Source organism: Phenylobacterium sp. SCN 70-31 (assembly GCF_001724605.1).
Taxonomy (GTDB): domain Bacteria; phylum Pseudomonadota; class Alphaproteobacteria; order Caulobacterales; family Caulobacteraceae; genus Phenylobacterium.
Genome location: NZ_MEEX01000004.1, coordinates 169483 through 223801, shown reverse-complemented (window position 1 = coordinate 223801; position 54319 = coordinate 169483). Strand labels below are relative to the sequence as shown.

General features: G+C 70.4%; 59 protein-coding genes (2 of these 59 running past the window's edge). 27 read left to right on the top strand and 32 right to left on the bottom strand.

Annotated elements, in window-relative coordinates; genetic code table 11:
* From leuB to ABS78_RS03370, 5 genes are all read right to left on the bottom strand, one after another.
* On the bottom strand, window positions 1-500 hold the 5' end (the start) of the coding sequence (leuB, locus tag ABS78_RS03390) for a 3-isopropylmalate dehydrogenase (RefSeq protein WP_293374879.1). Its footprint begins 553 nt before the window's first position; only the first 500 of its 1053 coding nucleotides appear in the window; it begins with the start codon at window positions 498-500; its stop codon lies off the left edge, out of view.
* A 93-nt stretch (window positions 501-593) separates the two neighbouring features.
* On the bottom strand, window positions 594-1205 hold the full coding sequence (leuD, locus tag ABS78_RS03385; protein ID WP_293374877.1) for a 3-isopropylmalate dehydratase small subunit: 612 nt from the start codon (window positions 1203-1205) through the stop codon (window positions 594-596).
* A complete protein-coding gene (locus ABS78_RS03380) occupies window positions 1205-2071 on the bottom strand; it encodes a VOC family protein (protein ID WP_293374875.1) in 867 nt (288 codons plus the stop codon). Before ABS78_RS03380 ends, leuD begins: the two co-directional genes overlap by 1 nt.
* Before the next feature lie 10 nt (window positions 2072-2081).
* On the bottom strand, window positions 2082-3491 hold the full coding sequence (gene leuC, locus ABS78_RS03375) for a 3-isopropylmalate dehydratase large subunit (RefSeq protein ID WP_293375464.1): 1410 nt from the start codon (window positions 3489-3491) through the stop codon (window positions 2082-2084).
* Between the two features lie 81 nt (window positions 3492-3572).
* Entirely contained in the window at window positions 3573-4571 is a 999-nt protein-coding gene (locus ABS78_RS03370; protein ID WP_293374873.1) for an NAD-dependent epimerase/dehydratase family protein, read from the bottom strand.
* Between the two features lie 85 nt (window positions 4572-4656).
* On the opposite strand from ABS78_RS03370, the gene ABS78_RS03365 reads away from it, so the two are divergent.
* A complete protein-coding gene (locus tag ABS78_RS03365; protein ID WP_293374871.1) occupies window positions 4657-5577 on the top strand; it encodes a LysR family transcriptional regulator in 921 nt (306 codons plus the stop codon).
* 4 nt (window positions 5578-5581) lie between these two features.
* Here ABS78_RS03365 and ABS78_RS03360 read toward each other — a convergent pair whose 3' ends face one another.
* The 5 genes from ABS78_RS03360 to ABS78_RS03340 all read right to left on the bottom strand — a co-directional run bounded on the left by ABS78_RS03360 (window position 5582) and on the right by ABS78_RS03340 (window position 9030).
* A complete protein-coding gene (locus ABS78_RS03360; protein WP_293374869.1) occupies window positions 5582-6268 on the bottom strand; it encodes an SDR family NAD(P)-dependent oxidoreductase in 687 nt (228 codons plus the stop codon).
* Window positions 6265-6852, bottom strand: a complete 588-nt coding sequence (locus ABS78_RS03355; RefSeq protein ID WP_293374867.1) for a 2-hydroxychromene-2-carboxylate isomerase — start codon at window positions 6850-6852, stop codon at window positions 6265-6267. The genes ABS78_RS03360 and ABS78_RS03355 overlap by 4 nt, the downstream gene beginning before the upstream one ends.
* Before the next feature lie 363 nt (window positions 6853-7215).
* Window positions 7216-7617, bottom strand: a complete 402-nt coding sequence (rplS, locus tag ABS78_RS03350) for a 50S ribosomal protein L19 (protein ID WP_293374865.1) — start codon at window positions 7615-7617, stop codon at window positions 7216-7218.
* 20 nt (window positions 7618-7637) lie between these two features.
* Window positions 7638-8366, bottom strand: coding sequence for a tRNA (guanosine(37)-N1)-methyltransferase TrmD (trmD, locus tag ABS78_RS03345; protein WP_293374863.1), 729 nt, complete (start codon window positions 8364-8366; stop codon window positions 7638-7640).
* 46 nt (window positions 8367-8412) lie between these two features.
* Window positions 8413-9030 carry a hypothetical protein gene (locus tag ABS78_RS03340; RefSeq protein WP_293374861.1) on the bottom strand — a complete coding sequence of 206 codons (618 nt, stop codon included), beginning with the start codon at window positions 9028-9030 and terminating at the stop codon, window positions 8413-8415.
* A gap of 75 nt (window positions 9031-9105) precedes the next feature.
* Here ABS78_RS03340 and ABS78_RS03335 point away from each other — a divergent pair, with 75 nt between their 5' ends.
* Together ABS78_RS03335 and ABS78_RS03330 are read left to right on the top strand one after the other, a co-directional pair.
* Window positions 9106-10005: an acyl-CoA thioesterase II gene (locus ABS78_RS03335; protein WP_293374859.1), complete on the top strand. Its 900-nt coding sequence runs from the start codon at window positions 9106-9108 to the stop codon at window positions 10003-10005.
* Window positions 10006-10091: 86 nt separating this feature from the next.
* Complete coding sequence (locus ABS78_RS03330; RefSeq protein WP_293374857.1) at window positions 10092-10964, top strand: acyl-CoA thioesterase II; 873 nt, start codon at window positions 10092-10094, stop codon at window positions 10962-10964.
* 10 nt (window positions 10965-10974) lie between these two features.
* On the opposite strand, the gene rimM is transcribed toward ABS78_RS03330, so the two are convergent.
* The 4 genes from rimM to ABS78_RS03310 all read right to left on the bottom strand — a co-directional run bounded on the left by rimM (window position 10975) and on the right by ABS78_RS03310 (window position 14017).
* Window positions 10975-11478 carry a ribosome maturation factor RimM gene (gene rimM, locus ABS78_RS03325; protein ID WP_293375462.1) on the bottom strand — a complete coding sequence of 168 codons (504 nt, stop codon included), beginning with the start codon at window positions 11476-11478 and terminating at the stop codon, window positions 10975-10977.
* A 21-nt stretch (window positions 11479-11499) separates the two neighbouring features.
* Window positions 11500-12033, bottom strand: a complete 534-nt coding sequence (rpsP, locus tag ABS78_RS03320) for a 30S ribosomal protein S16 (protein ID WP_293374855.1) — start codon at window positions 12031-12033, stop codon at window positions 11500-11502.
* A 24-nt stretch (window positions 12034-12057) separates the two neighbouring features.
* A complete protein-coding gene (gene ffh / locus ABS78_RS03315; RefSeq protein ID WP_293374853.1) occupies window positions 12058-13572 on the bottom strand; it encodes a signal recognition particle protein in 1515 nt (504 codons plus the stop codon).
* Between the two features lie 190 nt (window positions 13573-13762).
* Complete coding sequence (locus tag ABS78_RS03310; protein WP_293374851.1) at window positions 13763-14017, bottom strand: hypothetical protein; 255 nt, start codon at window positions 14015-14017, stop codon at window positions 13763-13765.
* 168 nt (window positions 14018-14185) lie between these two features.
* On the opposite strand from ABS78_RS03310, the gene ABS78_RS03305 reads away from it, so the two are divergent.
* From ABS78_RS03305 to ABS78_RS03290, 4 genes are all read left to right on the top strand, one after another.
* Window positions 14186-14755: a methylated-DNA--[protein]-cysteine S-methyltransferase gene (locus ABS78_RS03305; RefSeq protein ID WP_293374850.1), complete on the top strand. Its 570-nt coding sequence runs from the start codon at window positions 14186-14188 to the stop codon at window positions 14753-14755.
* 92 nt (window positions 14756-14847) lie between these two features.
* Entirely contained in the window at window positions 14848-15231 is a 384-nt protein-coding gene (locus ABS78_RS03300) for a hypothetical protein (protein WP_293374848.1), read from the top strand.
* 72 nt (window positions 15232-15303) lie between these two features.
* Window positions 15304-16155 carry an aspartate/glutamate racemase family protein gene (locus ABS78_RS03295; RefSeq protein ID WP_293374846.1) on the top strand — a complete coding sequence of 284 codons (852 nt, stop codon included), beginning with the start codon at window positions 15304-15306 and terminating at the stop codon, window positions 16153-16155.
* Between the two features lie 35 nt (window positions 16156-16190).
* Entirely contained in the window at window positions 16191-16742 is a 552-nt protein-coding gene (locus ABS78_RS03290; protein ID WP_293374844.1) for an ATPase, read from the top strand.
* On the opposite strand, the gene ABS78_RS03285 is transcribed toward ABS78_RS03290, so the two are convergent.
* The gene (locus ABS78_RS03285) at window positions 16705-17448 is read right to left on the bottom strand and encodes a pyridoxamine 5'-phosphate oxidase family protein (RefSeq protein WP_293374842.1); all 744 of its coding nucleotides are present in this window, start codon (window positions 17446-17448) and stop codon (window positions 16705-16707) included. The two genes, ABS78_RS03290 and ABS78_RS03285, sit on opposite strands and share 38 nt — an antisense overlap.
* A 154-nt stretch (window positions 17449-17602) precedes the next feature.
* Between ABS78_RS03285 and ABS78_RS03280 the strand changes: the two genes are divergently transcribed.
* From ABS78_RS03280 to ABS78_RS03260, 5 genes are all read left to right on the top strand, one after another.
* On the top strand, window positions 17603-19060 hold the full coding sequence (locus ABS78_RS03280; protein ID WP_293374841.1) for a PLP-dependent aminotransferase family protein: 1458 nt from the start codon (window positions 17603-17605) through the stop codon (window positions 19058-19060).
* A 211-nt stretch (window positions 19061-19271) separates the two neighbouring features.
* Complete coding sequence (locus ABS78_RS03275) at window positions 19272-20186, top strand: hydrogen peroxide-inducible genes activator (protein WP_293374839.1); 915 nt, start codon at window positions 19272-19274, stop codon at window positions 20184-20186.
* Window positions 20187-20798: 612 nt separating this feature from the next.
* Window positions 20799-21221, top strand: a complete 423-nt coding sequence (locus tag ABS78_RS03270; RefSeq protein WP_293374837.1) for an Lrp/AsnC family transcriptional regulator — start codon at window positions 20799-20801, stop codon at window positions 21219-21221.
* A gap of 7 nt (window positions 21222-21228) precedes the next feature.
* Complete coding sequence (locus tag ABS78_RS03265) at window positions 21229-21936, top strand: isochorismatase family cysteine hydrolase (RefSeq protein WP_293374835.1); 708 nt, start codon at window positions 21229-21231, stop codon at window positions 21934-21936.
* Between the two features lie 9 nt (window positions 21937-21945).
* Entirely contained in the window at window positions 21946-22596 is a 651-nt protein-coding gene (locus tag ABS78_RS03260; RefSeq protein ID WP_293374833.1) for a COQ9 family protein, read from the top strand.
* Between the two features lie 22 nt (window positions 22597-22618).
* On the opposite strand, the gene dut is transcribed toward ABS78_RS03260, so the two are convergent.
* Both dut and coaBC read right to left on the bottom strand, forming a co-directional pair.
* Window positions 22619-23074 carry a dUTP diphosphatase gene (gene dut / locus ABS78_RS03255; protein WP_293374831.1) on the bottom strand — a complete coding sequence of 152 codons (456 nt, stop codon included), beginning with the start codon at window positions 23072-23074 and terminating at the stop codon, window positions 22619-22621.
* Entirely contained in the window at window positions 23075-24265 is a 1191-nt protein-coding gene (gene coaBC / locus ABS78_RS03250) for a bifunctional phosphopantothenoylcysteine decarboxylase/phosphopantothenate--cysteine ligase CoaBC (protein WP_293374829.1), read from the bottom strand.
* A gap of 111 nt (window positions 24266-24376) precedes the next feature.
* On the opposite strand from coaBC, the gene ABS78_RS03245 reads away from it, so the two are divergent.
* Both ABS78_RS03245 and ABS78_RS03240 read left to right on the top strand, forming a co-directional pair.
* A complete protein-coding gene (locus ABS78_RS03245) occupies window positions 24377-24922 on the top strand; it encodes a hypothetical protein (protein ID WP_293374827.1) in 546 nt (181 codons plus the stop codon).
* A gap of 16 nt (window positions 24923-24938) precedes the next feature.
* Window positions 24939-25370, top strand: coding sequence for an NUDIX domain-containing protein (locus ABS78_RS03240; protein ID WP_293374826.1), 432 nt, complete (start codon window positions 24939-24941; stop codon window positions 25368-25370).
* 448 nt (window positions 25371-25818) lie between these two features.
* On the opposite strand, the gene rph is transcribed toward ABS78_RS03240, so the two are convergent.
* Entirely contained in the window at window positions 25819-26535 is a 717-nt protein-coding gene (gene rph, locus ABS78_RS03235) for a ribonuclease PH (protein WP_293374824.1), read from the bottom strand.
* A gap of 149 nt (window positions 26536-26684) precedes the next feature.
* Between rph and hrcA the strand changes: the two genes are divergently transcribed.
* The 3 genes from hrcA (at window position 26685) to dnaN (ending at window position 29616) form a co-directional block, all read left to right on the top strand.
* Complete coding sequence (hrcA, locus tag ABS78_RS03230; protein ID WP_293374822.1) at window positions 26685-27710, top strand: heat-inducible transcriptional repressor HrcA; 1026 nt, start codon at window positions 26685-26687, stop codon at window positions 27708-27710.
* 15 nt (window positions 27711-27725) lie between these two features.
* Window positions 27726-28343, top strand: coding sequence for a nucleotide exchange factor GrpE (gene grpE, locus ABS78_RS03225; protein ID WP_293374820.1), 618 nt, complete (start codon window positions 27726-27728; stop codon window positions 28341-28343).
* 154 nt (window positions 28344-28497) lie between these two features.
* Window positions 28498-29616, top strand: a complete 1119-nt coding sequence (gene dnaN / locus ABS78_RS03220; RefSeq protein WP_293374819.1) for a DNA polymerase III subunit beta — start codon at window positions 28498-28500, stop codon at window positions 29614-29616.
* 24 nt (window positions 29617-29640) lie between these two features.
* Here dnaN and ABS78_RS03215 read toward each other — a convergent pair whose 3' ends face one another.
* On the bottom strand, window positions 29641-29922 hold the full coding sequence (locus ABS78_RS03215; protein WP_293374817.1) for a zinc-finger domain-containing protein: 282 nt from the start codon (window positions 29920-29922) through the stop codon (window positions 29641-29643).
* A gap of 120 nt (window positions 29923-30042) precedes the next feature.
* Between ABS78_RS03215 and ABS78_RS03210 the strand changes: the two genes are divergently transcribed.
* Window positions 30043-30981, top strand: a complete 939-nt coding sequence (locus tag ABS78_RS03210) for an ABC transporter ATP-binding protein (protein ID WP_293374815.1) — start codon at window positions 30043-30045, stop codon at window positions 30979-30981.
* Window positions 30982-30992: 11 nt separating this feature from the next.
* Here ABS78_RS03210 and ABS78_RS03205 read toward each other — a convergent pair whose 3' ends face one another.
* On the bottom strand, window positions 30993-31544 hold the full coding sequence (locus ABS78_RS03205; RefSeq protein WP_293374813.1) for a GNAT family N-acetyltransferase: 552 nt from the start codon (window positions 31542-31544) through the stop codon (window positions 30993-30995).
* Between the two features lie 80 nt (window positions 31545-31624).
* Here ABS78_RS03205 and mutS point away from each other — a divergent pair, with 80 nt between their 5' ends.
* Window positions 31625-34306, top strand: a complete 2682-nt coding sequence (mutS, locus tag ABS78_RS03200; protein ID WP_293374811.1) for a DNA mismatch repair protein MutS — start codon at window positions 31625-31627, stop codon at window positions 34304-34306.
* 175 nt (window positions 34307-34481) lie between these two features.
* The gene (locus ABS78_RS03195) at window positions 34482-35117 is read left to right on the top strand and encodes an HAD-IA family hydrolase (protein ID WP_293374809.1); all 636 of its coding nucleotides are present in this window, start codon (window positions 34482-34484) and stop codon (window positions 35115-35117) included.
* Here ABS78_RS03195 and ABS78_RS03190 read toward each other — a convergent pair.
* A complete protein-coding gene (locus ABS78_RS03190; protein WP_293374807.1) occupies window positions 35083-35424 on the bottom strand; it encodes a hypothetical protein in 342 nt (113 codons plus the stop codon). The genes ABS78_RS03195 and ABS78_RS03190 overlap by 35 nt on opposite strands.
* Window positions 35425-35531: 107 nt before the next feature.
* Between ABS78_RS03190 and ABS78_RS03185 the strand changes: the two genes are divergently transcribed.
* From ABS78_RS03185 to queG, 3 genes are all read left to right on the top strand, one after another.
* Window positions 35532-38345 carry a [protein-PII] uridylyltransferase gene (locus tag ABS78_RS03185; RefSeq protein WP_293374806.1) on the top strand — a complete coding sequence of 938 codons (2814 nt, stop codon included), beginning with the start codon at window positions 35532-35534 and terminating at the stop codon, window positions 38343-38345.
* A 132-nt stretch (window positions 38346-38477) separates the two neighbouring features.
* The gene (locus ABS78_RS03180) at window positions 38478-39167 is read left to right on the top strand and encodes a glutathione S-transferase family protein (protein WP_293374804.1); all 690 of its coding nucleotides are present in this window, start codon (window positions 38478-38480) and stop codon (window positions 39165-39167) included.
* On the top strand, window positions 39148-40269 hold the full coding sequence (gene queG / locus ABS78_RS03175; protein ID WP_293374802.1) for a tRNA epoxyqueuosine(34) reductase QueG: 1122 nt from the start codon (window positions 39148-39150) through the stop codon (window positions 40267-40269). Before ABS78_RS03180 ends, queG begins: the two co-directional genes overlap by 20 nt.
* Here the strand turns inward: queG and rfbC are convergent.
* Window positions 40266-40820 (bottom strand): dTDP-4-dehydrorhamnose 3,5-epimerase, encoded by a 555-nt coding sequence (gene rfbC / locus ABS78_RS03170; protein WP_293374800.1) that lies wholly within the window; start codon window positions 40818-40820, stop codon window positions 40266-40268. The two genes, queG and rfbC, sit on opposite strands and share 4 nt — an antisense overlap.
* A 33-nt stretch (window positions 40821-40853) precedes the next feature.
* On the opposite strand from rfbC, the gene ABS78_RS03165 reads away from it, so the two are divergent.
* Window positions 40854-41888, top strand: coding sequence for a glycosyltransferase family 2 protein (locus tag ABS78_RS03165; RefSeq protein WP_293374798.1), 1035 nt, complete (start codon window positions 40854-40856; stop codon window positions 41886-41888).
* A 192-nt stretch (window positions 41889-42080) separates the two neighbouring features.
* On the opposite strand, the gene argE is transcribed toward ABS78_RS03165, so the two are convergent.
* From argE to ABS78_RS03140, 5 genes are all read right to left on the bottom strand, one after another.
* Window positions 42081-43247: an acetylornithine deacetylase gene (gene argE / locus ABS78_RS03160; RefSeq protein ID WP_293375460.1), complete on the bottom strand. Its 1167-nt coding sequence runs from the start codon at window positions 43245-43247 to the stop codon at window positions 42081-42083.
* Between the two features lie 49 nt (window positions 43248-43296).
* Window positions 43297-43578, bottom strand: coding sequence for a hypothetical protein (locus tag ABS78_RS03155; RefSeq protein WP_293374797.1), 282 nt, complete (start codon window positions 43576-43578; stop codon window positions 43297-43299).
* Window positions 43579-44085: an FKBP-type peptidyl-prolyl cis-trans isomerase gene (locus tag ABS78_RS03150; RefSeq protein WP_293374795.1), complete on the bottom strand. Its 507-nt coding sequence runs from the start codon at window positions 44083-44085 to the stop codon at window positions 43579-43581.
* A 42-nt stretch (window positions 44086-44127) separates the two neighbouring features.
* The gene (locus ABS78_RS03145) at window positions 44128-45336 is read right to left on the bottom strand and encodes a threonine ammonia-lyase (protein WP_293374793.1); all 1209 of its coding nucleotides are present in this window, start codon (window positions 45334-45336) and stop codon (window positions 44128-44130) included.
* A gap of 148 nt (window positions 45337-45484) precedes the next feature.
* Window positions 45485-47272, bottom strand: a complete 1788-nt coding sequence (locus ABS78_RS03140; protein ID WP_293374791.1) for a dipeptide ABC transporter ATP-binding protein — start codon at window positions 47270-47272, stop codon at window positions 45485-45487.
* A 91-nt stretch (window positions 47273-47363) separates the two neighbouring features.
* Between ABS78_RS03140 and ABS78_RS03135 the strand changes: the two genes are divergently transcribed.
* Window positions 47364-47888: an HAD family hydrolase gene (locus tag ABS78_RS03135; RefSeq protein WP_293374789.1), complete on the top strand. Its 525-nt coding sequence runs from the start codon at window positions 47364-47366 to the stop codon at window positions 47886-47888.
* 278 nt (window positions 47889-48166) lie between these two features.
* On the opposite strand, the gene ABS78_RS03130 is transcribed toward ABS78_RS03135, so the two are convergent.
* Window positions 48167-49789 (bottom strand): cisplatin damage response ATP-dependent DNA ligase, encoded by a 1623-nt coding sequence (locus tag ABS78_RS03130; RefSeq protein ID WP_293374787.1) that lies wholly within the window; start codon window positions 49787-49789, stop codon window positions 48167-48169.
* Window position 49790: 1 nt separating this feature from the next.
* The gene (locus ABS78_RS03125) at window positions 49791-50801 is read right to left on the bottom strand and encodes a ligase-associated DNA damage response exonuclease (RefSeq protein ID WP_293374785.1); all 1011 of its coding nucleotides are present in this window, start codon (window positions 50799-50801) and stop codon (window positions 49791-49793) included.
* A 36-nt stretch (window positions 50802-50837) separates the two neighbouring features.
* Between ABS78_RS03125 and ABS78_RS03120 the strand changes: the two genes are divergently transcribed.
* Both ABS78_RS03120 and ABS78_RS03115 read left to right on the top strand, forming a co-directional pair.
* Window positions 50838-51332, top strand: a complete 495-nt coding sequence (locus ABS78_RS03120; RefSeq protein ID WP_293374783.1) for a PaaI family thioesterase — start codon at window positions 50838-50840, stop codon at window positions 51330-51332.
* Between the two features lie 17 nt (window positions 51333-51349).
* Window positions 51350-51769, top strand: coding sequence for a PaaI family thioesterase (locus tag ABS78_RS03115; protein WP_293374781.1), 420 nt, complete (start codon window positions 51350-51352; stop codon window positions 51767-51769).
* Window positions 51770-51878: 109 nt separating this feature from the next.
* Here the strand turns inward: ABS78_RS03115 and phnD are convergent, their stop codons facing one another.
* The 3 genes in view from phnD to ABS78_RS03100 are tightly spaced (each overlapping or abutting the next) and all read right to left on the bottom strand, a layout consistent with a single transcriptional unit that may run on beyond the window.
* The gene (phnD, locus tag ABS78_RS03110) at window positions 51879-52874 is read right to left on the bottom strand and encodes a phosphate/phosphite/phosphonate ABC transporter substrate-binding protein (RefSeq protein WP_293374779.1); all 996 of its coding nucleotides are present in this window, start codon (window positions 52872-52874) and stop codon (window positions 51879-51881) included.
* Window positions 52871-53683 carry a hypothetical protein gene (locus ABS78_RS03105; RefSeq protein ID WP_293374777.1) on the bottom strand — a complete coding sequence of 271 codons (813 nt, stop codon included), beginning with the start codon at window positions 53681-53683 and terminating at the stop codon, window positions 52871-52873. The genes phnD and ABS78_RS03105 overlap by 4 nt, the downstream gene beginning before the upstream one ends.
* On the bottom strand, window positions 53676-54319 hold the 3' portion of the coding sequence (locus ABS78_RS03100) for an alkaline phosphatase D family protein (RefSeq protein ID WP_293374775.1). The gene runs 892 nt beyond the window's last position; the window shows 644 of its 1536 coding nt (coding positions 893-1536); the start codon falls outside the window, past its right edge; the stop codon is at window positions 53676-53678. The genes ABS78_RS03105 and ABS78_RS03100 overlap by 8 nt, the downstream gene beginning before the upstream one ends.

Here is a 54319-nt window from a genome sequence, read left to right as displayed (position 1 = left end):
ACGCGCTCGATCTCGGCGGTGGTGTAGACCTGGGTGTCCACGGCGCGCTTGCCGCCGCCCGGCAGGTCCTCGATGAACCGCGGCTCGCCGAAGTAGATGCCGCCGGTCAGCTCGCGGACGATCATGATGTCCAGGCCCTCGACCAGCTCGCGCTTGAGGCTGGATGCCTCGGCCAGCGGACCGAAGCACAGGGCCGGGCGCAGGTTGGCGAACACCTTCATGCCCGCACGCAGATTCAGGAGCCCCGCTTCGGGCCGCTTGTCGCGCGGCGCACCGGCCCACTGCGGCCCGCCCACCGCGCCCATCAGCACCGCGCGCGCCGCCTTCGCGGTCGCCAGAGCCTCGTCGGTCAGGGGCACGCCATGGGCGTCGTAGCTGACGCCGCCGAACGGCCGCTCGTCCAGCTTCAGGTCCGGCGTCAGCGCCTGCGCCACGCGGCGCACCTGCGCGGTCACCTCGGGCCCGATCCCGTCGCCGGGCAGGAGGAGCAGGTCGGTCATGGATATCCCCGGAAAGCTAGAGCGGCCGTTCGGCGGCGTCCTCGTACAGGCTGAGGTTCCGATCCGGAACCCCCAACAGGCGCCGCCCCGCGGTCACGCGCCTTCCAGCCAGGGCTGGGAGAGCGCGCGCTTCATCTCGTAGGTGTCGATGGCCGGGGCCGCCTCCAGCGTCTCGCCGATGGCGTCCAGGCCCTTCAGCATCTTGGCCTTGCGCTTGGGGTCGATCTCGAAGCGGAAGACGGCGCCGGACGGCGAGGTGACGGTCTGGGCCTCCAGGTCCACCGAGACCACGTGGTTGCCGCCCCGGGCCTCGTCCATGAGCTGACGCACCTCGTCCGCCTTCAGGACCACCGGCAGCAAGCCGTTCTGAAAGCAGTTGTTGTAGAAGATGTCGGCGAAGCTGGTGCTGATCACGCAACGGATGCCGAAGTCCATCAGCGCCCAGGGCGCATGCTCCCGGCTCGATCCGCAGCCGAAATTGTCGCCGGCGATCAACACGCCCGCACCCTTGTAGGCCGGCTGGTTCAGCACGAAGTCGGGAATCTCCCGGCCCTGCTCGTCGAAGCGGTATTCGTAGAAGAGGCCCTTCGCCAGCCCCGCGCGCTCCACCGTCTTGAGGAACTGCTTGGGGATGATCTGGTCCGTATCGATGTTGGCCAACGGCAGGGGCGCGGCGGCGGCGTCGAGGCGCGTGAAGGCTTCCATCAGGCGGTTTCCAATCTGGGCTCGGCGCTGAGCATGATCATGGGCACGCCGCCCAGCGTCGTCCCCTCGGGGGCGTCGCGGACGGTGAAGACGTGGGTGCCGGGCTTTCGGCCGACGCGGACCTCCGAGACGTCGAAGCCAGCGGCGGCGATGCGGGCCTGGGCGGCGTGCGGATCGGCCACCCGCCAGGCGAGGCCGCCCGAGCGATCCCTGGACTCAGGCTTGGCCTCGCCACCGATGCGGGCGGCCATCTCCACCACTGCGTCCCCGCAGCGGAAAAAGAGCTGGCGCGCGCTCCACTGGGGGTTCTCGCGGTCGAGCCGCAGGTCCAGGCCCAGCTTCGCGCCATAGACCGCCAGGGCCCGGTCCACGTTCTCGGTCAGCACCACGACGTGGTCGAGACGGGTGATCGCCGCATCCGTCGACGGCGGGGAGAGCGGCAGCTCGGCGGCCTGGGTGAGGATCAGCGGCAGCCCGCCGGTCGCGGCCGGGTCGAGGTTCGAAGTCGTCCAGGTTCGGGTGCGGCCGTCGGCGGCCGTCAGGGTCAGCGGCGTCGGCGTCGAAGCGGGCAGTCCCCGACGGTTCATCAGTTTCGCCGCCGCCGCGATGTCGGGCGTCCGGAAGGCATAGGCCAGGACGCCTTCGCCCCGGGCCTCCAGCCGCTTGCGCAGGCCGTCGGAGAAGGCGCCTTCTCCGTCCGGAGAGATGAGGTCGAGCGCCGTGTTGGGAAGCTGGAACCAGGCCTGGCGCACGCCGCCGCCCGACCCGATCCAGTCGGCCTCCAGGCCCAGAAGGCGGCTATAGCCGCGCGCGGCGGCGTCCAGGTCGCGAACGACGACGGCGATGTGGTCCAGGCCCGTGATCATGGCCGGACGCTCACAGCAGCTCCCGCACGTCCACGATATGGCCGGTGACGGCGGCGGCGGCGGCCATGGCGGGGCTCATCAGGTGGGTGCGGCCCCCGCGGCCCTGGCGGCCCTCGAAATTGCGGTTCGAGGTCGAGGCGCAGCGCTGGCCGGGCGTCAGGCGATCGGGGTTCATGCCCAGGCACATCGAGCAGCCGGGCTCGCGCCACTCGAAGCCGGCGGCCTTGAACACCTCGTCCAGCCCCTCTTCCTCGGCCTGGGCGCGCACGAGGCCCGACCCTGGGACCACCATCGCGCGCACGCCGTCGGCGACCCTGCGCCCCTCGACCACCTTGGCCGCCGCGCGCATGTCCTCGATGCGGCTGTTGGTGCACGACCCGATGAAGACCACGTCCACCTTGGCCTCGGTGATGGGCTGGCCGGCGGCCAGGCCCATGTAGTCCAGCGCCCGGGCGGCCGAGGCGCGCTTGTCCGGCGTCGCGAAGCTGTCGGGGGCAGGCACGGTTCCGGTCACGGGGATCACGTCCTCGGGGCTGGTGCCCCAGGTGACGCTGGGGGCGATCTGCGCGGCGTCCAGCACGATCTCGCGGTCGAAGACGGCGTCATCGTCGCTGAACAGCGTCTTCCAGTAGCCGACCGCCATCTCCCAGCCGCCGCCCTTGGGCGCCGAAGGCCGTCCCCGGAGATAGTCGAAGGTGGTCTCGTCAGGCGCCACGAGACCCGCCCGGGCGCCGCCCTCGATGGTCAGGTTGCAGAGCGTCATGCGGCCTTCCATCGATAGGCCGCGCACCGCCGAGCCGGCGTATTCGATGACATATCCGGTGCCGCCGGCGGTGCCGATCACGCCGATGACCGCCAGCGCGAAGTCCTTGGCGCCGACGCCGGGGGCCGGCTCGCCCTCGATGCGGACGCGGAAGTTCTTCGCCTTCTTCTGGCGCAGGGTCTGGGTGGCCAGAACGTGCTCGACCTCGGACGTGCCGATCCCGTGCGCGAGCGCCCCGAACGCGCCGTGGGTGGACGTGTGGCTGTCGCCGCAGACGATGGTCATGCCCGGTTGGGTCCGGCCCTGTTCGGGACCCACCACGTGGACGATGCCGTTCCGAACGTCGCCCATGGGGAAGTATTCGATGCCGTACTCGGCGACGTTCTTGCCCAGCGTCTGGAGCTGGAGGCGCGCCTCCTCGTCCTGAACGGCGTCGACGCCGAGATCCTGGTCCTCGGTGGGAACGTTGTGGTCGGCCACCGCCAGCGTGCGATCCGGCCGCCGCACGCCCCGACGGTTGGCGCGCAGGCCGGCGAAGGCCTGGGGCGTCGTCACCTCATGGATCAGATGCAGGTCGATGTAGAGGATCGCCTCGCCGTCCTGTTCGTCGACGACGTGGGCGTCCCAGATCTTGTCGTAGAGCGTCTTGCCGGGCATGGCCCGCATGTAGGTCGCCGACCGCGCGCACGTCTAGTGCTGCGGCGCCGCAGTCCAGGTGCGAACGCAGCAAAAATTTTCTCAGGCGGCGTCAATCAGGCTTGCCGGAAGCGAACCCTGGCCGGCGAGGGCCGTGCGCAGCGCCTCGATCAGCGGGGTGCGAGGCTCCTCGCCCAGGCTGGCGCGAAGGCGCGTGTTGTCCAGCAGCACGGTCTCGCGCCAGAGGTATCGGACCTCCTGGAGTTCGCGCAGGGTCTCGTTGAATGGCGCGACCGCGGCCAGGGCCAGCCAGGGCGTGCGCTTCACTGCGAGCCGCCGCCCCGCGGCCGCTTCCAGGCCCGCGACCAGTTCGTGGCCGGTGATCGCGTGCCCCTCCATGTGGAACACCGCCTGATCCGCCAGCGGGGTGTTCAACAGCCGCGCGAAGGTCTCGGCCACGTCGGGCAGAAACGCCCATGCGTGATGTACCTCCAGGGGGCCGGGATAGCTGACGGCCGCGACGGGCCGGCCGGCGCGCACCACCCCCTGCGACAACCAGTTGTTGCCCGGCCTCGGACCGAAGAAGTCGCCGGCGCGGACGATCAGAAACCGAACGCCCGCCTCGCGCAACGCCGTCTCCATCCGCACCCGGATGGCCCCTTTCCGCGTGACCGGATTCTGCGGCGCCTCCTCCCCGATCCGGGGGAAGACATCCGGGCCGTAGTTGTAGACCGTGCCGGGAAACAGGATCCGGGCGCCGCTCGTCCGAGCCGCGGCGAGGCTGGATTCCAGCATCGGCATCTGGAGGCCGGACCAGTTCCGATAGGCGGGCGGGTTGACCGCGTGGACGATGATCTCCGCCTCGTCGGCGGCGGCCGTGACGGCGCCGGCGTCCAGTGCGTCGGCCTTCACCCAGTCCAGCCCCGCCGGGACATTCGTCGAACGGGCCCGCTCGGGATCGCGGTGCGCCGCACGCACGCGCCAACCCTCCGCGAGCAGACGCTCCGCCAGGGCGCCGCCGATTCCGCCGGTCGCGCCGATCACCAGCGCCAGGGGACCATCTTGGCGAGCCGTCGCGGCGTCGATCGTGGGTCGGTTCATCGGAGCCTCCGTCTTCACCCCCAGAAGCCACGGCTCAAAGCCGATCAGAATTGCGCAATCCAGCAGAACAGCTATTCGATGACGCATGCCCGGAACCCCCGACTGGGACCTGCTCCAGAGCCTGCACGCCGTCCTTCAGGCCGGCAGTTTCTCGGCCGCCGCGCGCCTGCGCCGGTTGACCCAGCCCACGCTGGGCCGCCACATCGACCAGCTCGAACGCCAGCTCGGCGCGCCGCTGTTCCTGCGCAGTCCTCGGGGGCTCCAGCCCACCGATCTGGCGCTGGCCTTCCGGCCGCATCTCGACGACATGGCCGCCGCCGCGGCGGCGGCCGGGCGCGACATCGACGGCATCGTCAGCGGCGAAGGAGGCGTCGTCCGCGTCACCGTCAGCGAGATCGTCGGCATCGAGGTGATCCCGCCCATGATGGCGCGGTTCCGGGAGGCGCATCCGGGCGTGACGGTGGAACTCACCCTCAACAACAAGAACGACGATCTGAGCCGGCGCGACGCCGACATCGCCGTGCGCATGTCGCGTCCCACGCAGAACAGTCTCGTGGCGCGCAAGGTGGGCGCCCTCCGCCTCGGCTTCCACGCCACGCCGGCGTATCTGGCGCGGCACGGCGTACCCGCCAGCTTCGAGGAGCTGGCGCAGCACACGCTCATCGGCTTCGACCGCGACCTGCCCGAGATCGCCAAGGACATCTCGATCGGCCAGCCGATCACCCGCGATCTCTTCACCTACAGGACCGACAACGACGTGGCCCAGCTCGCCGCCATCAAGGCCGGCGTCGGCATCGGCGCCTGCCAGACCCTGATCGGCCGGCGCGAGGGCCTGGTGGCCGTCCTCCCCGACCTGTTCAGGTTCGACCTCGACATCTGGATCTGCATGCACGAGACCCTGCGCGGCGCCCCGCGTATGCGCCTGATGTTCGACCATCTGGTGAAGGCGTTCGCCGACTATGTGGCGGATGGGGAGCAAGGCGAGTTGGGCCGATCGGCGCCCTGAGCGCCTACCAGGTCTCGCGGAACGGCCGCACCTCCGACAGGAACGACCAGGCCGTGCGCGGCTGGTGGGCCAGGTGGAACACTTCGCCCGCGATGTCGGCCGGCTGGATGAAGAAGTCGTCCGGAGCATCCTTGTAGCGCGCCCGCGTCCAGGCCAGGTCGATCACCGCGTCGATGACCAGATAGGCCACATGGACGCCCTTCGGCCCCACGTCCCGGGCGATGGACTCGGCCAGAATGCGCTGGGCGGCCTTGGTGGGCGCGAAGCCGGCGAAGTTGGCCCGCCCGCGCAGCGCCGATGTGTTGCCGGTGACGATCAGCGCGCCCTCGCCCGCCTCGATCATGGCCGGCGTCGTCAGACGCGCCAGATGCAGCAACGCCATGACATTCACCTGGAAGTTCCGCTCCAGCACGGCCGGATCGATATCGGCGAAGGCGCCGAACGCGCCCCCGACGGCGTTGTGGACGACCACCTTCGGCGCGCCGATGCGTTCGATCGCGGCCTGAAGAGCGGCGGGATCGCTTACGTCACAGGGGACGGCCAGGCTGTCGGGGATCTCGGCGGCCAGCGCGGCCAGCCGGTCGGCGTCGCGGGCCAGCATGGCGACGCGGTAGCCGCCGTCGGAGAAGCGTCGGGCGATGGCCGCGCCGGTCCCGGGACCGACACCCGTGACGAGGGCCAAGGGCTTCATGCGGCGATCTCCGCGGCCAGGCGCTCGCGGACGAAATCGAGCCGGTCGTTGCCGAAGTACATGTCGTCGCCGACGAAGAGGGTGGGAGCGCCGAAGACGCCGCGTTCGGCCGCTTCGCGGGTGTTGGCCTCCAGTTCCGCAACAACCTCGGGGCTGTCGATCAGCGGCTCCAGCGCCTCGACATCCAGGCCGGCGGCGGCCAGGACCGCCAGGATCTCGGGCAGGGTCCCGACCGGGTCGCCGACGCCCCAGAAGGCGTGGAACAGGGCCGCGGTCGCCTCACGCGCCGCTCCGATCCGCCCGGCCGCCAGGACCGCGCGGGCGCAGGCCTGGCCGTCGTTGGTCTGCGCCCGCGCCGGGTTGAGGGGCACGCCATAGCGCCCGGCCCAGCGGCCGAGATCGGCGCGGGCGTAGCGGCCCTTGGCCGCCGACTGCAAGGTGGTGGGCTGGTTGCCCACCGCCTCCATCACCTTCAGCACCGCCATCGGGCGCAGGACCACCTCGACGCCCAGGCCTGAGAGCTGGCTATGGGCGAGATAACTGTAGGGACTTCCAAAATCGAAGAAGAACTCGACGCGGGCCATGGGGCGGCCTCCTTCCGCTGATCGCCATGAAGCCCAGAGCACAGACGCCCTGCAAATCAGAAAAGGGCACGATCGGTCACAACTTTTCTGGGCAAGGCGACGGGATTTGTCCGTGCGGCGAGGTCCTTGAGCGCGCCGGTCATTCGATCCGCCCGCCCACGACCTGAGCGAGTGGCGAATCCCCACAATTCCCTGCCTGGAAAGAGGGGCTACGCTTCCCGATGAGGAGCTGGAGCGGTTCCGGCTTTTTTGCGGGTTTTCAGATGTCGCTTTCCGACATCCGCGCCGTCGGCGCGGAAGCGCATGCAAAAACGGCGGCTGGATCGCTCCAGCCGCCGTTCGCATTTCGTTGCTCCTGGAGCTTCAGCCCTCGGTCTTCTCGGGCGCGGCTTCCTTGGTCGTCGCCGTCATCTGGCGCTCGGCGATCCGGGCCGACTTCCCGCGACGGTCACGCAGGTAGTAGAGCTTGGCGCGGCGCACGACGCCCCGGCGCTTCACCTCGATGCTCTCGATGTTCGGCGACAGGATCGGGAACACGCGCTCCACGCCCTCGCCGAACGAAATCTTGCGGACGGTGAAGTTCTCGTCGACGCCTTCCCCCGCGCGGGCGATGCAGACGCCCTCATAAGCCTGGACGCGCTCGCGCTCGCCTTCCTTGATCTTCACGTTCACGCGCACCGTGTCGCCGGGGCGGAACTCGGGGATCTTGCGGACGGCCAGGAGGCGGTCGGCCTCTTCCTTGCGGAGTTGTTCAATCACGTTCATCGGTCTCATCCTTACTGGGCTTACCCGCCGTCTTGGGTCGGGCCGCCCTTTGCCTGTTGATTGGCGGAACGCTGCGCCCAGAGGTCCGGACGCCGCTCCCGCGTGGTTGCTTCCCGCTGATCCTGGCGCCACCCGCGGATCCGCGCGTGGTTTCCGGACAGCAGCACCTCGGGGATCTCCAGCTCCTCGAACGTCCGCGGTCGCGTGTACTGCGGGTGTTCGAGAAGCCCGTCCTCGAAGCTTTCTTCACTCAGACTCTCGGCCTGTCCCAGCACACCCGGAACGAGCCGTACGCACGCCTCGATCACCACCATCGCCGCCGCCTCGCCACCGGCGAGCACCGCGTCTCCGACGGAGATCTCCTCGAACCCCCGGGCGTCGAGCACCCGCTGGTCCACCCCCTCGAACCGCCCGCACAGGACGATCAGCCCAGGCGCCTGGGCCCATTCCTTCACGCGCGCCTGGGTCAGGGGGCGACCCCTGGCGCTCATGTACAAAAGCGGGCGTCCGCCCCGCTCCACGCTGTCGAGCGCAGAGGCGATCACGTCGGCCCGCATCACCTGCCCCGGCCCGCCACCCGCAGGGGTGTCGTCGAGGAAGCCGCGCTTATCCGTGGAAAAGCCCCGAATGTCCACTGTTTCCAAGGACCAGAGCGCGGCGTCTCGCCACGCCGTCCCGATCAGGGAGACGCCGAGCGGGCCCGGAAACGCCTCCGGGAACATGGTCAGCACGGTGCAGTCGAAGGACATGGCGCCCAAAGCCGCCGCCGTCGCCCTCACGTCAAGTGGGCAGGCCTCAGAGACGAACCTCGAATACCCGCAAGTAGTAGGTGAACGGTCCGTCCAGCGGCTCGCCGCCCGCCACGCAACTCAAGCCGGGCCGGGCCACGCAGGGGCTGTCGTCGTAACGGACGCCCACGCGCACGCCGTAGGCGCGATACCAGACGAAATCCACCACACCGGGGTGCTGCGGGCGGTACCGGAAGCGCACGCCCCGGCTCTCTCCGCTGATCCAGCCGGCGGAATCCGCCACACCGACCAGCCGACCGGAACGCGTTTCCGCAACGATGGCCTCGTAGGCCGGTCGCCGGGCCTCGAAATTCAGGCGCACCCCGGCGTCCAGAAGCGGCTGGAAGCCGGGCACGAAGGCGCCCAGGAAACTCATCAGCACCGTGGGCGCGATCCAGCCCGTCTCGGGATCGCTCAGCAGCGTCCAGAAGCTCCAGACCGCCAGCACCGGCGGGGGCACGACGAAGATCGCCGCCAGGATCACCGGGCCCGCGGCGCCAGGCGCCGTCTCCAGGATGGCGGGCGCCGCCAGGGTCGCGCCCACGATCCCGGCCATCCACGCCGCCAGCGCCGCGGCCAGCGGCGTGCGCCAGATCGGCCTCGGGTGATCCGCGGTCTCCCCCATGCGCCTAGATGGGGCGACGATTTGCGCCGATGCAACACCTTGCCGGTCCCAGGTGCGGAGCGTAAGGGCGCCGCCATGACCGAGATCACCGCCTCAGGCGCCGCTCCCGAACACGCCGCGCAGGACGAGACCCTGGTGGAGACCCTGCAACTCGAACGGATCGAGGAGAACCTCTTCCGGGGAACCTCGCCCGACACCGCGCCCGGGCGTATCTTCGGCGGGCAGGTGATCGCCCAGTCGTTGCTGGCGGCCTACGAGACCATCGACGCCCGCGTCTGCCACTCTCTGCACTGCTATTTCATCCGGCCGGGCGACCCGACCGTACCGATCGTGTTCGAAGTGGACCGGTCGCGCGACGGGGGCAGCTTCACCACCCGGCGCGTGGTGGCGATCCAGCACGGCAAACAGATCTTCAACCTTGCGGCCTCGTTCAAGGACCCGGAGGAAGGCTTCAGTCACCAGGCCGGAATGCCGGCCGGCCCGCACTGGTCCGAACTCCCGGACCAGGTCGAGGTGATGAAGGAACTGCTGAAGAACGCACCCGAAGAGGCCAAGCGCTGGCTTTCCCGGCCGATGCCGATCGAGATGCGGTCCCAGGACGCCCGCACCTACTGGAAGACAGGCCCCAAGGAGCCGGTCTCGCAGAACTGGTTCCGTTGCCGCACGCCCATCGGGGGCGACGCCCACATGCACCAGGTGATCCTGGCCTATGCGTCGGACATGAACCTGCTGTCGACCGCCATGCGACCGTACGGCGTCCATTGGAACACGCCGGGATTCCAGTCGGCCAGCCTGGATCACGCCATGTGGTTCCACCGCCCCACAGACTTCAACCAGTGGCACCTCTACGTCCACGACAGCCCGTCGGCCTCGGACGGCCGCGGCCTGATCCGCGGTGCGATCTACGCCGAGGATGGAACGCTCGTGGCGAGCGTGGCGCAGGAGGGTCTGATGCGGATGCGCCCGCCGAAGTAGCCTCTTGCCTGCAATGGCGAGGGATTGCCGCTTGTCCGGCGGGGGCGTATCCCCTCGCCCTTCGCACTTGCAGCATCGCGGACGCCATGGACACCGAGACCCTCGCCCAGACGCTGGAGCTGGAGCGCCTGGAAGTGAACCTGTTCCGGGGAACGACGCCCGACAAGGAACAGCGTCAGCGCATCTACGGCGGTCAGGTGATCGCCCAGTCGCTTCTGGCCGCCTATGAGACGGTCGAGGATCGCATCTGCCACTCGCTGCACTGCTACTTCATCCGGCCCGGCGACCCGACCATCCCGATCATCTTCGAGGTGGACCGTTCGCGCGACGGCGGCAGCTTCACCACCCGGCGCGTCATCGCCGTCCAGAAGGGCCAGCAGATCTTCAACCTGGCCGCCTCGTTCCAGACGGAGGAAGAAGGCTTCGAGCACCAGGCCGACATGCCGGACGCGCCAGCCTGGGAGGCCGTGGAAGACGACGCGGCGATGCGCCGGCGCCTCGCGGAAAGCACGCCCGACGAGGACGACGACTGGATCGACAGGGTCCGCCCCATCGAGATGCGTACGGTCGATGGCCGCTTCGACAGCGCCAGTCCCGACCCCCGGCCGCCGAACCAGCAGGTATGGTTCCGCGCCCGCCATCCGATCGGCGGCGACGCCCACATGCATCAGGTGATCCTGGCCTATGCCTCCGACATGAGCCTGCTGGGAACGTCGATCCGTCCCCACGGCGTGAGCTGGCGCACGCCGGGCTTCCAGTCGGCCAGCCTGGACCACGCCATGTGGTTCCACCGGCCCACCGACTTCAACGAATGGCACCTGTACGTCCAGGAAAGCCCCTCGGCCTCGGGCGGCCGCGGCTTCAACCTGGGCTACATCTACCGCGCCTCGGACGGCGCGCTGGTCGCAAGCTGCGCCCAGGAGGGACTGATGCGGATGCGCAAAAAGTCCCTCCCTTGATAGGGAGGGATTATTCCGTCTCCTCAGGCCGCACGGCGACCACCACGCCCTCGGCGATCCTCACCTCGGGCACGGCATCGCGGGTGAAGGGCAGATACCAGCTCGCGCCGGCCTCGGGTTGGATTTCCAGGAGGTCGCCCGCGCCGAAATCCTGGACCGAACGGATCCGGCCGAGCACCACGCCATCGGGGTCTCGGACCGACAGGCCCACGAGGTCGGTGATATAGAACTCGTCCTCGTCCGGCTCCGGCAGGGCCGTTCTGGGGACGTACAGCCTGAGGCCGCGCAGCGCCTCGGCTTCCTCGCGCGTCTCCACCTCGCGGGCGCGCGCCACCACGCCGCCCTTGGCCGCGCGCCCCGAGACCAGCGTGAGGGCGGGCGAGCCGTCCGCACGCTTCAGGTCCCGGTAGTCCATCAGGGCGAGGGCGTCGGCCGTGTAAGCCGTGATCCGCACCTCGCCGCGGACGCCGAAGGCGCCCGCGACCCGCCCGACCTCGATCAGGCCGACCTCGATCGGGCCCTGGTCCACGTCGCCTCAGGCCTGCTGTTCGCCTTCGGGCGCGGCTTCGGCGGCCGGAGCCTCCTCGGCGGCGGCTTCAGCGGCAGGCGCGGCTTCGGCGGCGGCCTCGACCGGAGCAGCCTCTTCGGCGGCCGGCTCCTCAGCCGGGGCGGCGGCTGCGGCGGCGGCGGCTTCGGCCGCTTCCGCCGCGGCGGTTTCCTCGGCGGCCTTGCGGTCGGCTTCGCGCTGCGCGCGTTCTTCCACGCGTTCCTTGGCCTTCTGGCCGGGTTCGCCCTTCTTCGGGTTGTTGCTGGCTTCCCATTTCACGACGCCGACCTTGCCCAGCTCGCGGGCGACGCGGTCGGTGGGCTGGGCGCCCTTCTTGATCCATTCCTGGATGCGCTCGACCTTCAGCACGACGCGGTTCGGGTCGTCCTTCTTGAGCAGCGGATTGTACGAACCGACCTTCTCGATGAAGCGGCCGTCGCGGGGCGAGTGGCTGTCGGCGACGACGATCGAGTAGTAGGGGCGCTTCTTGGCGCCGCCACGGGCGAGACGGATCTTCAGCATTTTCGTAAGTCCTTGGTCTGGAAGCTATTTCTTGAAGGGATTGAAGCCGGGAGGCAGGCCGCCCCCCAATCCGGGAAGTTTCGGCAGGCCACCGGGCATCGACTTGAGCTTGGCGGCCATCTCTTCGATCTGTTCGGGCGTGGGCTGCTGCCCGCCGCCGGCCATCTGGCCCAGCTTGCCCATGTCGAGCCCGCCGGCGCCCAGCATCTTGGCCATCTGGCCGAAGCCCTTGCCGCCGTTCTTGCTCATCGCCTTGAAGGCGTCGGCCATCTGGCGGTGCTGTTTCAGCAGGCGGTTCACCTCGGCCACGTCCACCCCGGCGCCGGCCGCGATGCGGCGCTTGCGCGAGGCCTGGAGGATGTCGGGCTTTTTCCGCTCCGCCTTCGTCATCGACGAGATGATCGCCACCTGCCGGTCGAAGGTCTTGTCGCTCAGGCCGCTGTCGGCGATCTGACGCTTCATCTTCTGGACGCCGGGCAGCAGGCCCATCAGCCCGTCCATGCCGCCCATGCGCTTCATCTGGCCGAGCTGGTCGGCCATCATCTCGAGGTCGAACTGGCCCTTGGCCAGCTTCCTGGCCGTGGCTTCCGCCTTGGCCATGTCCAGTTCCTGGGCGGCTCTCTCGACCAGCGCCACCACATCGCCACGGCCCAGGATCCGGCCGGCGACCCGCTGGGCGTCGAAGGCGTCCAGGCCATCGATCTTCTCCGAGACGCCCAGGAACTTGATGGGCAGGCCCGTGACCTGGCGCATCGACAGCGCCGCGCCGCCGCGGCCGTCGCCGTCGGCCCGGGTGAGCACCAGGCCGGTCAGGGGCAGGCGCTCGAGGAACGCCTTGGCCGTGCGCACCGCGTCCTGGCCGGTCAGGGCGTCGGCGACCAGCAGGGTCTCGGACGGCGTCGAGATCTTCGCGATCTCGGCCGCCTCGGACATCATCGCCTCGTCGATGGTCGTGCGGCCGGCGGTGTCGAGGATCAGGATGTCGAAGCCCTGGAGCTTCGCCGCCTGCATGGCGCGCCGGGCGATGTCGGGGGCGGACTGGCCGGCGACGATGGGCAGGAAGTTCGCGCCCGCTTGCTCGGCCAGCATGCCGAGTTGCTCCATGGCCGCCGGGCGGCGCGTATCGAGCGAGGCCAGCAGGACCTTCTTGCGGTCCTTGACCAGTTTCAGCGCCAGCTTGCCGGCGGTGGTGGTCTTGCCCGACCCCTGGAGGCCGGCCATCAGGATCACGGTGGGCGGGTTGAGCGAGAGGTTCAGGCCCTCGGGCTCGCCGTCTCCTCCCAACATCTCGACCAGGCCGTCATAGGTGATCTTGACCACCTGGTCGGCGGGCTTCACCGCCCGGATCACCGCCTCGCCGGTGGCGGCTTCGGTGGCCTTGGCGATGAAGTCGCGGACGACGGGCAGGGCGACGTCGGCCTCGAGCAGGGCGACGCGGATCTCCCGCATCACCTCGGCCACGTCCTTCTCGGACAGCACGCCGCGGCCGGAAAGCCGGTCGAAGACCCCTGTCAGCCGATCTGTCAGCGCGTCGAACAAACGCAATTCTCCTGTGGCCCAAACGCAGTTGACCCCCGTGCACGATTGCGTGGACGGGGGGCCTCGCCGCTCTCGTCCCATGCGATGGGGGTCGTAGCGGTGGAGGGCGCTGACCGAGGTTGGCGCCGGAAGGGCGCGCTTATGCGCTCAAGGGGCGATCAGGTCAAGGAACGACACTAGGCGCCGAAAATCATCCCGAACAGGGCGATGAGCCAGAAACCAGACCGACGCTCCAAACCTGAACAAGCCGTCGATGATAGCGCCGTCCCTCGTCGGTCAGCGCCGCAGCGTCAAGTATCATAGGGTTGAGCATCACGCGGAGCGCCGAGAGTTGGCGACCGCGTCGGTGGTCGAGGATTTTCGTCGTGAGCCAGAAGGTGACCAGCGTGGAAATGAGGAAAAGCACCAACGCGGCCTTGCTCACCAAGCTGACCCAACTCGTCAAGCGGACGGCCCTCCGCGACCTTTGTTCCACACGCGTCCGGTGACTTCCACAACGATCTCGCGGACTGGATGATGGTCGCGACCGCCCTGTATCTCGCCGTGGCGTGCTGAGCCCATTCACGTCCGAAAGCCGCCAGCGAAGATCGGCGAACGACGCTATCTTCCATGCATGACGCAGCCCGATCCCATCCGGTTCGCCCCCATTCGGTTCAACCTGTTCGACACCGCCATCGGCGTGGCCGGCGTCGCCTGGAACGATGTCGGCCTCGTGGCCTGCCATCTCCCCGAGCGCGACGCGGAAACCTGCCGCCGCGGCGTCCTGCGCCGGCTCCCCGATGCGGCCGAAGCCGAGATCCCCGACCGCCTCGCCGCGACCGTCGAAGGCGTCCGGCGCCTCATGCGCGGCGAGAAGGCCGACCTCACGGCCGCGCCGCTGGACCTGTCGCGCACGCCCGGGTTCCACGCGAAGGTCTACGGGATCGCCCGCGGCATCCCGCCCGGACAGACGATGACCTATGGCGAGATCGCCGAACGCCTGGGCGACAAGCTGCTGGCCCGCGACGTGGGCGCGGCGCTGGGCAAGAACCCCTGGCCGATCGTCGTGCCCTGTCACCGCGTGACGGCCGCCGGCGGCAAGCCCGGCGGGTTCTCGGCCCGGGGCGGCGTCAACACCAAGCTGAAGCTGCTGGCGATCGAGGGGGCGGCGGCGGCGGCCCAGGCCGACCTGTTCGCCACCTGACCAGCGTCTGCGGCGTCCTGGCCTCCGTATTGCTGCGTAGGGGGCGAACCCGACTGCCCGTCCGGCGTTGGGACTCCTAAGGTCCTCGCAGAATGCTGAAGCCGCTCGCCATCGCCGCCCTCCTGACCCTCGCCGCATCCGGCGTGGCGCAGGCGGACGTCTGCCGCGGCGAGGCGCCGATGGCCGGCGAGGAGATGCGCGGGCCTGTCCTGCACGTCCTAGACGGCCAGCGCCTGTGCGTGGCGCTCAGCCCCGATCCGAGGAATTGGGTCCCGGTGCGACTCGCCGACGCGCCCGAGATCGCGGAGGCCGGCCGCGGGGCGCTCATGGCCGCCAGCTTCGGCCAGGACGTCACCTGCCGCATCGTAGGCCGGGAAGAGGACGGCGCCGTCGCGATGTGCCGCACGGCGCGCGGGTCGGTGGGCGAACGGCTCTCGACACCCCGGATCGTCCGCGCCGGCCAGGTCTGGCGCTGAAGCTTCCGTCTGCACGGAATCTCCCCGGCGAGCCACGGTGACACCTGCGCCGACGCGCTCTAACACCGGGTCATGAGCATCGGCGTGTTCGATTCCGGCGTGGGCGGTCTGACCGTCCATCACCGGCTGGTGGAACGCTTCCCGCGGGCTGATTTCGTCTACCTCGCCGACCAGGCCAACGCCCCATACGGCGGCCGCCCCGGGGAGGAGATCGTGGATCTCACCCGCGCCGGCTGCATGCGCCTGTTCGACGAGGGGTGCAGCCTGGTGGTCCTGGCCTGCAACACCGCCGCCAGCGTGGCGCTGCGACGCCTGCAACAGACCTGGCTGCCGGGCTACCGGCGGGAGCTGGGGCGACCGGTCAATATCCTGGGTATCGTCGTGCCGACCATAGAGGCGGCGACCGGCCTGCCGTGGGAGCACGAGGCCGAGCGGCGCGGCGAAAAGGTCGAGAAACTGGATATCCTGGGCGTCTTCTCCACGCCCGCCACCGCCGCTAGCCGCGTCTACGAGATCGAGATCGACAAGCGCCGGCAGGACGTGGCCGTCTTTTCCGAACCCTGCCCCGAACTGGCTCGGATGATCGAAGCCGGCGCGGCGCGCGAGGCGCTGGCCGAGGTCATCTCCGGCCACGTGAAGGCGCTCACCGCCCGTATCGGCCGCGCCCCCGACCGCGCGATCCTGGGCTGCACCCACTACGAGATCGTCGCCGACCTGTTCCGGGCGGCCCTGCCGGCGGGGACGCCGCTAATCCGCCAGCCCGAGGCCACGGCCGACGCGCTGGAGCGCTACCTGGCGCGGCACCCCGAACTGGACCCCGGCCAGGACGCCCTTCGCCGATTCCTGACCACCGGCGCGCCGGGCGCGCAGAACGGTCTGGTTGAGACCTTCTGGGGTAGCCCGCTAAGTTTCGAACCGGCCTGAGGGCAGGCTACGGGAACATGGCGCGGAGAACGACGGTGCGTCGAACGAAAGCTGCGGCCGTGGCCGCCCTTTTCTGTATTGGGCCGGTCTGCATGGGGCCAGGCGCCGCCAGCGCCGAAGTGCTCGATACGGGGCCTCAGGGCTTCCGCCTGAAGGCCATGCGCCAGATCGCGGCGCCGCCGGGGCGCGTCTACGAGGCTCTGGGCGAGATCGGCCGCTGGTGGGACGGCGCTCACAGCTATTCGGGCAAGGCGGAGAACATGAGCGTCCGTCTCGAACCCGGCGGCTGCTGGTGCGAAGCCCTGCCGGGCGGCGGCGTCCGACACGGGACAGTGATCCTGGCCTGGCCAGAGCAGGGGATGCTGCGGCTCGACGCGCCGCTGGGGCCGCTTCAGGACGAAGGCGTCTCGGCCGTGCTGAGCTTTCAACTCAGAGCGAAGGACGGGGGCACCGAACTCACGGCCGCCTATCACGTCGGCGGAGCGCGGGACTTCATCCTGAAGGCCGCGCCCGCTGTCGACGGCGTCCTGAATGCGGCCTGGGACCGCCTCACGCGCTATGTGGAGACGGGAACGCCTGAGCCCTGACGGCGGCCTCGCCCAGAGCCGCATCCAGTCGCACGCCGTCACGATAGGGCGCGAGATCGGGCGTCGGGCTGCCGCCGAGGCCCATATCGGGCTCGGGGCGTGGTGTCCCGATGCGGGTCTCCACGGGGAACACGCCGCACCAGGCGGCCCAGCCCGCATCGGCGGGCAGGTCGGCCACCCCCGTCTCGCGGACCTTCGCCGAGGCCTCTTCGATCTCCATCTCGACCAGCGACGTCTGGGCCAGCTCGCCGTCCGTGGCCGGGCGAAGCTTCACCGAGCGACCGGCGTAGAGGCGGTCGATGAAGGCGTCCATCGCCCGGCGCTTCGTGGCCGCATCCTCGACGGCATGCGCGCGACCGAAAGCCATCACCGAACGATAGTTCAGCGAGTGGATGAACCCCGAGCGCCCGACGACGAAGCCATCCAGGAAGCTGACCGTGACGCACACCGGCGTTCCCCCGGCCAGCGTGCGCAGCATCCGGCTGGCGGCGGCGCCATGCCAGTAGAGCCGCCGACCCTCGCGCCAGTAGGCGGTGGGCGTCACGAACGGCTGGCCGTCGATCACATAGCCCACATGCGCCATCACCCCGGCGTCCAGCAGCGCGAAGACCGTCGCTTCGTCGTAGCGGGCGCGCTGAGGCCGCCGACGCACGCGCGAACGTGGCGTCGGCTGAAACGCCACGCCGTCGTCGGCCGGCGGGCTCACGACCAGACCCGCCCGAGCGGCGGATGTAAGGGCGACAGGTTCGGGTGGGACACGGCCATTTGCACGGCCTCCTTTCGGCGCGTTGGTCTATGCGCTACCTGGTCTGCTCGAAAGATCCACTTTACGATAGAATATCAGACCACCCGGAGGATCCATGAGCTGGGCCGACGTCTATCCCTGGACCGCGCCCACGCCCGGCCGGCCCGTCGTCAGGCAGGTCTACGATCAGGTGCGCGCAGCCATCCACGCCGGCGCGTTGAAGCCGGGCGGACGGCTGCCCTCCAGCCGCGACCTGGCGGCCCGTCTGGGCGTGGCGCGGGCGTCGGTGGTGGCCGCCTACGAGCAACTCCTGGCCGAAGGCTATGCCGAGGGTCGCGCCGGTTCGGGAACCTATGTCTCGGCCGACCTGTCGGGGGTGGCCGAGGTCGCTGCGTCCAGGGTGGAGTCCGACCGCCTGATGGCGCCGGCTGCGGCGCCGGCGCCATCAGAGGTTCTGGGACGCCTGAGCCTGCCCGAGGCGCCGCTGGCGGCGCGGACGTTCTCGAACGGCCGCACGCTGATGGATGCGCGGGCTCAGGACGCCTGGTCGGGCTCCACGCGCCGCGCTCTGCGGCGGCTGGACGCAGAACACTTCGGCTACTCCGATCCGGCGGGCGACCTGGGTCTCCGGACGGCGATCGCCGACTACCTGCGGGCCGCGCGCGGGGTGGTCTGCACACCGGAACAGGTGATCGTCACCAGCGGCGCACAGCACGCCGTGGACCTGGCCGCGCGCGCGCTGCTGAATCCCGGCGATCGGGTGTGGCTGGAGGACCCCGGCTATCCGAACACCTGGCAGGCTCTCCAGGCGGCCGGGGCGCGGGGCGTGCCCGTCCCCGTAGACCGTTCGGGTCTCGTCGTGTCCGAAGGCGTCGCACAGGCGGACGACGCCAAGGCCGCCTTCGTCACGCCCTCGCACCAGTTTCCGCTGGGCGTGGCCATGTCGATGGCGCGTCGGCTGGAACTGATCGCCTGGGCGCGCGAGGCCGGGGCCTGGATCGTGGAAGACGACTACGCCTCGGAGTTCCGGTACGCGGGCGCGCCGCTCGCCTCGCTTCAGGGCCTGGATGGCGGCGAACGCGTCATCTACGTGGGCACCTTCAACAAGTCGCTCTTCCCGGGCCTCAGGCTGGGCTACCTCGTCGCGCCCCACGCGTTGGCCGCGCCCCTGTCCGCCCTGAGGCGCCTGGCCGACCGGCAGCCCCCGACACTGACTCAGGCCATCGTGCGCGACTTCATGGAGAGCGGGCAGTTCGCCGGCCACATCCGCCGCCGGCGGCTGGCCTACAAGGCCCAGCGCGACGCCCTGGCCCAGGCGCTGGACGCACAGCTCGGGGACAAGCTGGACGTCGATACGCCCGACCAGGGCATGCACCTCATCGCCTATACGAGGAACGGCCTGGCGGATGGCGAGGCCGAAGCCCGAGCCCTGGCGGGCGGAGTGACCGTACGGGCCATCAGTCCCCTGCACCATGCGGCGCCGGCGCGGCAAGGCCTGCTCCTGGGGTTCACCGGCTTCCCGGCCTCCGCGATGGACGCCGGCGTGGCGCGCCTCGCCGCAGCGCTGAGGTAGGGGACGCGACAAGGACCCGGACGACGCTCAGGGGGAGAAGGACGGCGCCGCCCGGGTCACGTCGGAGGTCGCGTGGTGTGCTGGCGCGACCTTCGGCGGAAGAGGTCGCCGAAACCTCGACGACCGCCAGGACAGGTAGGTAGGCGCAGCTTCGATACAATTCCAATCGATAGTTTTTGCGATTGGAATAGAGTAACCCTATGATGCGCGAATGCTCCCGACCATCCGCCAACTCCAGTACCTGAAGCTGCTCGCCGAGCACGGCGCCTTCGGGCGCGCGGCCGACGCGGCGCACGTCACGCAGCCGACGCTCTCCGCCGGCATCCAGGAACTGGAGCGAACCCTCGGAGCGCCTGTGGTGGACCGCGCCCGGACCGGCGTCATCCTGACGCCGGTGGGCGAGGAGGCGCTGCGTCGTGCGACGGTGATCCTCAACGAGGCCGAGGAACTGGTCGAGGCGGCCAAGAACGCCGGCCAGCCGCTGACCGGCCGCTTCCGCCTGGGCGTGATCCCGACCATCGCCCCGTTCCTCCTGCCCGGCGCCCTGCCGTTGCTGCGCGAGCGCTACCCCAAGCTGCGCCTCTTCCTGCGCGAGGATCTGACCCAACGCCTGATCGCCCAGCTCAAGGCCGGCCGACTGGACGCCGCCCTCATCGCACTGCCGTTCGACATGGCCGGCCTGGAATGGGCCCATGTGGCCGACGACGAACTGCTCGCCGCGACGCCCGCCGACCATCCCCTGGCGCGGCAGGCGTCGGTGTCGTCCCAGGATCTCGAGCGAGAGGACCTGATCCTGCTCGAGGACGGCCACTGCCTGCGCGAACATGCGCTCTCAGCCTGCAGACTGACGCCATCGCGCGCGGGGACGAGGGAGGAGCCATTCGCCGCCACCTCGCTGCCGACCCTGGTCCAGATGGTGGGCTCGGGCCTGGGGGTCACCTTCCTGCCGCAGATGGCGGTGAGCGCGGGGCTCGCCGAGGCTGCGCATGTGGCGGTGCGTCCCATCGAGGCCGATCACCCGGCCCGGGAGATCGTAGTGGCCTGGCGCGCGGGCTCGAACCGCCGGGCCGAAGGCCGGCTGCTCGCCGATCTGTTCCGGGACGCCCGCACCGGCGTCCAGGCGTAGCCAGAGACGCCGGCCCGGGTCGCGTCGGGGCAGCGTCGCGGCGAACTGTTCCACGATCCAGTCGGCCTGCCCGTCGGTCAGGATCAGCGGCGGGGCGATGCGGATGGTGTGGTCGTGGGTCTCCTTGGCCAGCAGGCCGTGGGCCTGCAGCGCCGCGCGCGCCACCGCGCAGGCCAGCGGGTTGCCGCCTTCAGCCGCTGGAACACCGGCTCCTCGCCCTGGCGCTCGGGGTGACGGAAGCGTGCGGGCGTCACCGTTCCGTCCAGCACCACGCCGGCATTGGCCGGGAAGACGAGGTCCGGCAGGCCCTTCACCGCGCCGATGGTCTCGACCTTCGCGCCCAGGCCCTCCAGCGCCCGCCACAGTGCGTCCGAGCCGGCCCGCGCCGCCTGCGCATCGGCGTCACCCCAGGCGTCCGGTCTTGATCCATGGATTGATGCGGTAACTGACGTCGAAGCCGGCCGGATCGGTCATCAGGAAGGTGGGGTGGTCCATGCGAGCTCCTGCGCGGCGCTGGATCCCCGATCCTCCCTCCAATGTCTGCTAGCGAATAGCGTTCGACCTGATACGTCGTGCGCATCGAATTGGCGTATCGTCAGATCGGAGTGGCGAATGATCGACGCCCTGGACCGCGAACTGATCGGCCTGCTGCGGGCCGACTCCCGCAAGCCGGCGGCCACCCTGGCCAAGGCGCTGAACGTCTCGCGCGGCACGGTCCAGAACCGCATCGACCGCCTCGCCCGCGACGGCGCGATCCAGGGCTTCACCATCAAGACGCGTCCAGACACCGCCGACGGCGTGCGCGCCATCATGACTATCGCCGTCGAGGACGAGCGTTCGGGCGCGGTGGTGCGCGCCCTCCGGGGCCTGCCCGAGGTCGCCGCCGTCCACACTACCAACGGCCGTTGGGACCTGGTGGCCGAGCTGGCGGTCCAGACGCTGTCCGCCTTCAGCGATGCGCTCGACAGCAACAGCCGGATCGAGGGCATCGCCGCCACCGAGACCTCGATCCTTCTCGCCACCCAGAAGCTCTGAGGCGCCCATGGGCCACGCCTGGACCCTCTCGCAACGCGAGTACGCCCGTCACGAGGCCCGCCGCGGCCGCCGCTTCGCCTTCGAGACGGTGAGCCCCCGCGCCACCGCCCTCGTGGTGGTCGATATGGTCCCCTTCTTCGCCGACCAGAACCCGTTCTGCCGGGCCGCGATCGCCCCGATCAACGCCCTGGCTGCGGCCCTACGCGCGGCCGGCGGCGCGGTGGCGTGGGTTCTGCCTGCGCCCGAGCCCTTCGAAGACCTGTCGGTCGCCTTCAATGGCGCGCAGGGCGCCGCCGCCTATCGCCGCTCCGGCGGCGAAGGGCCGCTGCCGGACCGGCTGTGCCCCGGGCTCGCATCGGCCCGCGAAGACCTCTTCACCGAGAAGCGGGCCGCCAGCGCCTTCTTTCCCGGCCGCTGCGACCTGCACCTGCGCCTGGCCGCGCGGGAGATCGACACGCTGATCGTGACGGGGACCGTCACCAACGTCTGCGTGGAAAGCACGGTGCGCGACGCCCGCACCCTCGGTTACCGCGTGATCGTGGTCGCCGACGCCTGCGCCGCGCGCACCGACGCCGAGCACAACGCCGCCCTCCACACCATCTACCGCTCGTTCGGCGACGTCCGTCCCACGGACGAGGTCCTGGCCCTCATCGGCGGGGCCGGATTTCCGCCGAACGCCGAGGGGCTCTCCCCATCCGCAGACGAGGAAGGCTAAGATGGTCCCATGACAACCCCCGCACAGGCCTGGGCCGAAGCCGCCGAGCAGAGGCTGCTGGACGAAGCCCTCCGGCTCGCGCCGGTCCACGGCTGGACCCGCCGCACCGTCGGGCTGGCCGGCAAGGCCCTGGGCATGTCCGAGGGCGAGACCGGCCTGCTGCTGCCCCACGGCCCCGCGGACCTCGCAGCCCTGCTCTCGCGCCGGCACGACGCCCGGGCGCTGGCGGCCCTGGCCGATGTCCATCCGTCGAACCTGAAGATCCGCGAGCGCATCCGCCGCGCGGTCGAGGCGCGGCTGGACGCCGCCGCCCCGGACGAGCCGGCGCTGCGTCGCTGGATGGGTTTTCTGGCCCTCCCGCAGAACCTGAGCCTGGGCTCACGGCTTGCGTGGGAGAGCGCCGACGTCCTGTGGCGCTGGGCGGGCGACACCGCGACAGACGAGAACCACTACACCAAGCGGGCCATCCTGGCCGGCATCCTCTCGACCGCAGGAGCCATCCGCAGCGCTTCCGGCCGCAAGGAGGCCCTGGCTTTCGTGGATCGCCGCATCGAGGACGTCATGCGTTTCGAGAGCTGGAAGGCGACCACCGGCCTGAGGCCCGGCGCCTGGATGGGCGGCCTCGCCGAGCGCCTGGCCCGCGCGCGCTACGGCGCCTGACGCAAAAGACAGAGCCCTCGCTTCAGCTGCGGCCGGTCGAGCCGAAGCCGCCGGCGCCGCGGGCCGTATCGTCCAGGCTGTCGACCTCGGCCCATTGCGCCTGGACCACCGGCGCGATCACCAGCTGGGCGATGCGGTCGCCACGCCGGATGGTGAAAGCCTCCGGGCCGTGGTTGATCAGGATAACCTTCACCTCGCCCCGGTAGTCCGCATCGACCGTCCCCGGCGAATTCAGGCAGGTGATCCCGTTCTTGAACGCGAGGCCCGAACGGGGACGCACCTGGCCCTCGAACCCCGGCGGCAAGGCGAAGGCGAGGCCGGTCGGAACCGCGAACCGATCCCCCGGATGGAGAATGAGGGGTTCATCCTCCGGCACGGCGGCGCGCAGGTCCATGCCGGCGGCCTGGGCGGTCTCGTAGGCCGGCAGCGGGATGTCCCGTCCGTGGGGCAAGCGGGTGATCGGGACGGTGGGAGTCACTCAGAATTCCTCGGCGATGCGGGCGGCGAGCCTGCGGGCGACCTCGCCCTTGGCCATGCGGTCCCATCGCTCGATTCCCGCTCCGGAGACTATGGCCACGGCGTTCTCGTCGCCGCCCATCGTACCCTCGACACTGACGTCGTTGGCCACGATCCAGTCGCAGCCTTTGCGCGCGAGCTTGGCCCGGGCGTGCGCCTCGACGTCGTCGGTTTCGGCCGCGAACCCCACCACCAGCTTCGGTCGCCGCGCCGAACGGGAGAGGGTGGCCAGGATGTCGGGGTTCTCGACCAACCGGATCGTCGGGGCGTCGCCACCGGCCTTCTTGATCTTTCCCACGCCGACCGTCTCGGGACGCCAGTCGGCCACGGCGGCCACGCAGACGGCGATGTCGGCGGGCAGGGCGGCCTCGCACGCCGCCAGCATCTCGCGCGCCGTCTCCACCAGCACGCGGCGGACGCCCGCGGGCGCCGAGAGGGCCGTGGGCCCGCTGACCAGCGTGACCTCGGCGCCCAGAACGGCCAGCGCCTGGGCGATCGCATAGCCCTGCTTGCCCGAGGAGCGGTTGGTGAGCAGCCGTACGGGATCGATGGGTTCGGCGGTGGGACCCGCCGTGATCACCGCCCGGCGACCCGCCAGCGGCCGGGCGGCCGGGCCGGACAACGCCGTCATGATCGCCTCGAAAATGGCCGACGGCTCGGCCATCCGCCCTGGGCCGTACTCGCCGCAGGCCATCGCGCCCTCGTCCGGCCCGACGAACAGCACGCCGTCGGCCTGGAGCTGCGCCCGGTTCCGGCGGGTAGCCGGGTGCTCCCACATGCGGACATTCATCGCGGGCGCCATCAGCACGGGCTTGTCGGTGGCCAGAAGCGTGGTCGAGGCCAGATCGCCCGCCAGCCCCGCCGCCGCCTTGGCCATCAGGTCGGCGGTGGCCGGCGCCACCACCACCAGGTCGGCCGAACGCGACAGTTCGATGTGGCCCATCTCGGCCTCGGCCGTCAGGTCGAACAGCTCGGAATAGACCTTGTCCTCGGCCAGCGCCGACAGACTGAGCGGCGTGACGAACCGGGCGCCGGCCTGCGTCAGGATCGGACGCACCCCTACACCGGCCTTGCGCAGCAGGCGCGTCAGCTCCAGCGCCTTGTAGGCGGCGATGCCGCCGCCCACGATCAGGAGAACCCGCTTCTCGGCCACGTACGCGCCCCACCTTCTGGTGCGCCCGATTTAGGTCATCGCGGGGGACTCGACAAACCTCGGCCTTTGTGTTCTTTTTTTGTTCCAACAACCTCAGGATGGAGGGGCGAGGTGTCCGGTATCAGGATTGTGCTGCTGGCCGCGGCGGGACTGGCCTTGACGGCCTGCGACAACGGCCCTTCGGCCGTGGCTCAGAAGCCGGCGGACGAGCGACGGTCGCAGACGTTCGAGGAACCCCGACGCGACAACGCGGGCGTCGAGACGGCCGAAGCGCCGGGGGATCGGCGCGATACGGCGACGCCGAAGATCGACGGCCGGCCCATGTGGTCGTCCACCCGACGCTACTCCGCCCAGGAGAACGCCGAGCGCGCCTTCAGCCGCAACGGCGAGGCGTTCGGCGCGGCCGATGTCGATACGTTCGTGCGCAAGGCCCACGCCTTCGTCAACAGCCCGCCGCGGGGGACGCTGACCCTGCCCCGGAGCAACGGCGACACGCTGCTCTACGATCCGAAGGGGAACGTCTTCGCGATCCGCACCGCCCAGGGCGCCCCGCGGACCATGTTCAGGCCCGATGACGGCATGGCCTATTGGGAAGAGCAGAAGGCGCGCGAAGCCCGCCGCTCCGCCAGCCGGCGCGGCGGCGACGACGACGCCTGAGCGATCGAGCACGCCCGTGGCGCGGTTCCGGATCGTTCCCGAGGTGTACCTCCTCCTCATCGACGGCGACCGGCTGCTCATGTCCCGACGGTTCAACACCGGCTACGAAGACGGGCGCTACAGCCTGGTGGCCGGTCACGTCGACGGCGACGAGACCCTGGCGGAGGCTGTGGCCCGCGAGGCGAAGGAGGAGGCGGGCCTGACCATCCGACGACGGGACCTGACCCTTGTCCACACCCTGCACCGCCGCGCGGAGGAGGAGCGCCTGGGGTTCTTCTTCCGCGCGGCGCGCTGGTCGGGAGAGCCGTCGAACCTTGAGCCAGACAAGTGCGACGACCTGGGCTGGTTTGCGATGAACCAGCCACCCAAGCCGACGATCCCCTATATCCGCGCGGTGCTGGAGCACGTCGCCGCGGGCCGACCCTACTCCGAGTTCGGCTGGGGCTGATCGTCGAATCGCGGCGGGCGCGGGATCGATCGCGCTCGCGGCCGCAGCCGAGCCTTGCCCCCTCCAATGCATCCGAACACAGGGCCCGACCCCGTTGCAGCGCGAGATAGCGCATGCGGCATTGCAGCGCAGATTATTTCATCCTTCGACGAAATACTTGAATCTTCCAAGGCGGACGCCTATCTCTCCATCAATGCTGCACTGCACAATGGAGTGTCCCATGATCAAGATGATCGAAAAGTTCCTGGACGCCCTGTTCGCCCCTCTGGCGCGCGAACTCGAGCGCCTGCCCCCGCAGGCCATGCGTTTCAACGTGTTCTTCTGATCCGAACGCTCTCCCCCCTCCTCCCCCCTGGGAGAGCTTTGGACAGATCAACGGCGTCGCCCTCTCGGGCGGCGCCGTTTTCATTTGGGGAAGCGCCCAGCTCGGGACGACCGTGGCCGCGGGTCAGGCGGTCGTGGCGGCCTTCTGGAGCGTGCAGAGTTCGCCGATACCCTTGCGGGCCAGCGCGAAGAGGGTGTCGAACTCCCCTTGGCTGAAGCCCCGCTTCTCGCCCGTGGCCTGGACCTCCACGATGTCGCCCGAGCCCGTCAGCACGAAGTTGGCGTCGGCCTCGGCGTTCGAATCTTCCTCGTAGTCGAGATCCAGCACCGGCGCGCCGGCATAGATGCCGCAGCTCACGGCCGCGACCTGGTCAAGGATGGGGTCGGCGGTGATGACGCCTTCGTCCAGCAGATATTTCGTCGCCAGGCGCAGGGCCACCCACGCGCCGGTGATCGAGGCGGTGCGGGTGCCGCCATCGGCCTGAAGCACATCGCAATCCACGGTGATCTGGCGCTCGCCCAGGGCCTTGAGATCGGTGACGGCGCGCAGGGAGCGGCCGATCAGGCGCTGGATCTCCTGCGTGCGCCCGCTCTGCTTGCCGGCGGCGGCCTCGCGCCGCCCGCGGGTATGCGTGGCCCTCGGCAGCATGCCGTACTCGGCCGTGACCCAGCCCTGGCCCTTGCCGCGCAGGAAGCCGGGCACGCCCTCCTCCAGGCTGGCGGTGACCAGGACCTTGGTATGCCCCGCTGTGATCAGGCACGATCCTTCGGCGTAGCGGGTTACGGCGGTCTCGAGGGTGATCGGGCGCAGCAGGTCTGGGGCGCGTTCGGAGGGGCGCATGGCTCGGCTTTCGGCAGGGTCAGAAGCGGTCGGCGCCTTGCGCCGGGGAAGGTCGGGCTTATCCTAGATCGCGATGATCCCGTCCATGGGCCGATGAAGCAGCCGCCGTGACGCCCTCGCCGTTTTCCCGCGGGCCGAGTCTGGCCGACATGGATGCGCGCGCCCGCGACATCTTCCGTCGCATCGTCGAAAGCTATCTGGAGACCGGCGAGCCCGTCGGCTCTCGCACCCTGTCGAAGGGTGGCGTCTCGCTGTCGCCCGCCTCGATCCGCAACACCATGCAGGACCTCACCCAACTCGGCCTGCTGGGCGCGCCGCACGTCAGCGCCGGCCGGCTGCCGACCCACGCGGGCCTGCGCCTGTTCGTGGACGGGCTCATGGAGGTGGGCGACGTCGGCGACGACGAGCGGCGCAACATCGAGGCGCGCCTGAAGGCGCACGGCCGCAACTACGACGAAGCGCTGAACGAGGCCTCGGCGATCCTCTCGGGCCTGGCCGGCGGGGCCGGGGTGGTGGTGACGCCGATGCGGGACGCGGGCGTGACGCATGTGGAGTTCGTGCCGCTTTCCGGCGAGCGGACCCTGGCCATCATGGTCTTCGACGACGGGAGCGTGGAGAACCGCCTCATCCGGCTGCCCATCGGCGTGACGCCGTCGGCCCTCCAGGAGGCGTCCAACTTCCTGAACGCCCGGCTGCGCGGACGCACCCTCACCGAAGCCAAGGCGGACCTGCGGGTCGAACTGGACAGGGCGCGCCGCGAACTGGACGCCACGGCCGCGCGGCTGGTGGAGGACGGCCTGGCCGCCTGGGGCGGCGGCGACGTCGAGGAGCGGGCGCTGATCGTACGGGGACGCGCCAACCTGCTGGAGGATCGCGAGGCGCTGGACGACCTGGAGCGCGTCCGTTCGCTGTTCGAGGACCTGGAGCAGAAGGAACAGCTCATCCAGCTTCTGGACGGCGTCCGCGACGGTGAAGGCGTCCGCATCTTCATCGGCGCCGAAACGCGACTCTTTTCCCTTTCGGGTTCCGCTGTGATCGCGGCGCCCTATATGACGGGCGGCCAGAAGGTGGTGGGCGCGATCGGCGTGATCGGACCCACCCGCCTGAACTATGCGCGCGTGATTCCGTTGGTGGACTACACCGCCCGCGTGCTGGGCCAGGTGATGAACACATAGGAACGCAAGGAAGAGATGTCCGAAGATCTGACGCCCGCCGATTTCGAAGCCGACGCCGCCCAGGCCGACGCCCTGGACGTCGAGCAGATGGCCGCCGAGATCAAGGCGCTGAAGGAGCAGGTGCTCCGCTACGCCGCCGAGGCCGAGAACACCAAGCGCCGCGCCGAGCGCGAGGCCAACGACGCGCGCGCCTACGCCATCACCAAGTTCGCCCGCGACCTGCTGGGCGTGGCCGACACGTTCGACCGGGCCCTGACCGCCGCACCGCAGAGCGGCGAGGATGTGGTCAGGAACTTCGTCGTCGGCGTCGAGATGACGGCCAAGGAATTGCAGTCGGCCTTCGACAAGAACGGCCTGAAGAAGATCGATCCGCCCAAGGGCGAAAAATTCGACCCCCACAAGCACCAGGCCATGATGGAGCAACCCGCCGCCGACGGCGTCGAGCCGGGCGGCGTCATCCAGACGCTGCAGGCGGGCTACGAACTGCTGGGGCGCCTCGTGCGCCCGGCGATGGTCGTCGTTGCCGCCAAGGGGGGCGGCGCCCAGGCCGGACCTTCGTCCTCGTCGGGGGGCAATCCTTATGGCGCCGGCGGCGAAGGCGATCCGGGCGGATCGGTCGATACGCGGGCCTGAGCGGCGCTCAACGGCCTCGTTTTGCTGTGGGACAAGGGGCCCGTCCCCTTTCACAGCCTTGCGAAATCGCTAATGTCCGCAGTCCCCGCCACTCGGGGCGAGCACCGTTTCCGGTGATTCGCCCCCGAGGGCGTCAGGCGAGTCGGGACCTGGAATGAAGCTGACGATCGAACGCGCCGCCCTCCTGAAGGCGCTGGGCCACGTGCAGAGCGCCGTGGAGCGCCGCAACACGATCCCGATCCTCTCCAACGTGCTGTTGTCGGCGACGGGGGACAGGCTGACCTTTTCGGCCACCGATCTGGACATGGAGATCGTCGACGAGGCGCTGGCGCAGGTGGATCAGGCCGGTCAGATCACGGCGCCCGCCCACACGCTCTACGAGATCGTCCGCAAGCTGCCCGAGGGCGCCGACGTCTCGCTCAGCTTCACAGGCGAGGATCCACGCCTCACCGTCGCCGCGGGGCGCAGCCGCTTCAACCTGCCGGTGCTGCCGGCCGGCGACTTCCCGGTGATGTCGGCCGAGGGCTTCGCGGGCCGGATGTCGGTGGACGTGAACGACCTCATCCGCCTGATCGACAAGACCCGTTTCGCGATCTCGGCCGAGGAGACGCGGTATTATCTGAACGGCCTCTACATCCACACCCTGATCGTGGACGGCAGTCCGCGGCTGCGCGCCGTGGCCACAGACGGCTCGCGCCTGGCCCTGGCCGACATGCCCGCGCCCGAAGGCGCGGCGGGCGCGCCGGGCGTGATCGTGCCGCGCAAGACCATCGGCGAAATCCGTCGCCTCCTGGACGACGCGGGCGAGAACGTGGACCTCCAGGTCAGCCCCCAGAAGGTGCGGCTGGAACTGGGCGGCGCGGCCCTGACGTCCAAGGTCATCGACGGCAACTTCCCCGACTATGCGCGCGTGATCCCCAAGGACAACCATCGCACCGTACTGGCGGACGCCAAGCTGTTCGCCCAGGCGGTCGACCGGGTGGCGACGATCTCGGCCGAGAAGAGCCGCTCGGTGCGCATGGCCATCGAATCCGGCCGCGTCGTCCTCACGGTCCGCAACATGGAAGCCGGCCAGGCGGTGGAAGAGTTGGAGATCGACTACGATGGCGAGGCCTTCGAACTGTCGTTCAACGCCCGCTACCTCCTGGACATCACCGACCAGATCTCCGGCGGGACGATGGAGCTCCGCTTCGGCGGCCCCAACGATCCCGCGCTTGTCCTCGACCCCGCCGATGCGGACGTCCAGTACATCCTGATGCCGCTCAGGGTTTAATCGCCGACGAGGCGCGGGAGAGCCTCAGTGCCCGCCGGCGCCCTCGTAGACGCCCGGCGCCAGGCGCTCGTCCTCGGGCCGCTCGTGGCCGTGGGCCAGGACGAAGCGGCGGTCGCAATACGGGCATTCCACGAAATCCGCCTCGCCCATCTCCAGCCACACCCGTGGGTGGCCCAGGGCGCCGCCGACGCCGTCGCAGGCGATCCGCCGCGTACGGACATGGACCACTTCCGCCACGTACGCGTCCGCGGACGCGGGGATCTGGGGCTCTGCCTCGGAAGACTTCGCGGCGACTTTGCGGGCCATGATCTCGAACACCTTCAGCCGCCCAGCTTGGCTGCGAGGCGGCGCGGCCCTACGTATGCGACCCACGCTCCGCGCGTCAACGACAGGCCGCGCGTCAACGACTGGCCAGGACCCCTCCGCATGGACCTTCCCGAATTCGCCATCGAGGCCCGGGGGCTGACCAAGACCTACGCGGCCACCAAGACCACGCCCGAAATGAAGGCGCTGAAGGGCATCGACCTGGCGGTCCCGCGAGGCTCGATCTTCGGCCTGCTGGGGCCGAACGGGGCCGGGAAATCCACCTTCATCAACATCCTGGCCGGCCTCTGCCGCAAGACGTCGGGCACGGTGAAGATCTGGGGGCGTGACATCGACGAACGCCCGCGCGACGCCCGCGCCGCCATCGGCGTGGTGCCGCAGGAGATCGCCGCCGACCCCTTCTTCACGCCCCGCGAATCGCTGGACGTGGCCGCGGGGATGTACGCCGTGCCCGCGTCGGAGCGTCGCACCGACGAGTTGCTGTCCGCCCTGGGTCTGGCCGACAAGGCGAACGCCTACGTACGCCAGCTTTCGGGGGGTATGAAGCGGCGGCTGATGGTGGCCAAGGCGATGGTTCACAACCCCCCCGTCCTGATCCTCGACGAACCGACGGCGGGCGTTGACGTGGAGCTGCGCCGCCAGCTCTGGGCCTATGTGCTGGAACTGAACCGCCGCGGCGTGACCATCGTGCTCACCACCCACTACCTGGAGGAAGCGCAGGAACTCTGCGACGAGATCGCCATCGTCAGCCGGGGTCAGGTCGTCGCCTGCGAACCCACCACGACCCTGCTGCGCCGCATGGACACCCGCCACGTTCTGGTGACGCCCGAAGAGCCCGTGACCGCCGCCCCGACACTGCCGGGTTTCGAGACGAAGCTCATCAAGGCCGGCGGCTTCTCGGTCGGCTACCGCACCGGGCAGTCCAGCGTCGAGCAGGTGCTGGCCGCCATCCGCGCCGCGGGCCTGCACATCAAGGACATCTCGACCGAGGACCCGGACCTGGAGGACGTCTTCGTCTCGCTGACCTCCGAAGCCACGTAGCCCGGGCGCCCTCAAGGGGGGGTTGTGAGCTCGTGGATATCGCGCCAGACGTAGGCGATCTCCCAGTTGCGGCCGCCGGGACCGGGCTCGTGACGGCGCGCTTCGCCCAAGCCGCCCAGGTGCTCGTAGAACCGGCGCGCGCGCACATTGTCGCGCAGCACCGAGACGACCAGCGACCGCGCGCCGCGGACCTGCAGGACCCGCGCCGTCTCGATCATGAGGCGCCGCCCCAAGCCGCGGCCCTGGGCGGCGCCCAGCAGGTAGAGCGTGGCGATCTCGGCTTCCCCAGGCGCGCCACGCCGCGACGGACCACCCTCGGCGTAGCCCACGAGGCCGCTCCGGTCGGCCGCGGCCAGAACGACCTCGTCGGGGCCTGGCCGCAACAGTCGGTGGCCGAACCGGCGCGCGAACACCGGCTCGGACATCCGGGCCAGGTACGCATCGGGAAGGAGCCCGCGGTACGTCTGGCGCCACGACGCCACGTGCACGGCCGCCAGGGCCTCGGCGTCGGCCGGGCCGGCGGGAAAGACGACGAAGCCGGTATCGTCACGTCCCTGCGCCATTCATCCACAGCTTGGCGCTCGCCGGCCGGCTTTCAAGGGGGTGCGGGGCACCGCCGCATCCTTTAGCCTCCGTGGTTCCTATGAACGTCCAGGCGACCCCCCTTCCCGACGCCGCCGGCGCGACGCCGGTCATGGCCCAGTATTTCGAGGCCAAGGCGCGCCAGCCGGACGCGCTGGTCTTCTTCCGCATGGGCGACTTCTACGAGCTGTTCTTCGAGGACGCCGAGAAGGCCGCCGCGGCCCTGGGCATCACGCTCACGGCGCGGGGGAACCACGCCGGCGCGCCCATCCCCATGGCCGGGGTGCCCGCCCACGCCATGGAAGCCTATCTCGCCAAGCTGATCCGGGCGGGCTTCAAGGTGGCGGTCTGCGATCAGCTGGAGGACCCCGCCGAGGCCAAGCGGCGCGGCGGCTCCAAGGCGGTGGTCCGGCGCGAGGTGACGCGCGTCGTCACGCCGGGCACGCTGACGGAGGACGGCCTCCTGGATGCGCGCGGCGCCAATCGCCTGGCGGCGGTGAGCGTGCGCGCCGGGGGCGCTGCGGTGGCCAGCGTCGAGCTGTCCACCGGTGAGGTGGAGTGCCTGGCCGTGACCGTGGCGGGGCTGGCCTCGGCGCTCGCGGCGCTGGGCCCGTCCGAAGTGCTGGTCCCCGACCGTCTGTTCGCCGACGAGCAGGTCTCGGCCGCGCTGAAGCAGGCCGGCGGCTTCGTCCAGCCGATGCCCAGCGCGCTGGCCGAGCCCGGCGCTTCCGAGGCGCGGCTGAAGCGGTTGTATGGCGTCGAGACCCTGGACGGGTTCGGAACGCTCTCGGGGGCCGAAGTCTCGGCCCTGGGCCTGATCGCCGCCCATCTGGAGACCACCCAGGCCGGCAAGCTTCCGGCGCTGTCCGCGCCCCGCCGCGCGGGCGAGTCGGACGTCATGGTCATCGACCCGGCCACCCGCGCCGGCCTGGAGATCGAGAAGACCACCGCCGGGGCGCGCGACGGCTCGCTGCTCGCGGCCATCGACCGCACGGTGACGGCGCCCGGCGCGCGCCTGCTGGCCAGCCGTCTGGCCCGACCGCTGCTGAACCCGACCGCTATCGACGCCAGGCTGGACTCCGTGGCCTGGTTCGTGGGCCATCGGGCGCAGCGCGAGCGGCTGCGGGAGACGCTGAAGGGCCTGCCCGACATGGCCCGCGCCCTGTCCCGCCTGGCCCTGGGACGCGGCGGTCCGCGCGACCTGGGCGCGCTGCGCGACGGGCTCGCCGCCGGCGCCACGGTGCGCCGGCTGTTCCAGGAAACCGCCGATCCGCTGGTCCGTCCGCCCGCCGAGATCCTGGACGCCCTGGAGGCGCTCGACGTCGATCGCGACGAAGGCCTGAGCACGTTCCGCGAGCACCTGGCCACAGGCCTCGGCGCCGACCTGCCCGCCCTGACCCGCGACGGCGGCTTCGTGGCCGAGGGCGTGCGGCTCGAGCTGGACCAGGCCCGGGCGCTGCGGGACGACAGCCGGCGGGTGATCGCGGCGCTGGAATCCCGCCTGGCGGCCGACAGCGGCGTGGCGCTCAAGATCCGGCACAACGCGGTGCTGGGCTATTTCGTGGAATGCACGGCCAAGGCCGCCGAGCCGCTGATGACGCCGCCGCTCAACGCCACCTTCATCCACCGCCAGACGCTGGCCAACCAGGTGCGCTTCACCACCGTCGAGCTGGCCGAGCTGGACGCCAAGATCGCCCAGGCCGCGAGCCGGGCGCTGGCCATCGAACTCGACACCTTCGAGGCCTGGCGCGACGCTGCGACGGGCGTCGCCGCCCAGATCCAGGCCGCCGCCCTGGCCGCCGCGACGCTGGACGTGGGCTCCGCCCTGGCCGAATGGGCCGACGACGTCGGCGCGACGCGGCCGACGCTCGACAGGTCAACCGCCTTCGAGGCCGAGGCCGCGCGCCATCCGGTGGTCGAGGCCGCCGTCCGCCGCGCGGGCGACGCCTTCACCCCCAACGACTGCCGGCTGGACGGGGCGGGCGTCGGCGGCGCGCGCCTCTCCATCGTCACAGGCCCGAACATGGCGGGCAAATCGACCTTCCTGCGCCAGAACGCGCTGCTGGCCGTGCTGGCCCAGGCCGGATGCTTCGTGCCGGCGAAGCGCCTGCGGCTGGGGGTGGTCGACCGCCTCTTCAGCCGCGTGGGCGCGGGCGACGACCTGGCGCGTGGCCGTTCCACCTTCATGATGGAGATGGTGGAGACCGCCGCGATCCTCTCGCAGGCCACGCCGCGCAGCCTGGTGATCCTCGACGAGATCGGCCGCGGCACGGCCACCTACGACGGCCTCGCCATCGCCTGGGCCTGCGCCGAGGCCCTGCACGAGACCAACCGCAGCCGGGCGCTCTTCGCCACCCACTACCATGAGCTGGCGGTGCTGGAGGGCCGGCTGGCCTATGTCTCCAACCTCAGCCTGAAGGCCAAGGAGTGGAACGGCGACCTGATCTTCCTGCACGAGGCGGGGCCCGGTCCGGCCGACAGGTCGTACGGCGTGCAGGTGGCCAAGCTGGCCGGCGTGCCGGCGCCGGTGGTCGCCCGCGCCCGCCAGGTGCTCGAGCGCCTGGAGAAGGAGGCCGCGGGCCCGGCCAACCTCGACGACCTGCCGCTGTTCGCCGCCGTGGCCGAGCCCGAGGCGACGTTCGGCCCCAGCAAGGTGGAAGAGGCGCTGGCCGTCCTCGACGTCGATGGCATGAGCCCCCGCGAGGCGATGGACGCGCTGTACCGGCTGAAGGGACTGATGTGATCGAGGCCCTGCGGGTCATCGGACCCGGGTTCCCCGGCCAGTTGGCGGACCTTGAGCACCGCGTTCCAACGCGAAGCGTCCGTGGGGGCGGACAAGAGGCAGCGACGGGAAAGCGGTATCAACTTTCGCGCCGACACTCCCGTGCACGGCGCCCTGCGACGATCACGAGTTCAGCATGGCGCTGAAGGCCCTCATGGTCGATGTCGACGGCGTAATCGTCACGACGCGCCCCGGCGGCTGGGCGGTCGACATGGAGACCGATCTCGGCCTCCCGATCGCCACGCTGCAAGCGCACTTCTTCGGACCGCATTGGGACGACGTGGTGATGGGACGCGCCGACCTGCACGACCGGCTGGCCCCGGTCCTGGCCGAACATGCGCCGCACCTGACCAGCCAGGCCCTGGCCGATTACTGGTTCGCGAAGGACGCCCGGCTCGACGATGGCCTGCTGGCCGATCTCGCCGCCCTGCGCGCGGGCGGCCTCCGGCTCCATCTGGCCACCGTCCAGGAGCACCGGCGGGCCGCCTACCTGTGGGACGTCCTGGGCTTCCGCGATCGGTTCGACGCCATGCACTACGCCGCCGACCTCGGCTTCGGCAAACCCGACCCCAGGTTCTTCGCGGCGGTCGAGGCGCGCACGGGTTACGCGCCGCCGGACCTGATGCTGCTGGACGACAGGGCCGCCAACGTCGAGGCCGCCCGCGCCGCCGGCTGGGGCGGCGCGCTCTGGGACGGGACCGAGCCGCTCGACGCGGTCCTGCGCCGCGCCGGCGCCGTCATCGCTTCGGCCGCTTCCGCTTCACCACCGTGACGGTGAACGCCTGCCGCCCACCGGCTTTCAGGCGCCTGCGAACCTCCTGAGCCACACCGGACTTGCCCGCGCTGGCCGCCGTGGCGGTGGTCGCGACCGGCTTGCCCTTCGATGGCGCCAGGCCGTGGCGCTTGCGGGCGCGTTCGTCCTGTTCGGCCAGTTCGGCGCGACTCTGGGCGGTGCGCGCGGTCAGATCCTCGACCAGGGCCTTGCCGCGCCGGGTGCGGCCGGTCAGCGACGGGGCGACATAGCGGTTGGCGTTCCAGCCCAGGCTGGTCGATCCGCCGCGGTACGATCCCCTGCCCATGTCACCCCGACGCCATACTGGGCGGGCGGGATAGCGGGCGGCGCGCGCGAGGAAAAGCACGAACCTCCTGCGCCCGTTAACGAAAGGGCCTATATGGCTCTTCGCCCATGCCCACGCGCCTGAAACCCACCCGTCTGGAATACGTCGTCGACGGCGTGAAGCTGCGTTCGCAGCTTTCGACGGCGGCGCTTGAGAACCTCGGCGACGAGCAGGCGCAGCGCAAGGCGGCGCTCGACATCCTGAAGGCGGCGCTGTTCCGCGGCCGCATGATCGCCAAGGAGCGCCTGGAGAACGGCGCCGGCGGCATCGAGACCGCCCGCCTGCTCTCGGGCGTGACCGACGAGGTGATCTCGGCGCTCTACGATTTCACCACGGTCCACATCTTCCGGGCCCGCAATCCCACCGAGGGCGAGCGGCTGGCGCTGATGGCGGTGGGCGGCTACGGACGCGGCACCCTGGCGCCCTATTCCGACATCGATCTGCTGTTCGTGCGGCCCTACAAGCAGACGGCGCACGCCGAGAGCGTGATCGAATACATGCTCTACGCCCTGTGGGATCTGGGCTTCAAAGTCGGCCACGCCTCGCGGACCGTCGAGGAGTGCCTCAAGCTCAGCCGCGAGGACTACACCATCCGCACCTCGATCCTGGAGGCGCGGCGCCTGACCGGAGACGAGCGCCTGGCGGCCGAACTGGTCCGACGGTTCCGCGACGAGGTGGTCCGTGGCACGGGGGCCGAGTTCGTCGCGGCCAAGCTGAAGGAGCGCGACGAACGCCACGCCCGCGCGGGCGCCAGCCGCTACATGGTCGAACCCAACCTCAAGGAGGGCAAGGGCGGCCTGCGCGACCTCAACACCCTCTTCTGGATCGCCCAGTACCTGCATCCCGGCGAGACGATGGAACGCGTGATGCAGCTGGAGATGTTCGACCGGCGCGAGGTCCGGGCGTTCATCGTGGCCTTCGACTTCCTCTGGGCGGTCCGCAGCCATCTGCATTTCACCACCGGCCGGCCGGAAGAGCGCCTCTCCTTCGACCTCCAGCCCGAGATCGCCCGGCGCATGGGCTATGGCGACCGCGGCGACGCGCCGGCCGTCGAGCGCTTCATGCGGCGCTACTTCCTGATCGCCAAGGACGTGGGCGCCCTGACGCGGGTGTTCGCCGCCAAGCTCGAAGCCGAGCAGATGAAGATGGCGCCCAAGGGCATCAGCCGCTTCATCCCCAACCGCAAGGTCAAGCGCAAGCCGCTGGACGAGCCCGGCTTCTCCGAGGAAGGCGGCCGGCTGGACGTCGATCCCGAACTCTTCCGGCAGGACCCGGTCAACCTGCTGCGACTGTTCAGGATCGCCGACCAGCGGAACCTCGACCTGCATCCCGACGCCTTCACGGCGGCGTCGCGCAACATCAACCTGATCACCTCGGCCGTAAGACGAGACGGTCACGCGGCGCGGGTGTTCCTGGACATCCTGGCCCGGGGGCGCGATCCGCGCACCACGCTGACGCTGATGAACGAGGCGGGCGTTCTGGGCCGCTACCTGCCCGAGTGGGGGCGTATCGTCGCCCAGATGCAGTTCAACATGTACCACTCCTACACGGTGGACGAGCATACGCTGCGGGCCGTCGGGGTGATCGCCGATATCGCCGCGGGCCGGCTCACCGAAGACCACCCTCTAGCCACGCAGATCATGCCGCTGATCGCCGACCGCGAGGCGCTGTTCCTGGCCATGCTTCTGCACGACACGGGCAAGGGCGGCGCCGGGGGACAGGAAGTGGCCGGCGCCCGGGCCGCGCGCCAGGCGGGTGAGCGCCTGGGCCTGGACCGCTCGAAGATCGAGCTGGTCGCCTGGCTGGTGGAACACCACCTGGTGATGAGCGACTTCGCCCAGAAGCGCGACGTCTCCGATCCACGCACCGTGGCCGACTTCGCGCGCATCGTGCAGACGCCCGAACGCCTGCGCCTTCTCCTCGTCCTGACCGTGGCCGACATCCGCGCCGTGGGGCCGGGAGTCTGGAACGGCTGGAAGGGCCAGCTCATGCGCGAGCTCTACAACGCCACCGAGGCGGTGTTCCGGGGGGGCCGCGGCTCGGACGCCGCCGCCGCCCTGCGCCGCTATCAGGAGAACGCGGCCTATGACGCCCGCGTCCGCCTGGCCAAGGCCGACCGGGCGGCCGAGAGCTGGGGCGACGCGATGGAGGACGCCTACTTCACGGCGTTCAGCGACGAGGAGGTGCTGATCCACGCCCGCCTCGCCCGCGCGGCCAAGGCCGCGGGCAGCGCCGCCGAGGGCCGCGTCCGCCCGGACCTGAACGCTTCGGAGGTCGTGGTGGCGGCGGCCGACCGCCCACGCCTGTTCGTCGACCTCGCCGAGGCGATCACCGGAGCCGGCGCCAGCGTCATGGGCGCGCGCGTCTTCACCTCGCGCTCGGGACAGGCGCTCGACATCTTCTACGTCCAGGACGTGACGGGCGCTCCGTTCGGCGCCGACGATCCCAGGACTTTGCAGCGGCTGGCCGATGCCCTGGCCGGCGCGGCGCGGGGCGAGCCAACCCCTCAGGAACGCCGCCGCCAGGATCTCGGACGGGCGGCCGCCTTCGCCATCACGCCCACGGTGATGCTCGACAACGAGGCGTCCGAGACCGCCACCGTGGTGGAGGCGTCGGGCCGCGACCGCACCGGCCTGCTGGCCGGCCTCGCCCGGACGCTCTCGGACACCGGACTCCAGATCACCTCGGCCCACATCGACAGCTACGGGGAGCGCGCCGTGGACGCCTTCTACGTCGTCGACGCGGCGGGCCAGAAGCTCACCGACGCGCGGAAAGGCAACGCGCTCAAGACCGCCCTGCTGACGACGCTGAACGACGCTGAATCCGAGCCGGCCGGCGCCCGCCGCACCCTGCAGCGGGCGCGCGCCAGCGTCGCGAGATAGGCCGACCGGAAAGCCTTTCATTCGCCTCACGGGCGAGTGGGGCTGCGCACCCGACGTGGCGAAGTAAACGAGCCCTTAAGACCCGGAGCGTCTGTTGGCGTTTCGTCGATTCGCGTAAGAGGCGCGGCCTGCATGAGCGTCGAACGCACCCTCCACCACTTCCCGCTGGACCCCGCCTCGCGGCTCGCGCGCCTCGTGCTGGGCGAGAAGCGGCTGGCGTTCACCGACGTGTCCGTTCGCTACTGGGAACGCCCGCGGGACCTCACCAAGCTGAATCCGTCGGGAATGGTCCCGGTGCTGGTGGAGACGGCCGGCGACGCGCCGCCCCTCGTCCTGTGCGAGAGCCGCGCGATCGTGGACCACCTGATGGAGTCCTGCCCCGAACCCGCGCTGATGGCCGACACGCCGGCAGAGCGGGCCGAAGCCCGCCGGCTGATGACCTGGTTCGAGCGCAAGTTCGAGTTCGAGGCCTCGGGCTACATCCTTCACGAGAAGATCGAGAAGCGGCTGCTGGGGCTTGGGCCGCCCGAGCTGGCCAACCTGCGCCAGGGCAAGGACGCTCTGAAATCGCATCTCTTCATGCTGGACGACCTGCTCCAGGCGCGCGAGTGGCTGGCGGGCAAGCGCCTGTCGCTCGCCGATTTCACGGCCGCGGCCTACATGTCGGTCATCGACTACTTCGGCGACGTGCCCTGGCGCGACGCGCCGGCGGTGAAGACGTGGTACATGAAGATGAAGTCCCGGCCGTGTTTCCGGCCGCTCCTGGCCGACCGCTGGCCGGGCCTCGCGCCCGCCGGCCACTATGACGACCTCGACTTCTGAGCGCGAAGAGCTGATCCGGGCCGAGGCCGCCGCCCTGGGCTTCGACCTCTGCCGCTTCACCGACATCGACGAAGCCTGGCCCGCCGCGGCGCGCCTGCTCGAATTCGTGGACGCCGGCCGTCACGGCGAGATGGGCTGGATGGCCGAGACGGCCGAGCGCCGCCGTCACCCGCGCGCCATGTGGGCCGACGCGCGATCGGCCATCGTGCTGGGGGTGAACTACGGCCCCGACGACGACCCGATGGCCGTCCTTGCGCAGCCGGCCCGGGGCGCGATCAGCGTCTACGCCCGGGGTGACGACTATCACGAGGTGATCAAGGCGCGCCTGAAGGCGCTGGGTCGCTGGCTCCAGGCGCGGTTCGGCGGCGAGCTCAAGGTGTTCGTGGACACCGCGCCGCTGCTCGAAAAGCCGCTGGCCGAGCGCGCCGGCGTCGGCTGGCAGGGGCGGCACACCAATCTGGTCAGCCGGGAGTTCGGCTCCTGGCTGTTCCTGGGCTCGATCCTGACCACGCTGGAGCTGACGCCCGACGCTCCCGAATCGATGACCTGCGGGACCTGCCGGGCGTGTCTGGACGTGTGCCCTACCGACGCCTTCCCAGCGCCGTTCCAGCTCGACGCCCGGCGCTGCATCTCGTACCTGACCATCGAACTTAAGGGGCCGATCCCGCGGGAATTCCGCCCCGCCCTGGGCAACCGCATCTACGGTTGCGACGACTGCCTGGCGGTCTGCCCCTGGAACAAGTTCGCCCAGCAGGGGCGGGAGCAGAAGCTGGCCGCCAGGGAGGCGCTGAACGCGCCGGCGCTGGCCGACCTGGCCCGCCTGGACGACCCGGCCTTCCGCGACCTCTTCCGCAAGAACCCGGTCAAGCGGATCGGCCGCGACCGGTTCGTCCGCAACGTCCTCTACGCCATCGGCAACTCGGGCGTCGCCAACCTGACGACCGAGGCCGAACGACTGTTGGACGACCCCTCGCCGCTGGTGCGAGGGGCGGCCGTCTGGGCGTTGTCGCAATGTCTGGCCCCCGAGGCGTTCGCGACGCTCAGAGCCGTCCGGACGCCCGCAGAGGCCGACACGTCGGTGCTGGAGGAGTGGGGCGGCTAGAACGCCACCGGCCCGAGGTCCTTCAGGCGCGGCAGCACGGTGTCCTTCTGGGAAAGCAGCGGCTCGCCGTCGAGCGGCCAGGGGATCGCAAGGTCGGGATCGTTCCAGATGATCCCGCCCTCGCTCTGGGGCGCGTAGGGGCCGTCGACCTTGTAGAAGATCTCGCAGTCGTCGGTGATCGTGCAGTAGCCGTGGGCGAAGCCCCGGGGGACCCAGAGCTGCTCACCGCCCTCGGCGGTCAGCTCGGCGCCGACCCACTGGCCGTGGGTGGGCGAGCCGACGCGGATATCCACCGCCACGTCGAAGATGGCGCCCCTGAGCGCCCGGATCAGCTTGCCCTGGGCGTTCGGCGCGAGCTGGAAGTGCAGGCCGCGCAACGTGCCCTTCGCCGCGCTGAACGCCTGGTTGTCCTGGACGAACGTGGTGTCGGCGACCGTTCCCGCCAGCGCCTTGACGCTCCAGGTCTCGGCGAACCAGCCCCGCGCATCGCCATGACGCTTGGGCGTGATAAGCAGCACGTCGGGGATGGCGAGCGGCGTGATCGTCGTCATTTCGGATCCAGCAGTGACAGGTGTGGCCGTCGCATGACGCAGCGCAGGGACGATGACAAGACCCCGGCCGTCACCGTGTGCGTCATCGCCTACAACTCGGGACCGACGCTGCGCGCCTGCCTGGAGCATCTGGGCGCCCAGACCTTCCGCGATTTCGAGGCCCTGGTGATCGACAACGCCTCGCCCGACCCGGGCGACGCGACCATCGCGGAGGCCTTTCCCTGGGCGCGGCTGATCCGCAACGCGGAGAACCTGGGGTTCACCGGCGCGGGCAACCAGGCGGCGCGCGAGGGGCGAGGCCGCTGGCTGGTGCTGCTGAATCCGGACGCCTACGCGCAGCCCGACTGGCTGGCGCGTCTCGTGGCGGCGGCGGAACGCCATGCGCAGGTCTCGTCCTTCACTTCTCGCCAGATGGCGGCCGACGCGCCGGGGATGCTGGACGGCCTGGGCGACGTGATGAGCATCACCGGCATCCCCTACCGCGGCGGCTACCTGAACCCGGACCGCGGCCAGGCGGTTGAGGGTGAGGTGTTCAGCCCCTGCGGCGCGGCGATGATGATCGACCGGGCTCTGTTCCTGCGCCTGGGTGGCTTCGACGAGGCGTTCTTCTGCTACGGCGAGGACGTGGACCTGGGCTACCGGCTTCAGCTCGCCGACGAGCCGACGCTGCTGGTCCCCGATGCGGTGGTCCTGCACGAGGGCTCGGCGTCCAGCGGGGGGCGAAAGTCGGAGTTCGCAGTCTTCCACGGCACGCGGAACCGCTTCTGGGTGCTGTTCAAGAACACGCCAGCCCTGCTCCTGCCGCTGGTCGTCCCGCTGCACCTGCTGGCGCTGACGGCGATCTACCTTCGGCGGGAGAACCGGCCGCACATCCGGCTGATCCTGCGCGCCGTCCGCGCGGCCTTCGCGGGCGCGCCGGCCATGTTCCGCGCCCGCCGCGAGGTGCAGCGGCTACGCACGGCGTCGGTCTTGCAGGTGGCGAAGGCCATGACCTGGAACCCCCGCGATCTCTCGGGCCGCAGGCCGGTGATCCGACCCCTGAGGCCACCGCCTCGCCGTAGGGACTGACCACGAAAACACGAAAGAACGCGAACGTGCGGCGGGGGCGCCGGCAGATGATCCTGCGAGGCCGCGGAGCGGCGATCTCCCGAATTTGAGGAACTACGGAAAATACAGAAGGCGAAGCCGCGACTTCCATGTCTTCTGTGTTTTCCGTGGTTCCATGACTGAGCCTCCGCTCACGCGGAGGGTGGGGGACATTCAGCCTTCCGCAGCCCATTCGATCAGGCGGCGCATGAAGAGGGCGCCGCGCTGCATCTGGGAGATGTCGACGTATTCGTCCGGCTGGTGCGCCTGGTCGATCGAGCCCGGGCCGCAGATGACGGTGGAGAAGCCGGCCTGCTGGAACTGGCCCGCCTCGGCGGCGTAGGCCACCACGCGCGGTGGGCCGTTGTCGCCGGTCAGGCGACGGACGAAGGCTTCGGCCGCCCCGTCGCGCTCGGGGGTGAAGGCCGGCACGTCGGTGCGCATCTCGACCGTGACGCCGGCCTCGGGCGCCCTGGCCTTGAGCGCCGCGTCCAGCGCCTTCGCCTCGGCCAGGAACGGGACGACGATCTCAGCCGGCGTGCGACCGCCGGGTGTGCGCAGGTCGAAGACGAAGCGGCACTCCCGCGCCAGGATGTTGTGCGCGGTGCCGCCCTCGATCATGCCGATGGTCAGGGTGGGCCCCTTCGGCATGAACGGCGAGGCGGGGTCGGCCTCGGCCTGGAGCTGCTCGGCCAGCGTCCGCAGGCGCGCCATCAGCGGAACGGCCTCCATGATCGCCGAGACGCCCAGATGCGTCTGGCTGGAATGGGCCTCGCGACCGGTGACGGTGACGTGGAAGGTGGCGATCCCCTTGTGGCCGTTCACCGCCTCCATGCTGGTGGGCTCGCCCACCACGACCACGGCGGGGGCGGGGAGTTCCCGCCGGATCACCTCGATCATGGCCGGCGCCCCCAGGCAGCCGATCTCCTCATCGTACGAGAAGGCCAGGTGGACGGGACGGCGCGCGGTCCTCGCCAACTCGGGCGCGGCGGCGAGGGCCAGGGCCAGGAAGCCCTTCATGTCGCACGTCCCCCGGCCATAGAGGCGTCCGTCGCGCTCGGTGAGGACGAACGGGTCACTGGACCAGGGCTGGCCGTCCACGGGCACCACGTCGGTATGTCCCGACAGGACGACGCCGCCGGGCGCAGCGGGACCGAGGGTGGCCAGCAGGTTCGACTTGGTCCCGTCGGGGTTCGGTACGCGGCGGTGCGTGGCGCCAAGCCTGTCCAGATAGCCCTCGACCCATTCGACAAGCGCCAGGTTCGAGCCGCGCGACGTCGTGTCGAACCCGATCAGCGTCGCCAGCAGGTCCCTCGCCGCGGGATAGAGGTCGGAGGTCATCGGCAAGACTTAGCTCCGCGGGACGCGAGGCTCAAAGGAAAGCCGACGTTCAGGGCTCGTCATAGACGATCAGCCCGCAACCGAAGCGGTCTGCATTGGCGACGGCGTCGCGGAAGTCGTCGGGAAGGGCGTCACGGTCGATCAGTTCACCGACCCGCAGGGGGCGGATGTCACGCCAGCCGAAACCCTCGAGTTCGGCGACCGCCGCAGCCTGGGCGGCGGCCTCGTCACCCGCCCGGGCGAACGCCAGGACCGTCAGGGGGACGTCGCCGGGCGCCTCGACGGCTTCGAGGGTGACGAGGAAGACCTGCGGCGGCTCCGCCCCGGCCATCTATCCCCGCTGGACCCGGCCCGGCGCCGGCAGGGCGTCGATCAGCTCGATCCGGAAGATGAGCGGCGCCCCCGGCGGGATGCGCCCTGAGCCTTCTTCGCCGTAGCCCAGGTTGGACGGCACGTAGAGGATCCATTCGTCGCCCGGTCGCATGAGCTGGAGCGCCTCTTGCCAGGCCGGAATGAGGCGGTTCAGCGGCATGGCGGCAGGCTGCCCGCGCTCGTACGAAGAGTCGAAGACCGAGCCGTCCTCCAGCTTGCCTTCGTAGTGGACCTTCACCTCATCGTCCGGTCCGGGCTTCAGGCCCGCTTCCGGTCCAGAACGCACGACCTTGTAGGCCAGGCCCGATTCGAGGACCTTCACGCCCTCCTCCTTGCCCACCTTGGCCATGAACGCCTTGGAGGCCTCGGACTGCGGGACCGGGACGCCGGGCTCGGCGACCTTGGGCGTGCGGTCGCAGGCGGCCAGCGCCAGCACTGCGGCGGCCAGGACGAACATGCGCTTCATGGAACTCTCCGGGGCGTTGTCGGCGCGGCGGAAGCGCCAGGGTCAGACCACACGGGGCGGGTAGCCGCGCTCGCGCAGCGCGTCCATCACCTCGTTGGTGTGCTGGGCGTCGCGGGTCTCGATCATGACGTCGAACTCGGCGCCCTTGGCCGGCACGTCGAGCGCCAGGCGGTTGTGCGCCACCTCGATGATGTTGGCGCCCATCTGGCCGATGATCAGCGAGACGTTGGCGAGCAGGCCCGGACGATCGTCGCCGATGATGCGGAGCGAGACGATACGGCTCTCACGCACCAGCTCGCGGGTCAGCACCGAGGCCAGCAGCCGGGTGTCGATGTTGCCGCCGGTGATCACCAGACCGCACTTCTTGCCGCGGAAGCGCTCGGGATAGGCCAGCAGCCCGGCCAGGGACGCGGCGCCGGCGCCCTCGGTCACGGTCTTCTCGACGTTGCAGTATAGCGCGATGCCGCGCTCGAAGTGCGGCTCCTCGATGAGCAGCACCTCGTCGATCAGCGGGCGTGCGATCGCATAGGTGTGCTCGCCCACCTCCTTCACCGCGATGCCCTCGGCGATGGTGGAGGCGCCGTTCACCTGGGCCGTACGGACGCCGCGCATGCGGGCCGTGAACGACGGGAACATGGCGGGCTCCAGGCCCACGATGCGGATATCCCGCTTGATGTGCTTGGCCGCGGTCGCCATGCCCGCGATCAGGCCGCCGCCGCCGATGGGGATGGGCAGGACCTCCAGGTCGGGCACATCCTGCAACATCTCGATCGCCACGGTGCCCTGGCCGGCCATGACGTCCACGTCGTCGAAGGGATGGACGAAGGTCAGCTCGCGGTCGTCGCAGACCTTGCGTGCGTGGGCCGAGGCCTCGTCGTAGCTGTCGCCCTCGATCAGCACCTCGGCGCCGTGGGCCCGCGTCTGCTGCACCTTCACGAAGGGCGTGCCCTTGGGCATCACGATGGTGACCGGGATGCCCAGCCGCGCGGCGTGGTAGCTGAGGCCCTGGCTGTGGTTGCCGGCCGAAGCGGCGATCACGCCGCGGCTGCGGACGTTCTCGCCCAGCAGCAGCAGCTTGTTGAGCGCGCCGCGCTCCTTGTAGGCGGCCGTGAACTGGTGGTTCTCGAACTTCACCCACACCTCGGCGCCGGTGATTTCGGAGAGCGTCCGCGAATGGCGGCAGGGCGTGCGCTCGATATGACCCTCCAGCCGCGCCTGGGCAGCGAGGATGTCTTCGAAGTCGAGGGTCATGGGATCAGGCGTCTTTGAAGCCGGGGAGCGGAAAGGCGCGCAACCTAACGATGGCGGCGCTTGGGAGCAACGCGTTGCAGCGAAAGCCCCGGAAACCCGCCGGACTTCCCGAGACGCCTGACTCTCGCGATCCCCACCGGCCGCGCGCTCACGGGACGGGGTCGAACTCCGCCACCAGATGGCCCGGAGCCACTTCCTTCAGGTCGGGCGGGACGCCGCCGGCGGCCTTCGAGGGCGCGAAGCGGAAGGCGGCGGCGGGATCCATCGGGCTGGGCGGCTCTCCCTCCAGGCGCAGGCGCTTGCGGGTGCGCTCCACGGCCGGATCGGGGATGGGCGCGGCCGACAGGAGCGCCCTGGTGTAGGGGTGCTGCGGCGCCTGCCAGATCTGATCACGATCAGCCAACTCCATGACCCGGCCCAGGTAGAGCACCAGCACCCGGTGGCTGATCTCGCGCACCACCGCCAGGTCGTGGCTGATGAAGATCATCGCCAGGCCCATCTCGCGCTGGAGCCGGATGAGGAGGTCGATGATCTGGGCGCGGACGCCCACGTCGAGGGCCGAGACAGCCTCGTCGCAGATGACCAGGCGCGGCTTCAGGATCATGGCGCGCGCGATCCCCACGCGCTGGTTCTGCCCGCCAGACAGTTCGTGGGGATAGCGGTTGATGAGCGCGGGGTTCAGCTCGACCGCCGCCATCATCTCGCGCGCCGCGGCCTCGCGCTGGGCGCGGGTCAGCTCGGGCCGGAAGACGCTCAGCGGCTCGGCGATGGAATCGCCGATGGTCATGCGCGGATCGAGGCTGGCCAGCGGATCCTGGAAGACGATCTGCAGATCGCGCCGGGCCTTACGCAGTGTCTCGCGGTCGGCATGGGTGATGTCGCGGCCTAGCAGGGTGACGGCGCCGGCGCTGGCCGGCAGCAGATTGAGGACCGCACGCGCCAGGGTGGACTTGCCCGAGCCGCTTTCCCCCACGATCCCAAGGGTCTCGCCCTCGCGCACCTGGAACGACACCCCGTCCACCGCCCGCAGGGTGCGGGACGGCGACAGCAGGCCCTCGCGGACGGTGAAGTGGACCTTCACGTCGCGACCTTCGACCACGACCGGCGCCTCGGGAGCCACAGGCCCGATCTCGGGGCGTCCGCCACGGTCGGCGCGGTCGAGGCGCGGGATCGCCGCCAGCAGGCCGCGGGTGTAGTCGGTGGCGGGGCGCTGGAAGATGTCGGCCACCGGCCCCTCCTCCACATAGGCGCCGTCCTTCATCACGCAGACCCGGTCGGCCAGGCGGGCGATGACGCCCATGTCGTGGGTGATGAGCACCATGGCCGCGCCGGTGTCGCGCTGGAGCTCGGCCATGAGGTCGAGGATCTCGGCCTGCACCGTCACGTCCAGCGCCGTGGTCGGCTCGTCGGCGATCAGCAGGTCGGGGCCGGGGGCCATGGCGGCGGCGATCATCACCCGCTGGCGCATCCCGCCCGACAGCTCGTGGGGATACTGGCGCAGGCGTCGGCGGGCGTCGGGAATGCGCACCCGCTCCAGCCAGTCCAGGGCGCGGCGCTCGGCGTCGGCGCCCGAGAGGCCCAGGTGCAGGCGCAGGGGTTCGGCGATCTGCTCGCCGATGCGCACATGCGGCGTGAGCGCCGTGAGCGGGTCCTGGAAGATCATGGTCATCTTCGAGCCCCGGACCTTGTTCAGCGCGCGCGGCGAGAGCGCGAGCAGCTCCTGGTCGTGCAGCCGCGCCGAGCCCGACGCGCGGCCGTTGCGGGACAGCAGCCCCATGACCGACATGAAGGTCTGGCTCTTGCCCGATCCGCTCTCGCCGACCACGCCCAGGGTCTCGCCCCGGCCCACCTCCAGGGAGACCCCTCGCACGGCGCGGACCACGCTATCGTGGGTGTCGAAATCGACCGTGAGGTCGCGGATCGTAAGAACGGCCAACTTCGCCTCGCCAACAGAACCTGCACGACCGTAGAGGGGGAATCGGACTTTTTGAAATCCGCTGTCCACATCTTCCCGCCAGGCTGACGCCGTGCCCGACTCCTCAACCCTCCGACCGGCCCTGTTCCTCGACCGCGATGGCGTGCTCAACGAGGACCGCGGCTATGTGCACCGATGGGAGGATTTCACCTGGGTGTCCGGCGCGCGCGAGACCGTGGCGGCGTTCAACCGGGCGGGCTGGCTGGTGATCGTGGTGACGAACCAGTCGGGCGTCGGCCGGGGCTACTACACCGAGGACGCGGTCCATGCCCTGCACGCGCGGATGCAGGACGACCTGAAGGCCGAAGGCGGACGGATCGACGCCTTCTACCATGCGCCTCAGCACCCCGAGGCCGCCGATCCGGCCTATCGCCATCCCGACCCGCCCCTTCGCAAGCCCAATCCCGGGATGATCCTCCAGGCCCTTCAGGACTGGCCCATCGACCGCGAGGCCTCGATGCTGATCGGCGACAAGCCGTCGGACCTGGAAGCCGCGCTTCGGGCGGGAATCCGCGGGGTCCTGTTCGAGGGCGGCGACCTGAAGGCGTTCCTCGCCAAGGAAGCCCTGCTGCCGTAGGGCCGCGTCTTTCCAGGCCACGGACCCACACGAAAACACGAACGGGCGGCGTGCGCCGGCGTTGGGTCCTGCGAGGCCGCGAAGCGCCGCCTCTACGAATCGAAGAACCACGGAAAACACGGAAGACCACAGAAGGCGAAGCTGAGATTCCGTGTCCTTCTGTGTTTTCCGTGGTTTCCATGACGGAGGCCCCCGCTCGCGCGGAGGCTCGGGGATGGTCCCTTCATTGGTGTTTTTCGTGTGGGTTCGTGGCGAGGCTCGTCGGCCTTCGACCCGCCCTATCGCCTCTCGATCTGGGCCAGGAGGCGTTCGAGCGCTTCGAGGTCGTCGGCTTCGCCCGGAGGCTTGTCCCAGCGGATGCGGCTGATGCGAGGAAAACGCATGGCCACGCCCGACTTGTGGCGGGCCGAGCGCTGGAGGCCCTCGAAGGCCACCTCGAACACCAGGCCCCGGTGCGGTTCGGCGCGGACCGAACGGACCGGGCCGAACCGCTCGACGGTGTTGTCGCGCACGAACTTGTCGATGCCCTTCAGTTCCTCGTCGGTGAAACCGAAATAGGCCTTGCCCACCGGGGTCAACGCCCGCTGGCCGGCGTCGTCCCGTGTCCAGACGCCGAAGGTGTAGTCGGAATAGAAGCTGGAGCGCTTTCCGTGGCCGCGCTGGGCGTACATGAGCACCGCATCCACGGTGAATGGGTCGCGCTTCCACTTGAACCAGGGTCCCTTCGGTCGCCCGGCCTCGTAGGGACTGTCACGGCGCTTGAGCATCACGCCCTCGGCCAGGCGGGCGTCGCCCTCCGGCGGGTCGGCGCGCAGGGCGGCCAGTTCCGCCCAGGTCCCGAACGGCTGGAGCGGCGAGATATCCAGGCGTGCGCCGGGCTGGCGCGCCAGGAACGCCTCCAGCCGCCGCCGGCGCTCGGCGAAGGGCAGCGGTCGCAGGTCCTCGTCCCCCTCGTGGAGCAGGTCGTAGGCGCGGATGGCCGCAGGGAAGGTCTCCAGCATCTTCGCGTCCACCGTCTTGCGGTTCAGCCGCTGCTGGAGGTCGGCGAACGGCGCCAGCGCGCCGTCGCGCACCACCAGCAGCTCGCCGTCCACAACGCCCTCGTCCGCCAGCGCCTCCAGCACGTCGGGGAAGGCGCGCGAGATGTCGTCGCCGGTGCGGGTGTAGAGCCGCCGCTGGCCGCCCTCGTGGGCGAGCTGCACACGGATGCCGTCCCACTTCCACTCGGCGGTGTAGTCGGAGGGATCGAGCCGGGCGAAGTCGACGGCCTCGTCCAGCGCCTGAGCCAGCATCACGGGCCGGAAGCGCGCCGGATTGTCGGCGGACGGCCGCTCGGACCGGCCCTCCAGCCAGGCGAAGAGGTCCTCGTAGGGCGGATGCAGGGCGTGCCACAGCTCCTCCACCTCGGCCGCCTCCACGCCCCCCATCTCGGCCGCCGCCCGCTTGGCGAGGCGCGCCGTCATGCCCACCCGCAGCGCGCCGGTCATCAGCTTGAGCAGCGCCCAGCGCTCGCGGGGGGTCGGCAAGGCGTCGAGCCAGCCCTCGATCAGCCGCTGGACCTCGGCGCGCGACGCGGTGCGCAGGGCCTCGATCACCTCGTTCAGCGCGGGCTCACGGTTCGCGCCCGGCCGCGCCGGCCAGACCAGCGACACCGTCTCGGCCAGGTCGCCCACATAGTCGTAGCTCCAGGCGAAGAGCTGGCCGTCCATCCGCGCCTCGACCGCCTTGCGGATGAAGGCCGGCTTGGCGGCGTCGAAGGTGAGCTCGCCCGTCAGCGCCGCCAGCGCCCAGCCACGGTCGGGATCGGGCGTCGCGCGCAGATAGTCCCGCACCAGCGTCAGCTTGGCGTTGCGCGAGGCGGTCAGCGACAGCCGGTCGAGGAGTTCGGCGAAGGCGCGCACCTCAGTCTTCGCCCTCGTCGTCGTACCCCACCAGCGCCAGCGCGCGGGCCGTGATCCCGTGGAGCTGGGCCCAGCGGGCCAGGGCCTCCTCGCGGCCGTGGGTGATCCACAGTTCGCCGGGGCGGATCTCGTCCACCGTGGCGGTCAGCTCGTCCCAGTCGGCGTGGTCCGAGATCACCAGCGGCAGCTCGACGCCCCGCTGGCGCGCGCGGGCGCGGATCTGCATCCAGCCCGAGGCGAAGGCGCCGACGGGGTCGGGGAAGCGGCGGCTCCAGCGGTCCTGGAGCGCCGAGGGCGGGGCGATCACGACGGCCCCGGCGAAGTCGGCCTTCTTCGCCGTCGTGGCGGGCGCCAGCGGCCCCAGGTCCACGCCGCGCCGCTCGTAGAGGGCGTTCAGACGCTCCAGCGCCCCGTGGATGTGGATGGTCCGGTCCCAGCCCGCCTCGCGCAGCAGGCGGATGATCCGTTGCGCCTTGCCCAGGGCATAGGCGCCGACGATGTGGCTGCGCTCGGGGAACTGCGCCACCGAGCGCAGCAGGCGAGCGATCTCCTCGCGGTCGTCGGGATGGCGGAAGACCGGCAGGCCGAAGGTCGCCTCCGAGATGAAGACGTCGCACGGAACCGGCTCGAACGGGGGGCAGGTGGGATCGCGCCGCCGCTTGTAGTCGCCGCTGACCACGATCGTCAGGCCCTTCCAGCGCACCACCGCCTGGGCCGAGCCCAGCACGTGGCCGGCCGGGACCAGCGTCACCTCCACTCCGTCGCGCTCGGCGGGCTCGCCGTAGGGCGCCGCCTGGACCTGGGCGGCGAAGCCCTGGCCGTAGCGTTCGGCCATGATGTCCAGTGTCTCGGGCGTCGCCAGCACGGCGCCGTGGCCCGCGCGGGCGTGGTCGGAATGGCCATGGGTGACGACGGCGCGGTCCACCGGCCGCGCCGGATCGACGTAGAAGTCGCCGGGCGGGCAATAGAGGCCCTCGGGCCTCGGGCAGAGCAGGTCCTGCGGCCGGATCATCGCCTTGAAATGTAGGGCGGGGCGAAAGGCTCCGCATTGACTTCCGCTCGGGCGGCGACCTACGCGGCGATCATGGCCGACCCCTCAGATCCCGTTCCCCCCGGCATGACCTACGGCGATGCGCCGATCCAGATGCGCATGACCCAGTTCGCGCCTCACGCCCAGGCGCTGGGCATGACCCTGGTGTCGGTGGAGAAAGGCCGCGGGGTGATGACCACTCCCTGGCGCGAGGACCTCGTGGGCGACCCCGAGACGGGCGTCATCGCTTCGGGGGTGGTGACCGCGCTGCTGGATCACACCTGCGGCCTGGCGATCAACGCCGCCGGCGACACGCTCATGCCCATCGCCACCCTGGATCTGCGGATCGACTACATGCGGCCGGCGAAGCCGCGCGCGGGCCTGACCTGCGAGGCGCACGCCTACCGCATGACCCGCTCCATCGGGTTCGTGCGCGCCGAAGCCTGGGACGAGGACCGAAGCGATCCCGTGGCCACGGCCCAGGCGGCCTTCATGCTCAACACGCGAAGCTGAGGCGGGAGAGGCGACCGATGAGCGAAAGCCCCTTCGAAAGCGTGGAAGCCTTTCTCCAGCGGGTTCCCTACGCCCGCTTCCTCGGCGTGCGGGTGGAGCTGGCGGGCGACGAGATGACGGCCGTCCTACCCTTCTCACAGCACCTGATCGGCAACCCGATGCTGCCGGCGATCCACGGCGGCGTGATCGGCGCGTTCCTGGAGCTCACGGCGCTGTCCCAGATGGCCCTGGCGCAGCCGGGCCGCCGCATCCCCAAGACCATCGACATCACCATCGAGTACCTGCGCTCGGCCGGTCCCCGCGACACCTACGCCCGCGCCATCCTGCGCAAGGTAGGCCGGCGCGTGGCCAATGTGCAGGTCGAGGCCTGGCAGGACAGCCGCAGCAAGCCCGTCGCCGGCATGACCGGCCATTTCCTGCTGCGAAACGAAGTTTAGCCCGATCCGCTACACTCAGGGCGGGATCACGGCTCCCCGCTCCTCTCCTGCGACGCGGGGGAGGTGGATCGGGCCGAAGGGCCGAGACGGAGGGGGCGCAGAGCCGCCCCTATTCCGACAGCGCCGCGCGTTCCTTCGCGATCTCGGCCAGCGCCGCCTCGGCTCGCGCGATGGCGGCCGCGTCCTTGCGGTTCTTCGCTTCGAGGAGTTGGCCGGTGGCCTCCATCTCCCGCACGGGCAGAAGGTGGGTGGCATCGGCTGGGGCGAAGGGTTTCGTCTGGATCTGCTCCAGGATCGCGCGCTGGCGGGCCGCCTCGGGCGTGTCGCCGACGCCATAGCTGAAGATGAAGTCGGTGATCCGCCGCCGCAGCTCAGGGTCCAGGTCCTTGCGGATGATGAGCGGGTCCTCGGGGATGCGGGGCGAGCGCCAGACGATCTCCACATTGCCGAGCGTGCGCCTGGCCGTGTCGGTGTTCAGCAGCTCCAACCGCTCCATCGAGGCGGTGTTGTTGGTGGCCGCGTCCAGCAGGCCGCCCGCCACCGAAAACAGGTTGGTTTCGTGGTTGGCGCTACGCACGGTCTTGAAGCAGCGGGCCGGGTCCAGGCCGCGCGGCGCGAACAGATAGGTCATCGGCGCCAGGGTGCCGCTGGTGGACTTGATGTCGCCCATGCCGAAGTTGAGGGTGCGGTCGCAGGCCAGGATGCGATCCAGCGTCACCCCCGACCCCTTCGGGACGATGATGACCGCTTCGTAGCCGTCGATCCCCGTCGGATTGACCGAACGGGCGAAGACCTCTCCGTTCGCCCGGCGCACCGTTTCGAGCCCCGACTGGTTGGTGAACCAGCCGAGGTCGGTGTGCCCGAAGCGCATGGCCTCGACCAGGGCGGTGTAGTTGGACGCGAAATAGGCCTTCACCGGCCGGTCCAGCGCCTTGGCCATGTCGTCGAGGAAGGGCCGCCAGTCCTTCTCGGCGCTGGCCTGGCTCTCGGCCGACAGGATCGAGAAGACGACCTCCTTGCGCGCGGTCGGTTCGGGACGGCCGCAGGCGGCGACACTCAGGGCGGCGAGCGTGACCACGAGATGCGAGAAGACGCGACGGTTCATGGTCCCTCCCCTTTCGATCCCTCAACGGATGGCAGGCGCATTTCGACGAGTTCGCGCCGGTCACGGCTGATCCCGTAGAGCACATCCGGACGACTGCGGTCGAAGGCGATCGCCTGGCCCTCGGCGGCCACGGGAATGGTGGCGACATGGCGCAGTTCGTTGCCGGTGCGGGGGATTTCCAGGACGTACACCTCGGGCCGGTCGTGACCGGTCACATAGAGACGGCCGTCGGCGCCGAACGTCCCGCCCGAACTGCTGTGCGGCTTGAACTTGGCCAGGATGCTGTCCGGCAAGGTCCAGGCGCCGGTCACCCGCCAGCGGTCGTCGAAGCGCAGCACGGTGGTGAACCGGTGGTCTCGTCCGGCCTCGCCGCCCCGGCCGTCGTAGTTGGCGAAACAGGCCCACCAGGCCCCCGCGTGACGATCGATCCAGGTCAGCGACCCGGGCTGACGGCCCAGCGGCGTCGAGCGGCGGTGCTGCAAGGTGTCGGGATCGAACACCTCGACCGTGCTGCTCATGGGCGTGGCCGGATAGTTCGAGCTGGCGCAGACCAGTTCGCGCGCGATTACGGCGCACGAATTCAGGTGCGGAACCACGGCGGGATCGCCCGCCCACCGGCCGACCCGGACGCCCGACGCGCGGTCGTACTTACCGATCTCGGAATCGCCGACCGCGTAGACGAAGCCCCCGTCGACCGCCACGCCCTGGCTGGCCTCGGGCGCCGGCAGACGCGACAGCACCTCGGCGGGCGGCAGCGGCCGCGGCGGCGAGAGCAGCAGGGCGGCGGCGAGGAGCGCGACGCTAGGCACGTTTCAACCCGGTCTCGCCCGCCTCGACCACGAAGGCGGCCAGGTTCCGCACGGGCGAATCCTTCACCAGGGCGTTCTCCACGCCGCGGAAGGTGACGCGGCAGGCGTCGGGCGTGATGTCCACGCGTCCGTAGCCACGGATGTCGCCCTCGCCGAACTTCAGGTCGGGATGCAGGGCCAGCATGCCGCGCACGATCTCCTTCGAGCGGCCGAGCGAGGCGATCGAGCCGCCTACGAACTCGCTGGCGACGGGCTTGCCGCCCGGTTCCAGCGCCAGATCGGCGGCGAAGAAGCAGTGGACGTCGCCGCCCAGCACCACGGGGTTTGCGGTCCCGGCGTCCCGCCAGGTCTCCAGGATGCGCCGCCGCGTCTGGGCGTAACCGTCCCAGCCGTCGTTGGAGACGCGCCCGTCCGGCGTGACGATCTCCATCATCAGGGTCTGCTGGCCCAGCAGGTTCCAGGTGGCGGAGGTGTCGCGCAGGCCGGCCTGGAGCCAGGCTTCCTGGTCGGCGCCCAGCATCGAGCGGGCCGGATCGGTGCGTTCCGGGCAGGCCTTGGGGATGAACTTTCCTCGGGACTGAGCGTCGCAGGGCCTCGGGCCGCGGTACTGCCGGTCGTCCAGCAGGGCGAGGCGCG

Bases quoted from the DNA above. Each gene is read 5' to 3' on its own strand.
- ABS78_RS03295 (WP_293374846.1), top strand. From the start codon at position 15,304: ATGAGCATCGGCGTGTTCGATTCCGGCGTGGGCGGTCTGACCGTCCAT.
- ABS78_RS03275 (WP_293374839.1), top strand. From the start codon at position 19,272: ATGCTCCCGACCATCCGCCAACTCCAGTACCTGAAGCTGCTCGCCGAG.
- argE (WP_293375460.1), bottom strand. From the start codon at position 43,247: ATGACCTCCGACCTCTATCCCGCGGCGAGGGACCTGCTGGCGACGCTG.
- rph (WP_293374824.1), bottom strand. From the start codon at position 26,535: ATGCGCCCCTCCGAACGCGCCCCAGACCTGCTGCGCCCGATCACCCTC.
- rfbC (WP_293374800.1), bottom strand. From the start codon at position 40,820: ATGACGACGATCACGCCGCTCGCCATCCCCGACGTGCTGCTTATCACG.
- trmD (WP_293374863.1), bottom strand. From the start codon at position 8,366: ATGTCCTTCGACTGCACCGTGCTGACCATGTTCCCGGAGGCGTTTCCG.
- queG (WP_293374802.1), top strand. From the start codon at position 39,148: ATGACGACCTCGACTTCTGAGCGCGAAGAGCTGATCCGGGCCGAGGCC.
- ABS78_RS03270 (WP_293374837.1), top strand. From the start codon at position 20,799: ATGATCGACGCCCTGGACCGCGAACTGATCGGCCTGCTGCGGGCCGAC.
- ABS78_RS03190 (WP_293374807.1), bottom strand. From the start codon at position 35,424: ATGGGCAGGGGATCGTACCGCGGCGGATCGACCAGCCTGGGCTGGAAC.
- ABS78_RS03380 (WP_293374875.1), bottom strand. From the start codon at position 2,071: ATGATCACGGGCCTGGACCACATCGCCGTCGTCGTTCGCGACCTGGAC.
- ABS78_RS03260 (WP_293374833.1), top strand. From the start codon at position 21,946: ATGACAACCCCCGCACAGGCCTGGGCCGAAGCCGCCGAGCAGAGGCTG.
- mutS (WP_293374811.1), top strand. From the start codon at position 31,625: ATGAACGTCCAGGCGACCCCCCTTCCCGACGCCGCCGGCGCGACGCCG.
- ABS78_RS03180 (WP_293374804.1), top strand. From the start codon at position 38,478: ATGAGCGTCGAACGCACCCTCCACCACTTCCCGCTGGACCCCGCCTCG.
- ABS78_RS03330 (WP_293374857.1), top strand. From the start codon at position 10,092: ATGGACACCGAGACCCTCGCCCAGACGCTGGAGCTGGAGCGCCTGGAA.
- ABS78_RS03300 (WP_293374848.1), top strand. From the start codon at position 14,848: ATGCTGAAGCCGCTCGCCATCGCCGCCCTCCTGACCCTCGCCGCATCC.
- grpE (WP_293374820.1), top strand. From the start codon at position 27,726: ATGTCCGAAGATCTGACGCCCGCCGATTTCGAAGCCGACGCCGCCCAG.
- rplS (WP_293374865.1), bottom strand. From the start codon at position 7,617: ATGAACGTGATTGAACAACTCCGCAAGGAAGAGGCCGACCGCCTCCTG.
- ABS78_RS03210 (WP_293374815.1), top strand. From the start codon at position 30,043: ATGGACCTTCCCGAATTCGCCATCGAGGCCCGGGGGCTGACCAAGACC.
- ABS78_RS03165 (WP_293374798.1), top strand. From the start codon at position 40,854: ATGACGCAGCGCAGGGACGATGACAAGACCCCGGCCGTCACCGTGTGC.
- ABS78_RS03305 (WP_293374850.1), top strand. From the start codon at position 14,186: ATGACGCAGCCCGATCCCATCCGGTTCGCCCCCATTCGGTTCAACCTG.
- ABS78_RS03365 (WP_293374871.1), top strand. From the start codon at position 4,657: ATGCCCGGAACCCCCGACTGGGACCTGCTCCAGAGCCTGCACGCCGTC.
- ABS78_RS03150 (WP_293374795.1), bottom strand. From the start codon at position 44,085: ATGAAGCGCATGTTCGTCCTGGCCGCCGCAGTGCTGGCGCTGGCCGCC.
- dnaN (WP_293374819.1), top strand. From the start codon at position 28,498: ATGAAGCTGACGATCGAACGCGCCGCCCTCCTGAAGGCGCTGGGCCAC.
- ABS78_RS03355 (WP_293374867.1), bottom strand. From the start codon at position 6,852: ATGGCCCGCGTCGAGTTCTTCTTCGATTTTGGAAGTCCCTACAGTTAT.
- hrcA (WP_293374822.1), top strand. From the start codon at position 26,685: ATGGATGCGCGCGCCCGCGACATCTTCCGTCGCATCGTCGAAAGCTAT.
- rpsP (WP_293374855.1), bottom strand. From the start codon at position 12,033: ATGCTGAAGATCCGTCTCGCCCGTGGCGGCGCCAAGAAGCGCCCCTAC.
- ABS78_RS03340 (WP_293374861.1), bottom strand. From the start codon at position 9,030: ATGGGGGAGACCGCGGATCACCCGAGGCCGATCTGGCGCACGCCGCTG.
- phnD (WP_293374779.1), bottom strand. From the start codon at position 52,874: ATGAACCGTCGCGTCTTCTCGCATCTCGTGGTCACGCTCGCCGCCCTG.
- leuC (WP_293375464.1), bottom strand. From the start codon at position 3,491: ATGCCCGGCAAGACGCTCTACGACAAGATCTGGGACGCCCACGTCGTC.
- ABS78_RS03115 (WP_293374781.1), top strand. From the start codon at position 51,350: ATGAGCGAAAGCCCCTTCGAAAGCGTGGAAGCCTTTCTCCAGCGGGTT.
- ABS78_RS03335 (WP_293374859.1), top strand. From the start codon at position 9,106: ATGACCGAGATCACCGCCTCAGGCGCCGCTCCCGAACACGCCGCGCAG.
- ABS78_RS03185 (WP_293374806.1), top strand. From the start codon at position 35,532: ATGCCCACGCGCCTGAAACCCACCCGTCTGGAATACGTCGTCGACGGC.
- ABS78_RS03280 (WP_293374841.1), top strand. From the start codon at position 17,603: ATGAGCTGGGCCGACGTCTATCCCTGGACCGCGCCCACGCCCGGCCGG.
- ABS78_RS03145 (WP_293374793.1), bottom strand. From the start codon at position 45,336: ATGACCCTCGACTTCGAAGACATCCTCGCTGCCCAGGCGCGGCTGGAG.
- ABS78_RS03205 (WP_293374813.1), bottom strand. From the start codon at position 31,544: ATGGCGCAGGGACGTGACGATACCGGCTTCGTCGTCTTTCCCGCCGGC.
- ABS78_RS03360 (WP_293374869.1), bottom strand. From the start codon at position 6,268: ATGAAGCCCTTGGCCCTCGTCACGGGTGTCGGTCCCGGGACCGGCGCG.
- ABS78_RS03370 (WP_293374873.1), bottom strand. From the start codon at position 4,571: ATGAACCGACCCACGATCGACGCCGCGACGGCTCGCCAAGATGGTCCC.
- ABS78_RS03195 (WP_293374809.1), top strand. From the start codon at position 34,482: ATGGCGCTGAAGGCCCTCATGGTCGATGTCGACGGCGTAATCGTCACG.
- ABS78_RS03265 (WP_293374835.1), top strand. From the start codon at position 21,229: ATGGGCCACGCCTGGACCCTCTCGCAACGCGAGTACGCCCGTCACGAG.
- ABS78_RS03125 (WP_293374785.1), bottom strand. From the start codon at position 50,801: ATGATCCGGCCGCAGGACCTGCTCTGCCCGAGGCCCGAGGGCCTCTAT.
- ABS78_RS03155 (WP_293374797.1), bottom strand. From the start codon at position 43,578: ATGGCCGGGGCGGAGCCGCCGCAGGTCTTCCTCGTCACCCTCGAAGCC.
- ABS78_RS03215 (WP_293374817.1), bottom strand. From the start codon at position 29,922: ATGGCCCGCAAAGTCGCCGCGAAGTCTTCCGAGGCAGAGCCCCAGATC.
- leuD (WP_293374877.1), bottom strand. From the start codon at position 1,205: ATGGAAGCCTTCACGCGCCTCGACGCCGCCGCCGCGCCCCTGCCGTTG.